Genomic DNA, 57671 nt, shown 5'->3' on the forward strand with positions numbered 1-57671 from the left:
CCAGCGGATGAACGCCCACCGAACAGTCGACATCGGCATAGCGCTCAGCCAGCGCCTTGACCGTTGCGGCGTTGTCAGCGCTGACACCGATGCACAGAAAATGACCTACCCCCTGGTCACGCGCCGCTTGCAGCGCGGCATCCAGAGAACCCTGATGCTGGGTCAGGTCGAGGCGGTCCAGATGGCAATGAGAATCTACAAGCATGAATAAGGCACAGTCACATCGTATGGGTGGGGCGGTCGGACTTCAGGGCACCGGCCAGGTAGGTTTCGATCAGGTTGCGGGCAGTATTGTCACCGTCGTTGAACTGCACACCGACACCGGCGGTGCGATTGCCCTGAGCGCCTTTGGGGGTGACCCAGATGACTTTGCCGGCGACCGGGACTTTTTCCGGCTCGTCCATCAGGTTCAGGAGCATGAACACTTCATCGCCCAGCTTGTAATTCTTGGGGGTCGGAATGAACAACCCGCCATGCTTGATGAACGGCATATAGGCGGCGTAGAGCACGGACTTGTCCTTGATGGTCAGGGACAGGATGCCGTTACGCGGACCAGGATTGATCGGCAGGCTCATTGCATCTCCTTGGAATAACGTTCAGCGCTGAGTCTACCCTTGTCCGGGTAGCGCTGCCCACTGCACCAGCAGTGCCTCAAGCAGCAGCACACGGTTGAGATTGGCCTTGCCCATGACTTTCTGGCGCTGGGCGAGCACCCAGTCCTGCATCCCCAGCACTTTGCCACGCGGCGACTTCTGCGCCAGATACTGCACCACCTTATGCATGTCAGCCAGCCCGAGACCGTTTTCATCCTCAGTCATCTGGTAACGCAGGATCAGATGCGCCCAATCGCAAAACCAGTCGAACAGCAGCAACAGGGGAACATCTTTCCATCCCTCGGCGAGCTGGGTCGGCGATAGCTGCTGCTTGAGCAGCTTCTTGACCCCGTCAACGACCAGCGCACGCTGCTCAATGACGCCCTGCCCGTGCAGCTTGAGGGCCAGCAATGGCGAACCGGCAGCCAGTGCCAGCAGGTCGTTGCGCAATTGCGCGTCCCCGTCCGGCAAGGCGGCACTGAGCCATTGCAGACTGGCCGCCTCACCGGGCAACGGGCAAGCCTGTTGCACGCAGCGGCTCTTGATGGTCGGCAGCAGACGGCTGGGCTGGTGGCTGACCAGCAGCAGCACGGTATTGCCCGAGGGCTCTTCGAGGCTTTTCAAAACGGCATTGGACGCATTGATGTTCATCGCCTCCACCGGCTCGACCAGCACCACCTTGCGCCCGCCCATCTGCGCGGTCTGCACCACGAAGTTGACCAGCTCACGGACCTGATCGACCTTGATCGGCTTGTCGTCTTCTTCAGGCTCAAGCACGAAGTTGTCCGGGTGGCTACCGGCGGCCAGCAACTGGCAGGATTTGCACTGCCCACAGGCACCCTGCGGCGCGGGTCGCTGGCACAACAGAAACGCCATCAACCGCTCCGCCAGGGCGCGCTTGCCAATACCGGCCGGGCCGTGCAGCAGATAAGCATGCGCGTGTTGCGTACGACCGGCCAGTTGCTGCCAGAGCGCCGCCTGCCACGGATAGGCCTCAGCCACGGCAGCGCTCCAGCAAGCCCGGCAGCAGGGCGGACAATGACGCCTGAACCTCAGCCAGCGGCTGGGCGGCATCAATCAACTGGTAACGCTCAGGCGCTGCAGCAGCGCGCTGCAAATAGGCACCGCGTACAGCTTCGAAAAAGTCACGGCCTTCCTGCTCGAAACGATCCAGCCGGCCACGCGCCGCAGCACGGGACAGGCCAATCTCCACCGGCAGATCGAAAACCAGCGTCAGGTCAGGGCGCAGCGAACCCTGGACGAACTGCTCAAGGGTCACGATGCGCTCTTGCGACAGGCCGCGCCCGCCGCCTTGATAGGCGTATGTGGCATCCGTAAAACGGTCACAGAGCACCACCGCGCCCCGGTCCAGCGCCGGGCGAATCACCTCAGCCAGATGCTGGGCACGGGCCGCGAAAACCAGCAGCAACTCAGCGTCGGCGTGCATGACCTCGTCGCTGGGCGCCAGGAGGATTTCCCGAATCCGCTCAGCCAGCGGCGTGCCGCCAGGCTCTCGGGTCAGCACGACATCTACACCACGAGCGCGTAATTGCTCGGCGAGAAAATCACGATTGGTACTTTTACCGGCGCCTTCCGGCCCTTCGAGGGTAATAAACAGGCCAGTCACAGGCAGTCCTTGAAATTCATTGGGCAGACGACTCACTGTCGGGCGCGTCAGGCGCCTGGACGGGGTCGGTCTGTACCGGGGTGGATTCGTCAGCAGAGGGCAGCGGTGCCGGGCTGGAGCGATAATCGGTGCGGCGCTTGAGCTGATACTCACGCACCGCCGCATTGTGCTGGTCCAGATTGACAGAAAACACATGACTACCATCGCCCTTGGCCACGAAGTACAGGCTACGCCCCGGCACCGGCTGCAGAGCCGCATGAATCGCTTCACGCCCGGCCAGGGCAATCGGGGTCGGTGGCAAACCGGAAATCACATAGGTGTTGTAGGGCGTGGGTTCACGCAGATCAGCTCGGGTGATCTTGCCGTTGTAGCGCTCGCCCATGCCATAGATGACGGTCGGGTCGGTCTGCAGCAACATGCCGATCTGCATACGGCGCACGAACACCCCGGCGATCTGGCCGCGCTCTTGCGGCACGCCGGTCTCTTTCTCTACCAAAGACGCCATGATCAGCGCCTGATAAGGATCGCTGTACGGAAGATCCGGGGCACGCTGGCGCCACTCTTCGTCCAGCACCAGCTCCAGGCGTTTGTAGGCCTGCTTGAGCAACTCGGCATCGGTCATGCCACGCACATAGTGATAGGTATCAGGAAAGAAGCGACCTTCAGGAAATATATCCGGATACCCCAGGCGCGCCATCAGCTCACTGTCACTGAGCCCGGCCAGGGTCTGTCCCAACTTGGGCTGGCGCTCCAGGGCGCTGCGCACCTGGCGGAAATTCCAGCCCTCAACCAGAGTAATGGTGTATTGCACCACTTCCTTGCGTTTCCAGACCCCGAACAGGTCCTGCACACTCATGCCCGGCGTCATGCGGTACTCACCGCTGTGCAACGGCTGGCCGGCCAGATTGAAACGCCAGTAGAGGCGCAGCAGGAATGCGTCGTTGATCACCCCGTCGGCTTCCAGGCGATTGAGCACGCCCGAAGGGCTGGAGCCGCTCGGCACATCGAGCAACTGCTCTTGGGCAACGTTGAGCGGTTGATGCAATGCCTGGTTCTGTCGCCAGATGCCATAGCCCAGCACCAGAACCCCCACGACCACAGCGGTTTCCAGCAAAACCAGTAATTTTCGAATCACGAATCAGCTACCCAGAAGTGCGTACGCAACAGCCTGCATTCTACGGGTGAGCGGCCCGACCGGCCAGTTCAGCTGAGCAAAGCCGCGAACCGGCCAGATGCCATATACGCTGTTACAAACAAAGAGTTCGTCCGCCTGCTCCAGGTCGGACATCGACAGGTCGCGGACTTCGACAGCGATCCCCAGGGTTGGTGCCTGATCGAGCAATTCGGCACGCATGACACCGGCCACCCCACAGCGCAGCAGATCAGCCGTGATAAGCCGTCCGTCACGCACCACAAACAGGTTGCTGTACACCCCTTCGACCGGGCGGCCGCTGGTGTCGCGCATCAGCCCTTCGGCAAACTCCGGCGTTTGCCATTCGGCGCGGGCCAGCACCTGCTCCAGCCGGTTGAGATGCTTGATACCGGCCAACAGGGGCTGCTCGGCCAGGCGGGTCTGGCATTCGTAAAGACGAACCCCCTGTGCAAAGTGACCCGCAGGGTAAACCGGCGCGGGCGAGCCTTGCAGGATACGACGTGGCGCGGCACCGGCAGCCGGTGCATAACCGCGCTGGCTGTCGCCACGCGTGAGGATCAGCTTCATCACACCGGCATCCAGCTGCCTGGCAAAGCGGGTCATTTCAGCGCGGATCAACGCCAGGTCAGCCTCTATGCCCAGACGCTGGCAGGAGACGGCCAGACGCTGCACATGGCGATCGAACAGCAGCGGCTGCCCGGCCCGCACAGCGATGGTCTCGAACAGCCCATCGCCATAGGCCAGCCCGCGGTTAGCCAACGCCAGGCTGTCTGCCGGCTGGCCGTCGACCCACGCCGTCATCACTCGCTGAACCGGCGGAACACCAGCGAGCCATTGGTACCGCCAAATCCGAAGGAGTTGGACAGCACGACATCGATCGGCATACCCCGCGCCTGATGAGCGACAAAGTCCAGATCGCAGCCTTCGCTTGGCTCATCGAGGTTGATGGTCGGCGGAGCAACCTGATCCAGCAGGGCCAGCACGCTGAAAATCGCCTCGACAGCACCGGCAGCGCCTAGCAGGTGGCCGGTCATCGATTTGGTGGAGCTGACCGCCAGTTTGTAGGCATGTTCGCCGAACACCGTCTTGATCGCCTGGGCTTCGGCAAGGTCACCGGCAGGTGTCGAAGTACCGTGCGCATTGATGTACTGCACCTGCTCGGGATTGATCCGCGCATCGCGCAGGGCATTGACGATACAACGCGCAGCACCGGCGCCGTTATCTGGCGGCGAGGTCATGTGGAAGGCGTCGCCGCTCATACCGAAACCGACCAGCTCGGCCAGAATGTTGGCGCCTCGCGCCTTGGCGTGCTCAAGTTCTTCAAGCACCATTGCACCGGCACCGTCGGACAGAACAAAGCCGTCACGGTCCTTGTCCCACGGACGGCTGGCACGAACCGGATCGTCATTGCGGGTCGACAGCGCACGCGCTGCGCCAAAACCGCCCATGCCCAGACCGCAAGCAGCCATCTCTGCGCCGCCCGCGATCATCACGTCGGCTTCGCCGTAGGCGATATTGCGCGCCGCCATGCCGATACAGTGAGTTCCGGTGGTGCAGGCGGTGGAAATGGCGTAGTTAGGCCCTTGTGCACCCAGGTGGATGGACAGGAAGCCGGAAATCATGTTGATGATCGAGCCGGGCACGAAGAACGGCGAAATACGCCCAGGGCCTTGCTCATGCATCAGTCGACTGCTGGTTTCAATATTGGTCAGGCCACCAATGCCCGAACCCATGGCGACACCAACGCGCTCACGGTTGGCATCAGTCACTTCCAGCCCGGCATTACGCACCGCCTGAAAGCTGGCCGCCAGGCCATACTGAATGAAAAGATCGACCCGCCGCGCCTCTTTGGGCGCCAGGTACTGGCTGACGTCAAACCCTTTGACCGAACCACCAAAACGCGTGGTGAAAGCCGACAGGTCGGTGTGCTCGATAGGACCGATACCACTTTGCCCTGCCAGAATGCCTTGCCAACTGCTGGGTACATCGTTACCCAGTGGCGATATCATTCCCATCCCGGTGACCACGACGCGTCTACGCGACACAGGACTCTCCTTCTCTCTCGTTGGCGATACATCTTCAGGGTGCATCCAAAAACTGCCTGCGTGGCCATCACTGGGTTGAAAACCGGTTCACAATGCTCGTCGACAAACCGTCAACGGCGCTTGCCCGCCTGTTTTCCGTCGTGCTGGCTGCCTCGCCCGAGCCTTCAGAGACACCTTTATCTTTACTAAAGAAAAAACCGCACGCCGGTAAGCAGTGCGGTTTTTCCCATAACAGCAATCAGCGATTACGAAAAATCAGCCCTGGTGGCTGTTCACGTAGTCGATGGCAGCCTGAACGGTGGTGATCTTCTCGGCTTCTTCGTCAGGGATTTCGGTCTCGAATTCCTCTTCCAGAGCCATTACCAGCTCAACAGTGTCCAGGGAGTCAGCGCCCAGGTCTTCAACGAAAGAAGCAGTGTTGACAACCTCTTCTTCTTTGACGCCAAGTTGCTCGGCAACGATTTTCTTGACGCGCTCTTCGATGGTGCTCATACCTAGTTTTAACTCCTAGTGGAAATGTTCAGGCATTTGGCCGGTGGCTAAGTGTATAGAAGAGGTTTTGCGCTTTTCAAGCTCAAAGCTCCCCTCCCGCTCCGTCACGACCCAGTACCCATTAAAAGATTGCAGCTTTATAACGGATTTTAGACAGCTCGTATGACATTTTTCTGAAACGAGCGTTTATAAAATCCGGTTACATGTACATCCCGCCATTGACCGGAATGGTCGTACCGGTCACATAACCCGCGCCCTCAGAGGCCAGGAACGCTACAACATTGGCGATTTCCTGTGCCTGGCCCAGACGCCCCAGAGGAATCTGGGTCAGCAAGGCCTCACGCTGGGCCTCAGGCAACTCACGGGTCATATCAGTATCAATGAAGCCTGGCGCGACAGCGTTCACGGTCACAGCACGCGAACCGAGCTCACGCGCCAGGGCACGACTGAAACCTTCCAGCCCCGCCTTCGCGGAAGCGTAGTTTACTTGACCGGCATTGCCCATGGCACCGACTACCGAACCAATATTGATGATCCGCCCCCAACGCGCCTTGGTCATACCCCGCAACACACCCTTGGACAGGCGGTAGAGGCTGTTGAGGTTGGTATCGATGACGTCGTTCCACTCGTCATCTTTCATGCGCATCATCAGGTTATCGCGGGTGATGCCGGCATTATTGACCAGGATCAACGGCGTGCCTACACGCTCGACGATGGTCGCCAGGACCGCTTCGACCGACTCGGCCTTGGTCACATCCAGCGCCAGACCGAAGCCTTCGATGCCGCTTTCCTTGAAGGTCGCAGTGATGCGCTCTGCACCGGCCTCAGACGTCGCAGTGCCGACGACAACGGCACCGTTGCGGCCCAGTTCCAGAGCGATAGCCTGGCCAATACCACGACTGGCACCGGTTACCAGTGCAACTTTACCTTGCAGACTCATGCAGGTTTCTCCTTATTCAGGCCAGTGCCGCACGGGCGGCAGCAAAGGCGTCAGGGGTATCCAGGTTGTAAGTCACCACGCCATCGGCGCAGCGTTTGTTGAGGCCGGCCAGCACTTTGCCCGGACCACACTCCACCAGTTGGGTCACACCCAGGCCCGCCAGGCACTGAATGGACTCAACCCAACGTACCGGCTTGTACAACTGCTCAAGCAGATCACGCTTGAGGGTCGCCAGGTCAGTGACCGCCGCGGCGCTGACGTTCTGCACCAGCGCGATTTCCGGCGCCTGCCAGTCGATAGCTTCAACCGACTCGGCAAAGCGCTCGGCCGCCGGGCGCATCAGCTCACAGTGCGACGGCACGCTGACCGGCAACGGCAGGGCACGCTTGGCGCCTGCGGCCTTGCACAGCTCGATGGCACGCGCCACCGCCTCGGCATTACCGGCGATCACCACCTGGCCTGGCGAATTGAAGTTGACCGCACTGACAACCTGACCTTGCGCAGCTTCAGCGCAAGCGGCTTTGACCTGGTCGTCATTGAGCCCCAGGATTGCAGCCATGCCGCCCTGACCGGCCGGCACCGCTTCCTGCATCAACTGACCACGTCGTTCGACCAGCTTTACAGCATCGGCCAGTGTCAGACTGTTGGCCGCCACCAGAGCACTGTATTCGCCCAGGCTGTGACCGGCCACGTAAGCAGGAACCGCACCACCCTCGGCCAGCCATACATGCCATAGCGCGATGGAGGCCGTCAGAATGGCCGGCTGGGTCTTGTCGGTCTGATTGAGCAGCTCGACAGGCCCCTGCTGGGTCAAGGCCCACAGGTCATATCCCAGAGCGTCGGACGCCTGCTCAAAGGTATCGAGGATCAATGGATGCTGCGCACCTTGCTCGGCGAGCATGCCGAGCGATTGCGATCCTTGACCCGGAAAGACGAATGCGAGGGATGCAGACATGTAACAGGCCCCTGATTGGTTATCTTGAAAAATAGGCCCCCGGCCCAGCCGGCGGCAGTGAAGCAAATCGATATGACTGAACGTTTGGATGACGCTCTGACGGCTAGCGTCACATTTCCGGCGCCCCCGGCGACAAGCCCGGCAACAGCGCCTCAAGCCGCCCGCGCAGACGCTGCGGCAGGTTGTCCTGGATCTGCACGACGGTACGCAGGATTGCACTCTGCAAGCCCTCAACCCCGGCCGCCCCGTGACTCTTGACCACAATGCCCTGCAAGCCCAGCAGGCTCGCACCATTGTGCCGCGCCGGTGCAAACTCGGCCTGCAGACGCTTGAGCACAGGCAAAGCCACCACGCCCGCCGCCCTGCCAAGCAGACCCTGCCTGAATAGCGTTTCAATTCGTGCAGCGATCATGGTCGCCAGGCCTTCGCTGGACTTGAGCAATACATTGCCGACAAAGCCATCGCACACCACCACATCAGCCTCCCCACGATAGAGCCCGTCACCTTCAACGAACCCGATGTAGTTCAGACCTGGCGCCGCCTGCAACAACGCTGCCGCCTGACGAACCTGCTGATTGCCCTTGATGTCCTCGGTACCGACATTGAGCAGCGCGACCCTTGGCCGCACCACCCCCATGACCTCGGCATTCACAGCACCCATTACAGCGAACTGATACAGGTTTTCGGCACTGCAATCGACATTGGCTCCCAGATCCAGCAACTGACAATAGCCGGTACGGGTCGGAATTGCCGCCACCATCGCCGGACGATCGATACCCGGCAGGGTCTTGAGCACAAAACGCGACAAGGCCATCAGCGCTCCGGTATTACCGGCACTGACGCACGCCTGAGCCTGACCGCCAGCCACCAGCCCGAGGGCGACACGCATTGATGAGTCGGGCTTGCCGCGCAGGGCCTGGGACGGTTTTTCATCCATACCAATCACTTCGCTGGCATGCACAACGTGCAGGCGTGCGCGGTCGACCTTGCGATGGGAGGCAATCAGTTCGTCAATAAGGGGAGCTTGGCCGACAAGGGCCAGGTGGAGCGAGGGGGTAGCAGCCAGGCAGGCGATACTTGCCTGAACAATGCTGCGGGGACCGAAGTCCCCGCCCATTGCGTCGATCGCGATGATCGGAGCGGACAAGAAATTACTCGTCAGCGCCCTTGTCGATCACTTTGCGGCCACGGTATACGCCTTCTGGCGAAACGTGGTGGCGCAGGTGAACTTCGCCAGTGGTTTTTTCCACGGACAGAGCGTTCGCTTCGAGAGCGTCGTGCGAACGACGCATATCGCGAGCAGAGCGGGATTTTTTGTTCTGTTGAACAGCCATAATTAACTCCTAAACGTTTGGGTCACGCTTTAATTGCGCCAATACACTGAACGGGTTGGACCGTGTTACCTCGTCCACGCTCGGTTCGGGCTCATCGAGACCCGCCGGTTGCTGGCATTCTTCAGGATGATGAGCAGGCACGATTGGCAAGGCGAGCAGAAGCTCTTCCTCAATCAATGCCAGCAGATCCAAAGGATCCTCGCCCAGTTCCAACACGTCATAGCCTTTCGGCAACGATTGGGTGTTCGCACCCTCCTTCACCACAACGTAAGTACATTCGCTCTGGATCGGCAGGGTAACCAGCTCAAGACAACGCTGGCAAACCATCTTGACCGAGGTCTTGAGCCGACTGTGGAAAACCGCAGTGCGACGCTCGTCACGCTCAAAAATGAAGTTGGCCTGAACCGCACCGGCGTTATCAGCCAATGGGTCGCAGAGTCTTTGCAGGTCGGCCAGCAGCACTTCACCCTGGAGGGTCGTGCCGCGATCAGCCAACTTGCGCGGGTCAATATGAGATGGAATCGGGTCATTCAACATAGGCGCAGCATTCTAGGGATGCACCTTTAGCATGTCAAAGGAAATTCAGGCCTATCAGGGCTTGCCGGCACTTATTAGAATTGCGGCTCAGACCACGGAGAATCGCATGCCTTCCCTGCTCCTTGCTTCCAGCTCGCCGTATCGACGCCAATTGCTCGCTCGACTGCGCCTGCCATTCACCTGCAGCTCGCCGGACATAGACGAAAGCCGCCTGCCCGGCGAGAGTGCCACCCATCTGGTAAAGCGCCTGGCACAACAAAAAGCCCAGGCCCTGGCCGGCGATCACCCGGACCACCTGATCATCGGCTCCGATCAGGTGGCCGTGCTCGGTGACGAAGTACTCGGCAAGCCGCACGACTTCGAGCGGGCACTGGCGCAACTGTCGGCCGCCAGCGGCCAAAGCGTAAGCTTTCTTACCGGCCTGGCCGTGCTGAACACCCGCACTGGCCAATGCCAGGTCGACTGCGTGCCGTTCACCGTGCACATGCGCGAACTGGACACAGACACCCTGCAACGCTACCTGCATGCCGAGCAACCCTACGACTGCGCCGGCAGCTTCAAGGCCGAAGGGCTGGGTGTAATGCTGTTTCGCAGCACCGAAGGACCAGACGCCACCAGCCTGGTCGGACTGCCCCTTATCCGCTTGGTAGACATGCTGATGCAAGAAGGCGTGAGCATTCCCTGAACACCCCAGAAACAACAAACCCGACCAATGGCCGGGCTTGCTACAAACCAGCTTGACCTAACGCAGTGACGGCCCGCCAAACCCGGCCCACATCGCCAGACGCTCAGCAATACTGGCACCGAGCTTCTTGGAGAAACGATCGAACGGCGACTCCTGAATGGTGTAGTCGACGATATCTTTGGCACCGATCACTTCGCGAGCAACGTAGCTGGAGCTGCCCAGCCCATCGACCAACCCAAGCCCCACGGCCTGCTCACCTGTCCAGACCAGGCCAGAAAACAGCTCGGGATGCTCCTTGTCTTTCAGGCGCTCGCCACGACCCTGCTTGACGCTGGCGATGAACTGGCGATGAGTGGTATCCAGTACACCCTGCCAGAACTGCGTTTCGTCAGCCTTGGGCGGCTGAAACGGATCAAGAAACGCCTTATGCTCACCCGAGGTATAGGTGCGACGATCCACACCGATCTTCTCCATCACCCCGACAAAACCAAACCCGGCTGCCGTAACCCCGATAGAACCCACCAGGCTGGCCTTATCGGCATAGATCTGATCAGCAGCACTGGCGATGTAATAGGCACCGGAAGCACCCAGATCGGTAATGACCGCATAAACCTTGATCGCAGGCTTCTCGGCACGCAGACGACGAATTTCGTCATATACATAGCCAGACTGCACCGGACTGCCGCCCGGACTGTTGATGCGCAGGATCACCCCACGCGTCTTGCTGTCTTCAAAAGCGGCGCGCAAGCTGCCCACGATGTTGTCGGCACTGGCCGACTCCTTGTCAGCGATCATGCCCTGGATTTCGATCAGAGCCGTGTGATCAGTGCCACGCGACGCGGCCTTCTTGTCACCCAACAACGGAGTGAACAACAGCAACATGCCAAACAGGTAAGCAAAGGTCAGGAATTTGAAGAAAATCCCCCAGCGCCGCGCCCTGCGTTGCTCTTGCACACCCGCCAGCAGCGTCTTCTCCAGCAATTTCCAGCTTTTGGCATCTTCAGGCGAACCGCCATCTTGCGAATCTGGCGCTTTCCATTGATCAGACATAGCTCTTTCACCTTACCCGCAGACTATTAGGCACCGCGCCCATCCAACCAGACACGCAGCTCAGAAAAGTGTTCGATGGCCAATTGTGGCCGATACTCACGCAACGAATCGAGCGACTGAGCGCCATAACCCACGGCCACCGAATGCATGCCAGCATTGCGAGCCATCAGCAAATCGAAAGACGAGTCACCGATCATCAGCGAGCGCTCCGGCGCGACATCGCAATGCGCCATGATCTCGTGAAGCATCAGCGGATCAGGCTTGCTGGCAGTTTCATCTGCGGCCCGGGTGATATCAAAATACTCCAGCCAGTCATGCGCCTTGAGCACCCGATCCAGCCCACGCCGGGCCTTGCCGGTGGCTACCGCCAGCCGGTAACCCTGCTCACGAAACGCCTGCATCGAATCCAGCACACCATCGAACAGCGGCGACGCCACCTGATCCATGGCCATATAACTGTCGGCATAGCGCTGACGAAAATCCAGCAACTGGTTGGGCGAGATCTGCGGGTACAGCGTGCGAATCGCCTCCGGCAATCCCAGGCCGATAATGCCCTTGATCGCAGGATCATCACGCACCGGCATATCGCCGGTGATAGCGGCCTCACGCATGGCGGCGACAATCCGGCCAATCGAGTCGGCCAGCGTGCCGTCCCAGTCAAAAATCAGTAAGTCGTAGTCACGGCGCACTCAGACGCTCCACTGTCTTGGCCCACATCTCATCGACGGGCGCCTGCAATTCGAGTTTGCCGCCATCAGGCAGCGGCACGGTCAGGCGATAGGCATGCAGAAACAGCCGCTTGCCGCCCAGATCACGGATTTCCCGAGAGAAATCTTCCTCACCGTATTTGGTGTCACCGGCAATCACATGCCCGGCATGCAAGGTATGCACGCGAATCTGGTGAGTCCGGCCAGTGATCGGGCGCGCCTCGACCATGGTCGCAAAGTCGCCAAAACGGCGCAGCACCTTGAACAGGGTCAGCGCCTCCTTGCCTTCATCGTTGACTTCCACCATGCGCTCGCCGGAACGCAAATTGCTCTTGAGCAACGGCGCATTCACCTGCTTGCAGGCGCTCGCCCAGTTGCCGCGCACCAGCGCCATATAGCGCTTGTCGACACCGTCACCGCGCAAGGCTTCGTGCAGATGGCGCAACATGCTGCGCTTCTTGGCGATCATCAGCAGCCCCGAAGTGTCGCGGTCCAGACGATGGACCAGCTCCAGCTCCTTGGCATCAGGACGCAACTGACGAAACGCCTCAATAACCCCGAAGTTCAGACCGCTACCGCCATGTACGGCGATGCCGGCTGGCTTGTTGAGCACGATCAGTGCCTTGTCCTCATGCACAATGGCCGCCTCCAGGCGCTGCAGCAGCCCCTGGGCAACCTGCACCGGCTCGTCACGCTCCGGCACGCGCACCGGCGGAATACGCACAATGTCGCCCGCCTGCAACTTGTACTCAGGCTTGGCCCGACCCTTGTTAACCCGCACTTCGCCTTTACGCAAAATACGGTAGACCAAGGTCTTGGGCACACCCTTGAGGTAGGTGATCAGGTAATTATCAATACGTTGGCCGGCATATTCCGGGGCAACCTCGACCAGCTGGACGCCGGGGGTTGGGGGAGTGATATTGGTCATGCGGCGAATCATAACAATTTTTTATGGATTTGAAGCACTTAATGATTGCTGCTATAGTCGCGAACGCCGCCAAAAGCGGTCGGGCAGCAGATCACCGGATGACAACCGGCCCTGACCCACGCAATTCCCCGGGCGGGAGGCCGCCCAGCAAGGCTTTCGGTGACAACGAAGATGCCTGGAAACGTAACGAGCGCAGGTGACATGAGGCCTGAAATACGCCGGATTGCAGAGTCAAGACTCGCCTTCCCGAGCGCAGAACCCACGGCCAGTTCACAAGGTGCAGTCGCTTCCCGACCCTTCGAGCGCGAGTCCTGCGAACTACGCCTCGAGCCATGATGCGCGAAACTCCACGGGAGGATCGCGGTAAATGCCAACCCGCTGCGGATTCTGCGCGCGGCAGCACCCGAATTATCAGGGATACGTGTAGGGTGGAGACGCACGACCATCGGACTGTGTAGCACCGACGCTGTTCAAGACGCATCATCGCGTCCGCTCCCGATGGCCGATTCCTCCTCCTGATCAAAGCTTTTGCTGACTGGGTGTCATCTGTCACCACAGCAAGCAGGAACGTCGTCGCGACTCTTCAGCCCCACTGGCTGAAGAACCTCGCTGGACACTGGAGCGTCCCCACGCTCCTGACGTGCTCTGACACCGACCGTGAGAAGTCGTGTGTGCCGAACGCCGTTTCCGGCAGCCCCGGAAACCGACGGTACTACATGAAAAGAATGCTGATTAACGCAACTCAACCCGAAGAGTTGCGTGTTGCACTGGTAGACGGCCAACGCCTCTACGACCTGGACATCGAGTCCGGTGCCCGCGAGCAGAAGAAGGCCAATATCTATAAAGGCCGTATCACTCGCATCGAGCCAAGCCTTGAGGCTGCCTTTGTCGATTTCGGCTCTGAGCGTCACGGCTTCCTGCCCCTGAAAGAAATCTCCCGCGAATACTTCAAGAAGGCCCCTGAAGGCCGGGTCAATATCAAGGAAGTCCTGAGCGAAGGCCAGGAAGTCATCGTTCAGGTCGAGAAAGAAGAACGTGGCAACAAGGGCGCCGCCCTGACCACCTTCATCAGCCTGGCCGGCCGTTATCTGGTGCTGATGCCCAACAACCCGCGCGCAGGCGGTATCTCGCGCCGTATCGAAGGCGAAGAGCGCAATGAACTGCGTGAAGCCCTCAATGGCCTGATCGCCCCTGCCGACATGGGCCTGATCGTGCGCACTGCCGGCCTTGGCCGCAGCAGCGAAGAAATGCAGTGGGACCTGGACTACCTGCTGCAACTGTGGACCGCCATCAAGGAAGCGTCCCTGGATCGCGCCGCGCCCTTCCTGATCTACCAGGAAAGTAACGTTATCATCCGCGCCATCCGCGACTACCTGCGCCAGGACATCGGTGAAGTCCTGATCGACAGCGTCGAAGCCCAGGAAGAAGCCCTGACCTTCATCCGCCAGGTTATGCCGCAGTACGCCAGCAAGATCAAGCTGTACGAAGACAGCGTACCGCTGTTCAACCGTTTCCAGATCGAAAGCCAGATCGAAACCGCCTTCCAGCGCGTGGTCGAACTGCCATCGGGCGGTTCGATCGTTATCGACCCGACTGAAGCTCTGGTATCGATCGACATCAACTCGGCACGCGCCACCAAAGGCAGCGACATCGAAGAAACCGCCCTGCAGACCAACCTGGAAGCGGCTGAAGAAATCGCTCGCCAGTTGCGCTTGCGTGATATCGGCGGCCTGATCGTAATCGACTTCATCGACATGACCCCGGCCAAGAACCAGCGTGCCGTCGAAGAGAAAGTCCGTGAGTGCCTTGAAGCCGACCGCGCCCGCGTTCAGGTCGGTCGTATTTCGCGCTTCGGCCTGCTGGAAATGTCCCGTCAGCGGCTGCGTCCGTCGCTGGGCGAAAGCAGCGGCATCGTCTGCCCGCGCTGCAACGGCACCGGCATTATCCGTGACGTCGAATCGCTGTCGCTGGCCATCCTGCGCCTGATTGAAGAAGAAGCGCTCAAGGACCGTACTGCTGAAGTGCGCGCCCAGGTGCCAATCCCGGTCGCAGCATTCCTGCTCAACGAAAAACGCAACTCGATCACCAAGATCGAACTGCGTACCCGTGCCCGCATCATCATCCTGCCGACCGATCACCTCGAAACGCCACACTTCGAAGTGCAGCGCCTGCGTGATGACAATCCGGATGCCAGCACGCACAAAACCAGCTACGAAATCGCCGCCGAAGCGGCCGAGATCGAAGACGTCGCGCCACAGGCCAGCGCCACCCGCACCCTGGTTCGCCAGGAAGCTGCGGTCAAAACCGCTCCGGCTCGCGCCAATGCTCCAGTACCTGCCGAAGCGGCAGCCCCGGTAGCGGCTCCGGTCGCTCCGACGCCAGCCCACGAGCCAAGCCTGTTCAAAGGCCTGGTGAAGTCGCTGGTCAGCCTGTTCGCTACCAGCAAGCCCGAGCCGGTTGCCCCGGTTGCTGCTGAAAAACCAGCCGTTTCCGAGCGCCCTGCGCGCAACGAAGAGCGCCGCAACGGTCGCCAGCAAAGCCGTGGCCGCAACAACCGCCGCGACGAAGAGCGCAAACCGCGTGAAGAACGTGGCGAACGTACCCCACGTGAAGAACGCGTACCTCGCGAAGAGCGCGCACCACGTGAAGAACGTGCCCAGCGTGAAGAACGCGCACCTCGCGAAGAGCGTGCACCGCGTGAAGAACGCGCCCCACGTGAAGAACGCGCGCCACGCGAACTGCGCGAAGCCCGTGACGAGTCCGGCACACGCGAAGAACGTCAGCCACGCCCACCTCGCGAAGAACGTCAGCCTCGCGAGCGCAAGCCACGCGAAGAGCGCGTCCGTGAACTGCGCGAACCACTGGATGCCGCACCGGCTGCCGAAGCCGCTGCCGGCCAGCCAGCCGTTGCCCAGGAAGAACGCGCACCTCGCGAAGAACGTGCTCCGCGTGAAGAGCGCGCGCCTCGCGAAGAGCGTCAACCGCGCGCCCCGCGTGAAGAGCGCCAGCCTCGCAATGAGCAAGCCACTGAAACCGCTGAAGATGAAACGCTCAACAGCGAAGAGCAAGCCCATGACGAGCAGGATGGCGCCGAAGGCGAACGTCCACGTCGCCGCTCGCGTGGCCAGCGTCGTCGCAGCAACCGTCGTGAGCGCCAACGCGATGCCAATGGCGTGGAAATCGCTGATGGCGAAGAGTCTGGCGAAACCGACAACAGCAATGCTCTGGCGGCCGGCCTGGTGGTCACTGCCGCCGTCGCTGGCGGCGTGATCAGCGCACCTGCCGAAGCCGAGGCCAATCGTCAGGCCGAACAGGCCCAGGCGTCGACCGACAGCCAGGCTGCACCAGCACCAACACCTGCTGACGCAGTTGAAACGCCTGTCGCCGATGCACCGACCGTTACCAGCGAAGCCGTTGTTCAAGCACCTGCCCCGGCCGTCGAAACACCTGCCGTCGAAAGCAGCGAGCCAGTCGTCGCTGTAGCGGCGCCAGAAGTTGAGCTGGCCAGCGAAACCGCTGCCGAGCCACTGATCGTGGCCGACAACAAACCGGCTGCTGACTTCACCCCGACGCCAGAGCCTGTTCCGGAGCCGGTGATTGAGCTTGAGAAAGCACCAGCAGCGCCAGTCAGCGAGTCTGCCGAACTGAGCCTCCCGGTTGTCGAGGCACCTGCTGCCGAGCCAGAGCCTGCGCCTTACGTCGCGCCGGTCGTCGAGCCAGTCGCCGTTGTCGAGCCCGAGCCAGTCGTTGAGCCAGCAGCCGAGCCAGCCCCTGTGGTCGTCCCGGTTGTAGAAGAGACACCGGCTGTAGCTGTTGCCAGCTCGGGTCGTGCACCTAACGATCCTCGCGAAGTGCGTCGCCGCAAACGCGAGGAAGAGGAGCGTCGCCGCCTGCAAGCCGAAGCTGAAGCGACTGCGGCTGCCGCACCGGCACAAGCACCTGAAGCCGAGGTGGTTGCTGCCGCAGCAGAGCCCGTGAGCGAGCCTGCTCCAGCCCAGGTACAGGCCGAGGCAGTGGTTGAACAAACCGCTACCCAACCTGAAACCTCAACTGAAGAACAGACTCGCGAAAGCAAACCGCTGGTCTGATCTGCTGATGTAAAAAAGCCCCGCCTGCAAAACAGGCGGGGCTTTTTTATGGCTGTTGAGTTATCCCTGCAGGAGCCGCCCGGCGGCTCTTACAGGGTAATACCGGTCAGTACAGGTTAGGCTCCATCTCCAGCTCAACGCCAAAGCGCTCAAGCACATCCGCCTGGATACGCTGCGCCAGCCTCAATAGCTCAAGACCGCTGGCCTGGCCATAGTTGACCAGCACCAGCGCCTGCAAGCGATGCACACCTGCATCCCCCTCACGAAAGCCCTTCCAGCCGGCCTGTTCGATCAGCCAGCCCGCGGCCAGCTTCACCCGCCCGTCAGTTTGCGGGTAGGCCACCAGCTGCGGATAACGCTGTTTCAGAGCGTCAGCCTGGTCAGCCGCAATCACCGGGTTTTTGAAAAAACTGCCGGCGTTGGCCAGCACGGCCGGGTCCGGAAGCTTTTCACTGCGAATGGCACAGATCGCGCGACTGACATCCAGTGCTGTGGGCTGTTCTATCCCCTGCTCGCTCAAGCGCTGACGCACCGGGCCATATTCCAGGTGCAGCGGCGCCTGACGACTGAGCGCAAAACGCACCCGCAGGATGATCCAGCGCCCGGCCTGCTGCTTGAACAGGCTGTCACGGTAACCAAAGGCGCAGTCATCGAGAAAGAACTCACGCAGCTCACCGGTTTCCCGCTCCAGGGCGACCAGGCTGTGGAATACATCCTTGATCTCGACGCCGTAGGCACCGATGTTCTGCATCGGCGCCGCACCGACCGTGCCCGGGATCAGACTGAGGTTTTCCAACCCCACCAACCCCATCTCCAGGCACTGCAACACGAAAGGATGCCAAGGCTCGCCGGCCTCAGCCTCGACCATGACACGCTCCCCGTCATCCTGCACAACGCGCACGCCACGACTGGCCATGCGCAGCACCAAACGTTCGACATCACCGGCCAGCAACAGGTTGCTGCCACCGCCGATCACCAGCAGTGGCAGTTGTCGCTCGACGGCCAGCGCCAAGGCCTGACGAACATCGTCATCGCTATGCGCTTGTGCGAACAGGCTGGCGCGGACATCGACCCCGAAGGTGTTGAATGGCTTGAGAGAGACTTGCCGATGTACATCCAGGCTCATGCGCCAGCCCTCGACAGACGGCCCATCATGCCTCCAGCAGGCGCTTTACGCGCTCCAGGTCTTCAGGCGTATCCACGCCTGCCGGCGGCGCCTCCAGCGCATCAGCCACATGAATTCGCACCCCGTGCCAAAGTGCGCGAAGCTGCTCAAGCGACTCGGTGTTTTCCAGCCAGCACGGCCCCCAGGCCACGAAGTCGTGCAGAAAACCTGCACGGTAGGCGTAGATGCCGATATGCCGACGATAAGGCACGCCTGCCGGCAGCACGTCGCGACTGACCGCCAGGGCATCACGCGCCCAGGGCAATGGCGCACGACTGAAGGTCAGCGCCAGACCATTGATGTCGGTCACGACCTTGACCACGTTCGGGTTGAACAACGCCGCGACGTCATCAATCGGCTCGGCCAGTGTCGAGATCCCGGCCTCGGGATGGGCTGCCAGGTTGGCTGCCACCTGATCAATGATCGCCGGCGGGATCATCGGCTCGTCGCCCTGCACATTGACCACAATGGCGTCAGCCGCCAACCCCAACTGAGTGGCCACTTCGGCCAGACGGTCAGTGCCGGAGTTATGATCGTCGCGGGTCAGCAGCACTTCGGCACCAAAGCCCTGGCACGCCGCAACGATGCGCGCATCGTCGGTGGCCACCACCACACGGCTGGCGCTGCTTTTACGTGCCTGTTCCCAGACATGCTGCACCATCGGTTTACCGGCAATCACCTTGAGCGGTTTGCCAGGGAAACGGCTGGAGCCGAAACGCGCCGGAATCACGACAGTGAAGGCAGTGCTCATTTATCCAGGCGCTCCTCGGCGGTCAGGGTCCGGGCTTCGCTTTCGAGCATTACCGGGATGCCATCGCGAATCGGATAAGCCAGGCCGGCGCCCTTGCTGATCAGCTCGGACTTGTCGTCGCTGAGTTTCAAGGGGCCTTTGCAGATCGGGCATGCGAGGATGTCGAGCAGTTTGGTATCCATGATGGCTCCCATTAGTGATTAAGACGTGCCAGCCAGTCATCGAACCAGCTGACGAACGCCGTGGACGGCTGAGCGTCCACGGCCAGATACCACCAGTCGGCGGCAGCGAAGGCGCGGCATTTCACGGCGTCCTTCTCGGTCATGACCAACGGCAGCGCGGGACTGAAATCAAGCGCTTCAGCAGTGAACACCGCATGATCGGCGAAGGCATGCGGCACCGGTCGCCAGTTTAGCCCTTCAAGCGTCGTGAAAAAACGCTGCGGGTTGCCAATCCCGGCCACCGCATGCACGGCCTGACCCGCGGCAAAATGCTCGACACCGACTCGCTGGCCGCTGCGCAGATTGACCAGCGCCGAAGGCTGCAGAGTAAAGCCAAAGCCATCTTCGCGATCAGCCTGCGCGCCGTTGTACAGCAGCGCATCGACGCTTTGCAGGCGCTCGACAGGCTCGCGCAAGGGCCCGGCCGGCAGGCAACGACGATTGCCAAGCCCACGAGCGGCATCGATCAGCACCAACTCCAGATCACGGGCGAGCCGATAATGCTGCAAGCCATCGTCAGACAGAATCAGGTCCAGCGGCTCAGTGTCGAGCAAGGCCTGCACGGCGCGGCCGCGATCAGGGTCGATCACCAGCGGCACGCCGCTGCGCTGCACGATCAGCAAGGGTTCGTCACCGGCCTGGGCAGCGCTTTGTTCGGCGCGCACCCGCCACGGCAGGCTCGGCGGTGTGGCACCATAACCACGGCTGACCACTCCGACCCGCAGGCCGCGTTGCCGGCAGTGTTCGATCAACCAGAGGATCATCGGCGTCTTGCCAGTGCCGCCCACGGTGATATTGCCTACTACGACCACCGGCACCGAGGCCCGATAGATGCCGCCCTCCCCGGCCAGAAAGCGCGCCCGTTTGCGGTTGACCACCCGGCGGTACAACAGCTCAAGGGGGCGCAGCAAGGACAGTGCCGGATGGCCTTGATACCAGGCGGCGAGCAACCGGTCGGAAAGCGCCATCAGTTAGCCTGCGTGGTTTCGACCGTGGTCATGCGCAAATGGCTGAAACCCAGTTTTCCGGCGGCATCCATGGCGGTAATCACCGACTGATGCGGTGTCTTGCCGTCGGCACTGATCGACAGCGGCAGGCTGTTATCACCACCGGACTCGCGCTGCACGGCTTCGATCAGGCTGTCCAGATCGTTACGCGGCAACAACTGGTTATTGACCGAAAAGATGCCGTCGGCATTGATCGCGATATCCACCTGCTTGCGTGCGGCATCGTCATTGGACGCACCGGTCACGGCCTGGGGCAGATCGACACGCAGTTGGGTTTCACGGGTGAAGGTGGTGGTCAGGATGAAAAACAGCAGCAAAATGAACACCACATCAATCAGCGCTACCAGATTGATATCGATATTGTCGCGCTGCTTGCGGCGGCGAAACTTCACTTGCGCTTGCCTCCGGTCCTGGCAAGGGACTTGAGATCGACCGGTGCGTCGACCAGGTCTACCTCACGGTCGCCCTGCACCACTTCAACCAGACGAATCGCCTGCTGCTCCATGCCAACCACCAGCTCATCGACCCGGCTTTGCAGGTAGCGATGGAAGAAAATCGCCGGGATCGCCACCATCAGGCCCGAGGCAGTACAGATCAGCGCCTTGGAAATACCACCGGCCAACACCACGGCATTGCCGGTATTACCGGCTGAATTGAACGAAGCGAAGATGTCGATCATGCCCAGTACAGTACCGAGCAGGCCGAGCAATGGCGCCATGGCCGCCACCGACCCGAGTGCCGCGAGGTAGCGCTCCAGCTCATGGATCACCCGCGACGCAGCCTCTTCGATGCTTTCTTTCATGATCTCGCGACCATGCCGGGAGTTGGCCAGGCCAGCGGCGAGAATCTCGCCCAGCGGCGAATCAGCGCGCAATTGCTTGAGCTTTTCGCCGTCGAGCTTGTTTTCCTGAATCCACTGCCAGACCTGCCCGAGCAAGTGTGGCGGGGTGATTCGGCTGGCACGCAAGGTCCAGAGACGTTCAATGACGATGCCGGCCGCGACAATCGAACTCAGTATGATCGGCAGCATCATCCAGCCGCCGGATTTGACCAGTTCCCACACAGTGCCGACTCCCTTGAAAAAATTGGCGCCACTTTAACATAGGGTCGAAAGAGGGTGCTTGAGATTGCCGGTCAATCTCGCCAGAAACGCCGGTTTTCACGTTCACCCCGCGGTTGCTCGAACGCTCCCAGACGCCAACTGATCGCGCCTTGCCCGGCGCTGTCGTGAATATCGATGCCCAGCGCCCGATAGCGCGCAACCACTATCGGGTGCGGATGGCCGAAGCTGTTATTGCGGCCACGGGAAATCAGCACGCCTTCAGGCATTACCCGGCGCAACAAAGGCGCTGAAGACGAGGTGCGGCTGCCATGATGCGGTGCCTGAAGCCAGCGGGCACGCAGGTCGAAGTCAGCCTGGCGAATCGCCCACTCAGCCCCGGCTTCAATATCACCGGTCAACAGCAGCCGCTCACCGCTGGCATCGATCATCAACACACACGACGCCTCGTTGCTGTTGTAGGCCTTATCCCAACGCCAGGTCTGGAAACGCACGCCGTCCCACTCCCAGCGCTCGCCGGTGCGGCACGGCTGCGCGTGTAGCGATGCGTGCATTGCCTCGGGCTCGCCGCCAAGTACCCGCTCAACCGGCACACTGCGCTGCACCGCCAGGGCGCCACCGGCATGATCGGCATGTGCATGACTGATTACCAGCGTGTCGAGGCGGCGCACGCCGGCCTTGCGCAACACCGGCACCACCACCCGCTCGCCCAGGTCAAACTCACCCGAGGCAGGGCCTGCGTCATACAGCAGGTTGTGATGGCGGGTGCGTATCAGGATCGCCAGCCCCTGGCCGACATCCAGTTGCAACACCTCAGCCTGACCCGGCGCAATCGGTTGTCTGGGTACAAACACACAGAGTAATAATAAAGGCCAACCCAACGGTCGCAGTGGCACACCGGCTGGCAGCAACAACAGCACAGCCCCCAGCAGACACAGCAACCACACCCAGAGCGGCAAGGCCTCCGGCAACCAGGCCGGCAGCCAGGCGGCAACCCAGCCCAGCGCAACAAACAGCAATTGCATGCTGCCCCCGGCCAGCCATAGCAGGCTCGCCCCCAACCAAGGCACAGGCAGCAGCAAAGTACCGAGCAACGCCAGCGGCAACACCACCAGACTGACCCAGGGCACTGCCAGCAGATTGGCCAGCGGCGCACTGAGGCTGACCGGCAGCTCAAGCACAATCAGAAAAGGCAGCAGACCGATTGCGATCAGCCATTGGGCACGGCTCCAGGCCTGCCACCAGCGCCAGCTCCCCAAACGGCCGGCGAAAACCAGAATCAGCACCGCCACTGCCGCAAATGACAACCAGAAGCCCGCTTGCAGACTGGCCAGCGGCTCGAAGATCAGCACCAGATTCAGCGACACCAGCCAGGGCCAGAGCAGACCAAGATGCCGAAAGCGCAAGCGCCAGAGCAGCACCATCCCGACCATTACACAGGCACGCCGCACCGGCACCTCGAAACCGGCAAGCAGGCCATAGCCCAGCGCGGCAACAAAGGCCAGCCCACACGCCCAAGGTAACCAGGGCAAGGCCGCAGGCCACAGCCCCCGGCGCGCCAGCGCAGCAATCAACAGATACACCGCGCCCGCCAGCAAACCGACATGCTGCCCGGAAATCACCAGCAAATGCACCGTGCCGGTTTCTTGCAGTATCTGCCAGTCATCCCGTGACAGCCCTGAACCATCGCCCAGCACCAGGGCCGCCAGAGCGCCTTCACGGCCTTGTGCATCAACGGCCAGCAAACGCTGGCGGATAGCATCACGCCAGGCGGCACGGGCAGGTGCCAGACGCTGACCATCGAGCACTGTCCCGGTCGCACCAATACGCTGTGCCAACAGCCAGGCCTGATAATCAAAGGCGCCTGGATTGACCAACCCGTCCGGCCGCCGCAACTTGACCGCCAGTCGCCAACGCTCGCCACTGGCCACCGGCGGCCCGCCATACCAGCTCACCCGGATACGTTGCGGCAAACGGGCACGTCGCGACTGCGGCTGATCCAGCTCAAAACGCGTCACACCATCGTTCGCACTCGGCAGCCCCACCACCCGCGCTTCCAGCCATAGCGTACCGCCATCCAGACGCGGCAGCAGCCGGTCATCCAAGGCATTCTTGGCCGAAAAACAGGCCAAGCTGAACCCCAGCAGCCATAACGCAACAGGATAAGTGCGCCAGGGCAATAGCATCAGGGCCAGCACCGGCATCAGCAGCAATAGCCAGCCAGGCGGCAGGGCCGGCAAAAAGCGCAGGGTCAGCAAGCCCAGCGCCAGTGCGACCAGCGCAGTACGCATGGTGAATCCTCAAGGGCAAAAAGGTCTTGAGGATGGGCAAATCAGTGAGGGGGTGCAGGCGCAGAGTATTGCGGGATTTGACCGGCGAATGTTCGCTCAGTCGTGCACCGACTTCCTACAAATACCGCAGAAGCATCCTGCATTTTTCCGTGTGGCCGCTTGGTAGGGTTTCAACTTTGGCGCCTTGAACGGGTAACAGCAGATGCATGCCACAGATCAGCCATTGAGCCTGCACCTCAAGAATCCGCAGCACGACCTGCAAGTGCTTTCGTTTAGCGGCGAAGAAGCCATCAGCATGCCCTATCGATTCAATATCGAAGCGGTCAGCGAAGACCCGCAACTGGATCTGGACGCATTGCTGCATCAGATGGTCTTTCTGGCTTTCAACAGCCAGGGCGCAGGCATTCACGGCCAGATCCAGCGGGTCGAGCAAGGCATCAGCGGCATGCGCCTGACACATTACAGACTGACTCTGGTGCCTCGTCTGAGCTATCTGCAATACCGTATCAACCACCGCATCTTCCAGGCCCGCTCAGTTCAACAAATCATTGAGCAGATCCTCAAAGAGCATGGGCTGTTCAGCGATACCTGCCAATTCCGGCTCACCATGAAATACAAGCCTCGCGAATATTGCGTGCAATATGGCGAAAGCGATCTGCAATTCATCCAGCGCCTGTGCGCGGAAGAAGGCCTGCACTACCACTTCGAGCACAGCCGGGATATGCACATTCTGGTGTTCGCCGACCACCAGGCGATGTTTCGCAAACTGGGTTTCGAGCTGCGCTACCAACCGGTCGCAGGCCTGCAAGCCGAAACGCAGGTGGTCCGGCGTCTGGGTGTGCGCCTGGAAGCACGCACCGCCCGCACCACACGCCGTGACTATGACTTCCGCAAAGCCGGCCGGCGTCTGGAATATCAGGCAGGTCCCGACCCGCAGATCATCCAGCCGAATCTGGAAGACTATCGCTGGCCAGGGCGCTTCACGGGTGAAGAACGCGGCAAACCCTTGACCCAGCGGGCGCTGGAAAGCCGCCGGGCAGACTACCGTCAGGCAGATGGCGAGAGTGACCATCCCGGCCTGGTCAGCGGGCATTTCGTAGCACTCACCGATCACCCCCGCACGGAGTGGAACGATACCTGGCTACTGACCCGGCTTGAGCATCAGGGCTACCAGCCGCAGGTACTTGAAGAAGCCGCACGCAAAGTCGACGGTATGGTAGAAGGCTATCGAAACCGTTTTACGGCAACACCCTCGGACACGTTCTTTCGTCCACCGCTGCCCCACAGCCGACCCAAAATTGCCGGCAGCCAGACTGCCCGGGTAACAGGCCCTGACAACCATGATGTTCATTGTGATGAATACGGGCGAATCAAGGTGCAGTTCCATTGGGACCGGAACGACCAAGCGGGCGAGTTCAGCAGTTGCTGGCTGCGAGTAGCCTCCAGTTGGGCTGGCGATACATTTGGCGCAACGGTCCTCCCTCGGGTCGGCATGGAAGTGTTGGTGAGCTTTCTCGAAGGCGACCCGGACCACCCGATTGTCAGTGGCTGCCTGCCCAACAACCTCAACATGCCGCCCTACCCACTGCCCGAGCGCAAGACCCGTAGCGTGCTGCGCAGCCACAGCACACCGCACAATGGCGGTTTCAGCGAGCTACATATCGAAGACCTGGCCGGCCAGGAACTGATCTACCTGCGCGCCCAGCGTGACATGGAACAGAAGATCAACCACGACAGCCGCCTCGAGGTGGGCAACGACCGGCAGGAAACCATCAAAGGTAACAGCATCAGCGTGCTGGAAGGTGAAGAACAGCGCACGGTCAACGCCGACCGCAAGACACAAATCAAAGCCGACGATTATCTGCAGGCTGACCAGAACCGCCATGTTCGGGTCGGCCAGATTCTGACAGTTGAGGCTGGCCAGCAGGTGCATATCAAATCCGGCGCGCACCTGATTATCGACGGCGGCGCCAGCATCACCCTCAAGGCCGGCGGCCAGCACTTGCTACTCGGCGCTGGCGGTATTTTCAGTAGCAGCCCAATCCTGCCCGGCGGCGTCCCGCTACCCGGCGCACCGGCGTTAGCGGCGCAGCCCGCACCGCTGACAGCACTGCAAAACCTGACCCTCAATGTACAGAAACAGGCATTGCGCAGCGCTGCAGGCAAGGCTGCTCCTGTATGTGCTGTGTGCCACAAACTCAAGGAGCGCAATGCATGAGGCGTTCCTACCTGCTTCTGGACAGCGCGCAGATCGACGGTCTGGATCAACACTTATTACAGGTTGGCGAGTTCATGGCATGCCATCCGCTGTACCTGAACACAGCCTATGCCGAGCTGGCCGACTGCGGCCCGCTACTGGTTCCCGTAGTCGCTGGCAGCAAGCTTGCAGACCTGTTCCACACGCAGTGGCGCTCGCGAGCAGGAATCTGGCTTGAAACCGAGGCCAGCGAAACCGAGCTGCTGGATCACCTGCGCAGCCTGGTACATGTCAACCTCGACGGCGACGTGACAGTGTTATTCCGCTATTACGACCCACGTATTACCCGCCTGTGGCTGGCAGACCTGCAAACGTTCGAACAAGACCGTCTCATGGGCCCCGTGCAATTGATCCGCCTGCCCGACGATGACAACAACGAACTGCTGATCAACCGCAGCGAAACTGCAGCAGACAGCCAGCGTTACCAGCCAAAACCCTGGCTGCACCTGAGCGCAGAACAGCTCGATGTCCTTGGCCAGGTGCAACGCCAGCAGTTCGATCAACACTTGATTGACCATTGCCGCCGCTACTTCCCCTTCGCTTTGGCCGGCATGGACACCACCGCGCATCGTGCATGGGCAAAGGCATGCAGGCTCAGTGCCGCCCGCCATGGCTATGGCACGGATGACCAGGTCACTCGCTGGGTCAGCCTCTATGCCCATCTAGGCCCTGATTTTCCTGCGGCACCTGCGCACCAGGCATACCGCCAGATCCTTGAAGCACCCAGCTCCAGCCCCCAGCAACGCCTGGATGCGCTGCTTGAAGAATTGACCCTGCAGCTGACCCGCACGGCGCAAGCAAAGACATGACCGACAAATCCTCTTCATCCGCACTGCTGAACCTGAGCCAGGCCGAACGGGCTGCCGGGCAACGCCCTCGTCAGGATATAGACAGCCTGGTTGCAAGCTGCCCGGCCAGCCAGGGCAAGCTCTTCGTCGTACCGACACGTTACGCCCTGGCGGAGTACCCGGCCGACCATGCCAGTTGCCAGCCCGGCGTCGAGCCGCAGAGCCACCCCATGGCGCTGCGCCGGCTACGCGAAGGTTTTCTCTACCTGTGGCAAAGCCCCGGCCCGCTGCAACGCTTTGCAATCTGCCCGCAAGGCATGCTCGAACCGCAACCGCTGACCGATGATGACACCATCACCCTTAACGGCAGCCTTACGGGACTTGCGCTGGACAAACATTCGCCTGCCTGGCTGATGTATGCCGAGTACCCGCTCAATGCCCGGAGTTGCGAAGCACTGAATGACCCCGGCACCCGCCAGAAACGCATGCGTCGGCTGGATTTACCACAGGTTGCCAGCCACTTGAGCGCCGCCCATTGCCCACCACTGGAGGCAGCAGAACAGGTCATTGCCGAACTCATGCCGCAAACCTACCACTGGGGCGTGGTCAGTGATCACCAGCTCAATGGTGATGCCGAGTACAAGAAGGCAGAACAGCTCAAGGAACAGATGTTTGCCAACCCGACCGCTGAGACCAGCAAGGCTTGGACGGATGCCATGTATTGGGTCGGCGAGCGTGACCGCATCGCCTCCAAGCACGCTGACGCACCTCAGGGCCGCCCCGCTCCAGGCCAGTGGAGCGCCGCAGCATGGCAGCCTCTGCACACCCGAAAATGGCTGGACAGCGCACGACAAGAAGCCGCTGAGTGCTGGGCAGTGTTTGCCTGTCTGGATGATGACTTGGGTGTGTTGCGTGATATTGATCGGGACCAGAGTCAGTTCGAAGACGCCCACCAACAGTGGGTCAGCGACAACCAGATTCGTCTGACCGTGGGTGGATTCATCCGCAGCCTGATGACAGAGGATGGGGCGGAGCTGGCGGATCGGATCAATTATCGTTTTAAGGAGGAGAAGCTAAAAATAACCCCGGAACAAGGAAATACGCTCTTAAAAATCCATGAGCGCCTGGATCCTCTTCGCTTCGAAGAATCACGACTCGCAAACGCCAGTGCTGTATTGATCACCCCGGAAGGCAAGCAGAAACTCGCCAGCCTCAAGGAAGAAATCAGCCTGTTAAAAAAACCAGTGAACAATTTCATCCCTGTAAAGCTACAAAAAGATGTGGAAATAGAGACTCGTGTTTATAGACAACATAAGAGTCACAATCAAAGATCAGGCAAATTCAGTGGCAAGATAGGAGAATATATTGACCTGAGCACAATGAATAACTGGCTGGACGTGACCGCCCCCGACCACTACAAAAGCGTCGAAGTACACCACAGACGGCTCCATGCAGACAGGGATATCTTTCTTTACCGTCACGAGAGTGGTACTTGGTTCGTCGATTACGACGACATTAATTATCGTAATTGGCTGGACCAGCTGGCCGCCGCCTGCCTTTCCGAACAATGTAATTACAGCCAGGGCGCAGAACAGTTCGCAGAGTATGTGCGTAGCCAGGACAAGGGTGCATTGCGCCAACTGTTCTTTTCCTGGAGCCCCAGCCTGGAAATGGCCTTGAACTCTGAAACTCGTTTAGGAGAAGTACTTGTAGCGCTTGGAGACGAAAATCGAAGCAATATTCAGGCTGGCTTATCCGGAATATTGGGGGCATCAACCAGATCAATACTGACGTTCATGCAGCGCACGGAAAGCAACAGTCGCTGGGTAACCTTGGTCAACCGCATGGCACCTACCGTGATGCTCCTGAAGGGGGAACTCGACCGCATAAGCCGTGTATGGATGAGTCTGATGATATTTACCCATATCAAAACCCAGATCGCATTCAGATGGGTAACCAATAAAAACTTCCGGACGCTAGAAGCATTTGGTAAAAATGTCGATGAACTGAAGGACTGGACGAAACTCACCAGCGACCATATCAAAAGCGGACGTGCAGCCCAGATTATTAATAGCAGAGCTGTAAAGAGCAGCGGCGGCGTGACCGCGCTGATTGTTTTGACCTTGAACATCTGGAATGCCAGCAGATATCTGAATCAGGCTAATGCGGTCGAGAGGATGGATGAACAGAGAAACTATGAAACAGCTTCGGCTACGCTTTATGCTTCTGCGGCGTTAGTGGCTGTCATCGATAGCGTGATCCGTAAAGGTTTCGGCATCAACCAGCTAAAAATTGGCCTAAGCTTTACCGCGACTCAAACCTTTTTCAGCTCAATCATAGGAGCCTTGTCAATCGGAGCAGCCGTCAATGAATTTCAATCGTTGAAAAAACAAATCGATAGTTCGAACTACATTGTGGATCCTTGGCTAGAAGCACGCAAAAACATCGTTAGTTTACAAATATTGGCGTTCACCGCTCAAACCCTAATAGCCTCTCGCTACACCATAGCTATATTGGCAGGCACAATGACCATTGGAGCGGGATTGGCCGGTGCAGGTGCCGCAATCGCACCACTGCTCGTAATAATTGCGATACTCGGCGGAGCCTACCTTATAACATGGCTCTTCCAACAAACCCCACTCCAGAACTTTCTCTACCAATGCTGCTGGTCCATCCAACGAGCTAAAGAGAGGTCACCACTTGATCATGGGACTCAACAAAAAGAGCTGGAGCACTTGCTCGCTCTAGTTTATACGCCGCGCATAAATTACGAAAGTATAAGCTCACATGTACCTACTGACGGTCAGTTTCCGATGCGTAACAAACCGCATCTGCAATCGTTATCTATCGACTTGCCGGGAGCCACCCCCGACGGCGTTTACCTGGAACTGGCAATGATCGGCGACCCGGTTGATTACCGGCTATGGATGGACATCTGGGGAACGCCAGGGTTGACCGAACCTCCTTACCGAATGCGAGATATGGGCAGCCACTGGTTAAAAACAGCTCATTACAAATGGATTCCTGCCAACGAAGGGCAAGGCCTGCGCCTTACGGGTCGCTACCTAACAGACACTGTGATGGGCTCACTTCCTAGAAGTATTTCCATAAAGATAAAATACAGCACCCCTATAACGTCTTTACTGGGAATAAATCATTCTATTGGCGGTGATTCTGGGCTGATCTATACCATCACTGCAGAAGATGGAGTTATTTCACTTAGGCCTCATGAGGCCCCTACGTTGAGCAAAGCCAGACTTCATAGAATCGGCGTCCAGCGCCGCTCGCTTCCGCTCCACTGAGCGCACAACTACAGACACCTCTTCCAGAGAACTTAAATTGGCCCTTAGAATAACTCAATTCTCCCCACTGCCTTTACCTACCGGACGCTCGCCCTCTGACGCCTCAGACATAGCCTGGCGGAAGAACGAGGTATTCCTTGACATAAACCAGTACAACACCGGCACAGCCGCAACACTAATATGGTTTAACGCAATTCTTTACCTGTCACTGGCACTCGCATTAAAAAACCTTACACCTAACGTCGTCCCCTGGCTATTAATAACCAGTCTAGCCATAACACTGGCCACACTCCCAATTCTTTATAAAGGCTTAAAAAAACCAACACCTTTACCTGTACGCTTCAATCGCCAACGTCGAGAAATATGTGTTATGAGAGCACAAGACGTCTATTGGATAATACCTTGGGAAAGCGTAATAGCCACGGCGCACTACACTTCAGAAACCGCTAGAAGAAGCGGCATGAGTCTTGGGTTCCTGAATGTGCGTTTCGACAGCCCACATCCTAGAGAGCGTGTTGAAAAAGATTGTCACGAGTTAACCTTTAACTGCCCAGATGAAGAAATGGCGGCAAGCTATTGGGAATACATACGCACCTACATGGAATCAGGTCCCGATGCGGTCCATGAACCCTCAAGAAAATTCACTCGCACCAAAGGCATCTTCGCCAGCTACCTGGATGACCTGAAAGAAGCCGCCAAGCGCAAAGGCTGGATCCTCACCCTGATCTGGGATGGCTTTTTTGGCCTGGTCTTCTTCAACGTACTGCTGGCCGATTATCTGGAGCGCAAGAAGCTTTATCCTCTCCCCGACCTCGACCACCCCGATATCATCGAATGGTCAAAACCCCTGCCGCCGGAGCAGTGGGCCAGGCCTTCTGCCGAATTTCAGGTCGCGCTGGCCGAGTACGAGGCGCGCCGGGTCTCATGACCCGGCGGACAATCAGCGGTTACTGACGCATGCCGCGTCCGCTGACCAGCATATCATCGGTGGCGAGGACGGCTTGGCTTTTACCATGGACCCCAACAATGGTCCCATCCCCTTACGCAAGCACGAAGCCTATATGCTGAACAAGGCGAAATTACACAAATTGGGCACTTACGAGGAAACCCTCACAATACCGGGACCAAAACATGACGTTCCCTGAAGCAGGCACATGCAAAAAGACCGTATTTCGCCGAAGCGACTATTTGGCTCCATTACCAATACCCACCGGCCAGAAGCCTGGGGACTCATTAGGGATTATCTGGCGAAAGAACGATACATACATGGACATCGGAAGCTTCACCCTTTCCGCCACCATTCGTCTTGCATGGTTTCAACTCCTGCTCTTTTTAGGAATGGGTTCTCTGCTGAAATACCTAAACATAGACACATATTGGATGATTTGGGCAGCAGGGTTAGTTGGATTGTGCATCGCCCTTTACTTTATAGCACCCGCCTTACGCCGCCCGTCCCCCAACCCTGTTCGTTTCAATCGCCATCGACGTGAAGCTTGCGTCGTCAGAGAAAACGGCGATTACTGGTTTGTGCCTTGGGAGCAAGTCGTTGCAGTGGCCACTCAGGCTTCGAGCATGAGTCAAGGAGGAAAAGTCACTCAAGGCATGCTGTATATAGGTCTGAATAATCCTCTAACAGTGAAGAAAGATAATCAGAACTACCTGCTAGGTTTTTATTGTGGGGGCGGTGAACCTGCTATGGCGTTGTGGGAATGCATCCGTACCTATATGGAAGTAGGGCCCGACGCTGTGGTCTCGATCGGTACATCCAGATTCACTCGCACCAAAGGCATCTTCGCCAGCTACCTGAATGACCTGAAAGAAGCCGCCAAGCGCAAAGGCTGGTTCCTCACCCTGCTCTGGGATGGTTTTTTTGGCCTGTTCGTCTTCAACGTGCTGCTGGCCGATTATCTGGAGCGCAAGAAGCTTTATCCCCTCCCCGACCTCGACCACCCCGATATCATCGAATGGTCAAAGCCCCTGCCGCCGGAGCAGTGGGCCAGGGCTTCCGCCGAGTTTCAGGCCGCATTGGCCGAGTACGAGGCGCGCCGGGTCCCATGACCCGGCGGGCAATCAGCAGTCACTGACGCATGCCGCGTCCGCTGACCAGCAGGCGGATGCAGAACAGGTAAAGCACTGCGGTCGCACCGACCATGAACGCCATGGCGATGCTGATGCTGATGTCGGACACGCCGAGGATGCCGTAGCGGAAGGCGTTGACCATGTGCAGGACCGGGTTGGCCAACGAGACGGTCTGCCAGAACGGTGGCAGCAGGCTGATGGAGTAGAACACGCCGCCCAGATAGGTCAGCGGAGTCAGCACGAAGGTCGGAATGATCGAGATGTCGTCGAAGTTGCGGGCAAAGACGGCGTTGACCATGCCCAGTAGCGAGAAAATGGTCGCGGTCAGCAGCACCACCACGACGGTCACGCCCAGGTGATGGACCTGCAGGTCAGTGAAGAACATCGACAGCAGGGTCACGATCAGGCCGACCATCAGACCGCGCAGTACCCCGCCCAGTACGTAGCCAACGAGGATGGTGTGCGGGGAGACCGGCGAGACCATCAGTTCTTCGATCGAGTGCTGGAATTTGGCGCCGAAGAAGCTCGACACCACGTTGCCGTAGGAGTTGGTGATGATCGACATCATGATCAGCCCCGGCACGATGTACTGCATGTAGCTGAAGCCGCCCATGTCGCCGATCTGGCGGCCGATCAGGTTACCGAAGATCACGAAGTACAGAACCATGGTGATCGCTGGCGGCAGCAGGGTCTGCGGCCAGATGCGCATGAAGCGCCGCACTTCGCGGTAGACGATGGTGTTCAGGGCAACCAGATTGGGGCGCAATTCGCTGTTCTGGGTACTCATTATTGGGCCACCTTGGCCAGGTTCTTCTCCACCAGGGACACAAATAACTCCTCAAGGCGATTGGCTTTATTGCGCAGGCTCAGCACCTCAATGCCTTGCAGGGCCAGTTGGCTGAACAGCGCGGTGATGCCGATATTCTTGTCGACCTGTACTTCCAGGGTATGACTGTCGATCAACTTGCTGGCAAAACCCGGCAGTTGCGGCGCAGCGCTGTACGACTGCTTGAGGTCGAGCACGAAGGTTTCAACGGTCAGGGTGTTGAGCAATTGCTTCATCCCCATGTTCTGCACGATCTCACCGTGGTCGATGATGCCGATGTTGCGGCACAGTTGCTCGGCCTCTTCCAGATAGTGCGTGGTAAGGATGATGGTGATGCCTTTCTGGTTCAATTCGGTCAGAAAGGTCCACATCGAGCGACGCAGCTCGATGTCCACGCCTGCGGTCGGCTCGTCGAGAATCAGCAGGCGCGGCTCGTGGATCAGCGCCCGGGCAATCATCAACCGACGCTTCATACCGCCAGACAACGAGCGCGAAGGCACGTCACGCTTATCCCACAGGCCCAGCTGAGTCAGGTACTGCTCGGCGCGTTCCTTGGCGATACGGGCCGGGATGCCGTAGTAACCGGCCTGGGTGACGACGATGTCGAAGGTCTTTTCAAACTGGTTGAAGTTGAATTCCTGCGGCACGACACCAATCGAACGCTTGAGCGCAGCCGGTTCGCGGTCCAGGTCGTGGCCGAAGATATTCACGCTGCCGCTGGTCTTGTTGACCAGGGTCGACAGGATGCCGATGGTGGTGGATTTGCCGGCGCCGTTGGGGCCAAGCAAGGCGAAAAAGTCACCTTCGGCGACGTCCAGATCAATGCCCTTTAGGGCCTGGAAGCCGTTGCCGTAGGTCTTTGTGAGCTGTCGAATGGACAGAGCAGAACTCATGGCGGAAAACGTACCCATCAGGAAGAAAGTTTCTGGTTATGAACGAGCGCACGAGGCGCTCGAATAGATGCTGCAATGGTGCTAGGACAGACCGCTCAAGTACAGACACATTCATTAATAATAAATATCGAGCCGGGACACGATCGTCTGCCGGCAGTTTTAACGCCATTCAGGTCAATGGCGTCATGACCGCCTTGCGATAAGCCGCACGCGTCTTGAGCCGCTCGTACCAGGCCTGCAAATGGGGCAGCTCAGGGCGCTCAATGGGCATCTCGAACCAGCCGTAGGCAAAGCTGCCCAGCGGAATATCGCCCATCCCAAAAGCATCACCGGACAGGTAAGGCTGATCGGCCAGCACGGCATCAGGGATTGCCAGCAGGCCATGCAGCGTCTGGATACTTTGGTTGATGAAGTCCCAATCCTGCTTTTGCGGCGCAGTGCGCACAACGCCCCAAAACACCGGTTTAAAGGCTTCGGCCAGCGTCGAGGTGGTCCAGTCCATCCATTTGTCAGCCTGCGCGCGCACTTGCGGATCAGCCGGATACAGCCCTGACGCTGCGCCGTAACGCGCGGCCAGATAGCGCACGATGGCGTTGGATTCCCAGAGCACGAAGTCGCCGTCTTCAATCATCGGCACCCGGCCGTTGGGGTTCTTTGCCCGGTACTCTGGCTCGTCGACCAGGCCAAAGGCACCGCCAGCGTCCTGGCTCAGGTACGGCACTCCGACTTCTTCTGCAATCCACAGTGCCTTGCGGACGTTGCTGGAATTCTTGCGTCCCCAGATCTTGAGCATTTGCTTACCTCCTGTGATGACCGCCATTCGTCGCTGACCAGTCTACCCTGTAACGGTCGCAACTTACTGGCTCATGCAGGGTCACTAACCATGTTATGAACACGGCCCGACCGTCGCCGTCACGGAGGATTATTTATGCTGTTGTTGTGGATCGCAGGATTGCTGGTAGGCAGCGCCTGGCTGGCGCACCGCCGCGTTACCCCTATCGCAATATTGGGTGTAATCGCCCTTTATCTGCTGGCCATGGGCATCTGGAGCCACGCGCCGGGCTGGTTGCTGGGCATTTTCTGGCTGGCATGGCTGGCCGTGCTGCTGCCGTTGGTGCTGCCGGAGCTGCGCCGCAAACACTTCAGTGCGCCGATGTTCAAATGGTTCAAGAAAGTGTTGCCGCCGATGTCCGACACCGAGCGCGATGCCATCGACGCCGGTACTGTGTGGTGGGATGGCGAGCTGTTCAGCGGTCGCCCGGACTGGAACACCCTGCTCGCCTACCCGCCAGCGACCCTGACCGAAGAAGAGCAGGCGTTCATCGATGGCCCGACCGAAGAACTCTGCGCGCTGGTCAGCGACTGGCAGATCGGCCAGGACATGGACTTGCCACCAGAGGCCTGGGCGCACATCAAAGCGCATGGCTTCTTTGCCCTGATCATTCCCAAGCAGTATGGCGGCAAGGGCTTCTCTGCCTACGCGCACTCGCAAGTCGCAATGAAGCTGGCGACCCGCAGTGGCGACCTGGCCTCCACTGTGATGGTGCCCAACTCGCTCGGCCCGGCAGAATTGCTGCTGCATTACGGCACCGAAGAACAGCGTAACCATTACCTGCCCCGCCTGGCCCGTGGCGACGACATTCCCTGCTTTGCCCTCACCGGCCCACTGGCAGGCTCCGACGCCGGGGCAATGCCCGACACCGGGATCATCTGTAAAGGCCAGTGGCAGGGTCAGGAAGTCATCGGCCTGCGCCTGAACTGGGAAAAACGCTACATCACCCTCGGCCCGGTGGCGACCTTGCTGGGCCTAGCGTTCAAAGCCTACGACCCTGATCATCTGCTCGGCGAGCAGACCGAACTGGGCATCAGCCTGGCGCTGATCCCCACCGATACCCCCGGTGTCGAGATCGGCCGCCGTCACCTGCCGCTGGGCGCCGCCTTCATGAACGGGCCGAACAGCGGCAAGGATGTATTTGTGCCGCTGGATTACCTGATCGGTGGCCAGCAAATGCTTGGCAAGGGCTGGATGATGCTGATGAACTGCCTGTCGGTGGGCCGCTCCATCTCGTTGCCAGCGGTAGGCACCGGCGCGGCCAAGTACACCAGCCTGGTCACTGGCCAGTACGCGCAGGTACGCGAGCAGTTCAACGTTCCACTGTCAGCCTTCGAAGGTATCCAAGAAGCGTTGGCACGGATCGGCGGCAATGCCTGGCTGATGGACAGCGCACGGATCCTGACGGCCAATGCTGTGGATCTGGGCGAAAAACCTTCGGTACTGTCGGCGATCCTCAAATACCACCTGACCGAACGCGGCCGTGAATGCATCAGCCACGCCATGGATGTGCATGGCGGTAAAGGCATCGTCATGGGTCCGAACAACTACCTGGCGCGCAACTGGCAGACCGCACCGATCTTCATCACCGTCGAAGGCGCGAACATTCTCTCGCGCAACCTGATGATCTTCGGTCAGGGCGCGATCCGCTGCCACCCGTTCGTACTCAAGGAAATGGCCTTGGCCAGCCGTGAAGATCATGACCGGGCACTGTACGAGTTCGATGACCTGCTGATGTGCCATATCGGTTTTGCGGTGGGCAACGCCGCCAGCACCCTGATACTCAATCTGGGCCTGGGACGCTTTGACAAACGTCCCGGCGACAGTCTCAGCCAAGGCTATTTCCGCGCGCTGGACCGTCAGGCCGCCGCCTTTGCCCTGCTGGCTGACCTGAGCATGATGCTGCTCGGCGGCGAGCTGAAACGCCGCGAGCGCCTGTCGGCGCGCCTGGGCGATGTGCTCAGCCATCTTTACCTGGGGTCGGCAGCGCTCAAGCGCTACCACGATCTTGACTCGCCTGATTATCTGCGCCCGCTGTTGCAGTGGGCCATGGAAGAAAGCCTCGGCGAGTCCGAGCGGGCGCTCGATCAGTTGCTGCGCAATTTCCCCAACCGCTTGCTGGGCTGTGCGTTGCGGGCGGTGGTATTTCCGTTCGGTCGCCGTCACAAAGGCCCTGACGACGCTCTCGATGCCCGAGTCGCGCAACTGCTGGGCCGCAGCAAAGGTGATCCGGCCCTGGAGCAACTGCTGGCTGGTTGCTACCGCCCGCAAGCGCAGGAGGATGCCGTCGGTGCGCTCAACCATGCCCACCAGCAGGTACAAGGCAGTCAGGCGATACGCCGCAAACTGCAACTGGCGGTCAAATCGGGGCAGGTTCAGGTGCAAGGTGACGAGTCGCTGATTGACGCCGCGTTACGCGCCGCAGTGCTGCAGAGCGCAGAAGCGCACAGCCTGGAACAAGCCGAGCAGGCGCGGCGCAAAGTGATCGACGTCGACGATTTCAGCAAAGAGCAGTTGGCGCCTGCGCCTGACAAGGTCAGATAACCAATCCCACAGCGGGCGCGATGAGGCTTATACTCTCGCGCCTTTTTTACATCCGAGGATTTCATCATGGCCGACGCCATTCTCAACCATCATCTGGCTCTGCTGACCCACCTGCGCAGCATTCTGGTTGCCTTGGGCGAGGCCGAGCAGGTGGAAGAAGCCAACCACGCGCTGTTCATGGAGCGCTTCGACGAGTTGATCGAGCAACTGCCGCAAGACCCGCTGCAAAGCCAGTATCTGGGCCAGGACCTGATGTGCCAGGTGATTCAACGTTACCCGCAGATCGCCCACCTGGTGCCTCGCGACCTGCTGTGGTTCTTCGGCGGCGACTGCCTGCACTTCATGCCAGATGAAGAGATCGACCTCTATCAGGCCCTGGAGGAGCGTCGCTTTGAAGCCGAAGAAAATGACGAACCCTTCGACTGGGCTCAGGAAAAACAGCTGCTGTCGCTGAACACCCAAGGGCCGTCGCACTGATTGCAGGAGTGGCCGGGCGGTGCTCCGCTTTAGCCGCGCAGGCAGCGCCATGGTTTTTGGGGGAAAGAAAAAGGGGTCGTGATCGACCCCTTTTGTTTGCCTGAAGAATCAGTCCAGGCTCGACAACAAGTCTCTGGCCATCTGCTGATGCGCCTCGTCGCCGTATTCAACCACCTGTTCCAGCAGCCGCCGCGCGCCGTCAACGTCACCTTCATCGATCATCAACTGAGCCTGATTGACTTGAGTCAGCGGCTCTTCGTCCAGTTCCATCAGGTCGAATTCCATGCCGTCGTCGTCGGCAAAGCTGTCGAGAAATGCATCGTCCAGCGCGTCATTGCCGACGGGCTCGACCAGTTCGATGGGTTGGATGTTCTGCTCATCCAGCCCGGAAAACCCCTCCAGCCCGTCCAGCAGATCAAAGCCCGACAGCGACTGATCGACACCGGAGGGCGCGATGATCTCGATAGAATCATCTGCACCATAATCCAGGTCCAGGGAATCACCCGCCTCAAGAGCTTGCGCGGACTCGACAGACGCCCCCCGAAACGGCTCGTCATCGAGTTCGAAAACTTCCGGCAATTCGGTAAGGTTGGATGCAAAGTGCGGATCCAGCGGTGCAGCCTCGGGCACCTCGGCCTTGCCATGGTGCGCTGGTTTGTCAAACGGATCGACCAGATCCCAGTCAGCGTCCATGGACAAATCATCCAGGTTCAGCTGGAACTCATCGTCGTGCTCCGGATTGAGCGCAGCGGCTGCAGTTTCGTCCAGTTGTGCCGGGGCCTCGGGCTTCGGCTGCGCGGGTTCAGCAACTGCCGGTCCGACCATCGCGGTAACCGCAGCAGCCGCCGCTGCGGCGCCCACGGCCACCCCTGTGGCGGCAACGGCGGGTGATGGTTTGAGCTGCGGGTAACGATCACGTATTCCCTGGATCTGTTCACGACTCAGGCCATGTTCCAATGCTGCCTGCTCTTGCTGCTCGAATCCCGCAATGTCGCCCTGCTCGCCAAGCAGCTCAAGAATACGTTCGCGAACATCTGCTCGCTCAGGTTGCTTGCTCAGGGCATCACGCAAGATAGCCAAGGCTTCATTAAAACGTCCATAAGCGATGTAGATGCTCACACCATCCAACGCATCCGGCGCCGCCCCGGAAAGACGCTGGCTGCTCGTTACCTTGTTCAACGACGCGCCTTTACTGGCGCTCTGCGCAGGCGCGGCAGCCGGAGGCGCGACGACAGGAACTTCGTAGACAGGCAGCGCCACCGCTTGAGCCGGCTTGATCAGCCGCTCGTCACTGGCGGCGGGCTCAATATGCTCAGACGTCGACACGCTCTGGCGACGTTGGCGCAGCCGCAAACCGAGGATCAACAGCAGCAACGCTGCAACCACACCGAGTAACACCGGCAGGCTGAACAGAGGATTGTCGGTGCTGGCCTGTTCAGCTGCGGGCGCAGCGGCTGGCGCAACCACAGCAGCAGGTGCCGCCGGGTTACCGGCAATCGCTCGCGTGCTCAGGTCCGGAGCCTGAGCGGCGTCACGCATTTCGGCCAGCCGGGCCTGCAAGACAGTGACGGCCTTGTCGCGCTCGAACACCTGTTCCTGCAACGCGCGATTGAGGCTCTTCAAGTCTTCGAGCTGTTGGTTTTCAATGGCATCGGCAGCCAGTTGCGCCGCTTTCTGGGCATCCGCCACAACAGGCACTGCAACGGCGTCAGCGGCTGACGGTTCGACTGCAGGCGGTTTGGGAACTACCGCAGCGTCTGGTAACAGCAGGTTTTGCCCGGCCCGCAGGGCACTGCCCGCGCCAGTCGGAAATGCCTGCGGGTTGAGCGCCTGGATGCCGTCTGCCAGTTGCGCCGCCGAACCGTTGCTGCCGGGGCCCTGCAACCGGCGAGCGATGCTGTTGAGCGTGTCGCCGTCGGTAACGATGTAATGCTTGCCCTGCACCGCCATGGGGGGCGCCTTGGGCATGCGCGAATCCTGCACGGTTGTTTCTTGAAGCGGCTTGCGGTTACGCGTCGCCGCCAGGCCCTCGGGGGTGTTGGCCGGATCGAGCAACAAGGTGTATTCGTGCAGCAGGTCACCGTTGGGTCTGGACAACTGCACGACAAAGCTCAGGTAGGGTTCTACCACAGCCTTGTTCGACGAGACCTGTATATAGCCACTATTGCCGCGGATGACCGGCGTAAAGCGCAGGTCATTGAGGAAGAAGACCCGTTCTATACCCGCTTTGGTGAATGCGTCGGGTGAAGCAAGCTTGACGACGATGTCTTCAGGGTCGAGGCCAGCGGTCTCAATCAACTGAATCTCGGCGTTCAACGGCTGGTTGAGCGCCGAGTGCAAACGGATCTCGCCCATCCCCAATGCCGCGGCCATACCCGACCAGCCCAGCGAGCAAAGCGCTACCCACATCGCCAACCCGTGGCGACGTCCGCCCGCTTTCAGGGCAACTTTTACGCCGCGCTCCACTCTGTTCAGCATGCGACCCCTTATGGAAACCGGTCCTGGCTTCCCGCATTGAATTGCGCCCAAGTATGAGCGAGAACCCGGTGCCACGCTTCAGGTTCTTTCCAGGTTTTCCAGTATGCGCGCATGCACACGCATGCAAAGTTGCAGTTCTGTTTCATCGACACCGGTGAGCAACTCGGCGCGCAGAGCATTGGCGATGGATTCGATCTGCGCGATCAGCGGCGCGGCGCTGTCGCAGAGCAGGATCTTCTTCGCCCGACGGTCTTCGACAACCGCCTGGCGGCGAACCAGGCCTTGGGTTTCAAGGCTGTCGAGCAGGCGGGCCAGGGTCGGCCCTTCGACGCCGACGCTTTGCGCCAGCTCACGCTGGGTCGGCGCCTCATCATTGAAGCGGGCCAGATGCAGCAGCACCAGCCAGCGGGCCTGGGACAAGCCCAGCCCCGCCAGACGCCGGTCCAGCTCGGCGCGCCAGCCACGGGTCATCTGGGCCAGTTGCATCCCGAAGCGGTGTTCATCAGTCAAAGGCATAACAAACTCATGGTTAATCTAATTATTAGCCAGCTAAGCATGGCCTCTGGCCGCGATCAAGCGCAGCGCCGAGACCTTTCGTCGCAACCTGTTACGCCTCGAACTCCGACTGCAGGGCGGCACGCACGCAATACAACACCCCTTCAGGGACCCGACCGCTGAATTGCGCGGCCACATCGCTGACCGCCGGCAGCTCGCCCTCGCCGTCGAGAAACGCGTCCTGGATTTCTTCTTGCAGTTCGGCTTGCAGATCAAGCGCCTGCTCAAGCGACAGTTGCTGGCCGGCAATGGCTTCAGCCAGCAGGCTGTAGACATTCTTTTCCGAGCATTGCAACTGCCCGGCGATCTGAATCGGGGTCATGCCGGCACGGGCCAGACTGATCAGTTCGTGGCGCAGGTCGGCCACCACCTTGGGCGCCTCGGCCTGACCACTGAGCACTTCAAGGAAGGCTTCGCCGTAACGCTCCAGCTTGCGCGCGCCCACGCCACTGACCCTGGCCATCTCGGCCATGGAGCGTGGCTGACCCCGGAGCATTTCCAGCAGGGTCGAGTCCGGAAAGATAACGTACGGCGGCACCCCATGCTCTTGCGCCAGGCGTCGGCGCAGGGCACGCAGCGCGTCCCACTGTTCGCGCTCTTCACCACGCACCAGTTGGCTGGCCGGGCTACCGCTGCCGCCGCTACTGCGGCTGGTACTGGTCTGGGTCTTGAGATCGCGGCGCAGTTCTAGGCTGACCTCACCGCGCAGCAAGGGCCGGCAACTGTCGGTCAGGCGCAGCCCGCCGTAACCTTCCAGGTCGATATCGGCCAGGCCACGGGCGACCAGTTGCCGGAACAAGGTGCGCCACTCACCTTCCGAGCGGCTTTTGCCAACCCCGAACACCGCCAGATGCTGATGACCGAAGTTCTGCACCTTGTCGGTAGACTTGCCGAGCAAGACGTCCACCAGATGGCCCACCCCGTAGCGCTGGCCGGTCCGGTAGATCGCCGACAGCGCCTGGCGGGCAGGCTCGGTGGCATCCCAGGTCTGCACCCCGTCGACGCAATTGTCACAGTGCCCACAGGGTTGTGGCAGCTCTTCGTCGAAGTAGGCCAGCAGTGCCTGGCGTCGGCAGCGAGTTTCTTCACACAGTGCCAGCATGGCATCGAGCTTGTGCTGCTCCAGGCGCTTGTGCCGCTCGTCGCCCTCAGAGTTTTGCAGCATTTGCTTGAGCATCAGCACATCCTGCAGGCCGTAGGCCATCCAGGCGTCAGCGGGCAAACCGTCACGCCCTGCGCGGCCGGTCTCCTGATAATAAGCTTCCAGCGACTTGGGCAGGTCCAGGTGCGCGACAAAGCGCACGTTGGGCTTGTCGATGCCCATGCCAAACGCCACGGTGGCGACCATGATCAGGCCTTCCTCGTTAAGGAAGCGCCGCTGGTTGCTGGCCCGGGTCTCGGCGGGCAGGCCGGCGTGGTAAGGCAGCGCCGGGTAGCCGCTGTTGCTGAGAAACTCGGCCACTTCCTCAACCTTTTTGCGCGACAGGCAATAAACAATACCGGCATCACTGCGCCGCTCGGACAGGAACGCGAGCAACTGCTTGCGCGGCTGCTCTTTGGGCACGATGCGATAAAAGATGTTGGGCCGGTCGAAGCTCGACAAAAAGCGCTCGGCATTTTGCAAATGCAGACGGGTGACGATCTCTTCGCGGGTCCGCTTGTCGGCTGTAGCCGTCAGGGCGATGCGCGGCACATCGGGAAACAGCTCGGCCAGTTGACCCAGTTGCAGGTATTCGGGACGGAAATCATGACCCCATTGCGATACACAGTGCGCTTCATCAATAGCGAACAGCGCAATATTGAGGTTCTGCAGGAACGACAACATACGCGGCTGAACCAGCCGCTCGGGCGCCAGGTAAAGCATTTTGAGCTGGCCCTGGCGCATGCGCGCGGCCAGTTCACGCTGCTGCTCGGCGCTCAGGGTCGAGTTCAGCGCGGCGGCCGACACCCCCAGTTCATCGAGGGTCGCCACCTGGTCGTCCATCAACGCGATCAGCGGCGACACTACCACGCAAAGGCCGTCGCGCAACAGGCCGGGCACCTGGAAGCACAGCGATTTGCCGCCGCCGGTGGGCATTAACACCAAAGCATCGCCGCCGCTGGCCACGCGCTCGATAATCGCACCCTGGCGCCCCCGGAAGCTGTCGTAGCCGAAGATGTCCTTGAGAATGCGTTGAGCCTGTTCGAGCATAAAAACCCCGGGTTGTGCTGCTACAACAGGCCGCGTCGGTCGAGCCGCGCGGCTACAAACGCGTCAGTATACCCGAGCGCCCTACTCAGCGGAGGCTCTGTACATCAGCTGTCAATATTGCCCGGCAGTGCTCACGCTGCTGGCGCCCAGGCCGTTGAGAGCCTAGAATTTGGCATCGTTTATTTCCAAGGTAGTCCGTCAATGTCCTTCGCTGAGCAACTTACCCGCCTGCAAGTCTTCCTTGATGCAGATGATCTGCACGATGAAGCACTGGACTACGTGGCCGCCCATGGCTACCTGACCGCCCTGTCAATCTGCTCGGAGCAGGTGCCTGAGCGCGAGTGGATCGAAGCACTGTTCGCTGAGCCACCGCACTACGCCAGCGACGCGCAGCGCGAAGAAATCGAAACCACTCTGGTCTTGTTGCAAGCGCATATTGCCCGCCAATTGGCCTCGGACGAAGAGTTCGAACTGCCTTGCGACCTGGACCTGGGCGACGACCCGGACGACTCGGAACTACGCGGCTGGTGCATCGGCTTCATGGAAGGCGTGTTCCTGCGCGAGAACGCCTGGTTCGAAAGCGCCGAGGAAGAAGTCAGTGAAATGCTGCTGCCGATCATGGTCGGTTCGGGCCTGTTCGACGAACAACCGGAATTCGCCGACATCGCCCAGGACGCCGGCCTGATGGACGACATGATTGTCCAGATCCCTGAAGCCCTGACAGCCCTGTTCCTGCTGTGCCAGGCACCGGAAGAAAAACCGGCAATCCTCAAGCCTCGCCACCACTGAGTTGGTCACCCCGTCATCGCGCACCCGCTCACACGGGCTGGTGCGCTATGCACTGCTGGCGATCGGCTGGCTGAGTGTCCTGCTCGGAATCATCGGCATCTTCCTGCCGGTGCTGCCCACCACTCCCTTCCTGTTGCTGGCCGCGGCGTGTTTCGCGCGCAGTTCGCCGCGATTTTACCGCTGGCTGGTCGAACACCCGCGCCTGGGCCCGTGGATCCGGGACTATCTGGAAGGTCATGGCATTCCGCTCAAAGCCAAGGTCTACGCCATCGGCCTGATGTGGTTCAGCATCGGGGTGTCGTGCTGGTTCGTGCCGCTGACCTGGGTGCGCGTGCTGTTGCTGCTCTGTGCGTTATTAGTCAGCCTATGGATTGCAACCCAGAAAACCCTGCCACCGCGCCGCTAGACACGGTATTGGTCTTTCAGGCCTGCCTGCGCGTTGGCAAAACCGCTATAAGCGTTATGCAAAAAACGTCTGACCTTCGCGCAAAGTTGTTCTTAGCTGTTGTTACGCCGCTGTAACGCCCAAGACCGTTGCAGCGCGTGGACATCACCATTGATCAAGGACAACCCCATGCGTGACCTCCCTCCCCTGTACAGCGCCATCCTGCGTGCCCTGGCCGAAGCGTTGGCTGCCAACCTGCCGAACCGCAGCCCCGAGCGGCACGATGCTGCGCCAACGCTCAGAGACTGCACCCCCGCGCAGCACGCCAGCGATCAGCGGCCTGCGTAACTATTTTTTCTTGCTGTCGCGGGCAAATGCCGCTTCCAGCGCTTCGTTGAGGGTACGCAGCACCTTGACCCGCGCCCAGCGCTTGTCGTTGGCCTCCACCAACGTCCACGGCGCAATCGAGGTGCTGGTGCGGTCAACCATGTCACCGACTGCGCGGCGATATTGCGGCCATTTTTCGCGGTTGCGCCAATCGTCTTCGGTGATTTTGTGGCGTTTGAACGGGATCTCTTCCCTGGCCTGAAAACGCTCCAGCTGGGTCTGCTCGTCGATCGCCAGCCAGAACTTGACCACCACCACCCCGGCGTCGGTCAACTGCTCTTCGAAGTCGTTGATCTCGCCGTAGGCGCGTAACCAGTCGGTCTCGCTGCAGAAGCCCTCGACTCGCTCGACCAGCACCCGGCCATACCAGGAGCGATCAAACACGGTGAACTTGCCGCGTGCCGGGATCTGCCGCCAGAAACGCCACAAGTACGGCTGGGCGCGTTCGTCTTCGGTCGGCGCGGCAATCGGCACGATGTGGTACTGGCGCGGGTCCAGCGCCGCCGCCACGCGGCGGATCGCGCCGCCCTTGCCGGCCGCATCGTTGCCTTCGAACACGGCCACCAGCGCATGGCGTTTCATGCGTTTGTCACGCATGTTGCGCGACAGACGCGCCTGCTGGGTGATCAACAGATGCTCGTACTCATCCTTGTCCAGTTGCTGGTTCAAATCGAGGCTGTCGAGCAGGGTCAGTTCATCGTCATGGGTGCCGCGCGGTCCGACCGCCAGCGCCTGGGGTTCGACTGGCGGGGTGTTCAGCGCCGCCTGCATGCCTTCGAGCAGTAAACGGCCAACGGTCAGGCTGCGATAGTTGGCATCGGCGCCTTCGATCACATGCCAGGGCGCATATTCACGGCTGCTGCGGCGCAGCACCCGCTCGCCGAAGCGCACAAATTTGTCGTAGGTCTTGGACTGCTGCCAGTCCAGCGGGCTGATGCGCCAGCTGTGCAGCGGATCGTCGCGCAGGCTTTTGAGGCGTTGTTTCATCTGTTTACGCGACAGATGGAACCAGAATTTGAAGATGATCGCGCCTTCATCGCTGAGCATCTTTTCCAGCCGCTCCGCGCCGCTGATCGCCTGGTCGAGTTGCGCGTCCTTGAGCAGGCCATGCACCCGGTCCTGAAGCATCTGGCTGTACCAGTTGCCAAAGAAAATGCCCATCCGGCCCTTGGCCGGCAATTGTCGCCAGTAGCGCCAGGCCGGGGGATGATCGAGTTCTTCGTCGGTCTTCTGGTCGAAGGTGCGCACCTCGATGAAGCGTGGGTCCATCCACTCGTTGAGCAATTTAACCGTCTCGCCCTTGCCGGCGCCCTCGATGCCATTGATCAGCACAATGATCTGCCGCCCGGCCTGCTCATGCAACTCGTACTGGGCTTCAAGCAATGCCTCGCGCAACGCGGGCACCTGCTCGTCGTACGCCTGCTTGTCGATGGCATGGCCGATTTCAGCGGATTCGAACATCCTGGAACTCCCTTTACGAATCTTCGTTGATAGCGCTTTGCCCATTAAGACCATCAATTCGCCCGATGGGTCAATCCGTTCAGCCTGCGACCGGGTAAAATGCCGCCTCGTCCACCGCAGAGCCCGCCATGACCGCCCCCTTCCAGAACGCCCAGCTCAGCTGGGACGAAAACGGCAACCCACGCTCCAACGCCTTCGATGACGTGTATTTCGCCACCGATGCGGGCCTGGAAGAGACCCGACATGTGTTTCTGATCCAGAACGACCTGCGCGCCCGCTTTACGGCCTTGCCGGCGGACGGGCGGCTGGTCATCGGCGAAACCGGGTTCGGCACCGGGCTGAACTTCTTCTGCGCCTGGCAGTTGTTCAACGAGTGTGCACCGGTCGGCGCACGCCTGCATTTTGTCAGTGTCGAGAAGTACCCCCTCAGCCATGCCGACCTGCAACGCGCCCTGGCGCTGTGGCCTGAACTGGCTGCGCAAGCCGGGCAATTACTGCACCAGTACCGAGCCATTCATCCAGGCTTTCAGCGGCTGCTGTTCGACGACGGGCGTATTACCCTGACCCTGCTGATTGGCGATGCGCAGCAGATGCTGGAACAACTGGACGGGCGCATCGACGCCTGGTTTCTCGATGGTTTTGCCCCGGCTAAAAACCCTCAGATGTGGAACGAGCAGCTGTTTGCGCAACTGGCGCGGCTGTCGGCGCCCGGCACCACGCTGGGCACTTTCACCAGCACCGGCTGGGTGCGCCGGGCGTTGGGGGCGGCCGGTTTCAAGATCAAGCGCGTGCCGGGCATCGGCCATAAATGGGAAGTCATTCGCGGCGCCTTTATCGGTTGGCCCGACGAAGCCGAGGCGCCCCCTGCGGTCAAACCCTGGTTCGCCCGCCCACCGCGGCCTGCCGGTGAACGCAAAGCCCTGGTGATCGGCGGCGGCCTGGCCGGTTGCAGCACGGCACGCAGCCTGGCCGTGCGTGGCTGGCAGGTCAGCCTGCTGGAGCGTCATGAACAGTTGGCCAGCGAAGCCTCGGGCAACCCGCAGGGCGTGCTGTACCTCAAGCTTTCAGCCCATGGCACGGCGCTGTCGCAACTGATCCTCAGCGGCTTCGGCCATACCCGGCGCCTGCTGGAGCGTTTGCAGCGTGGCAGCGACTGGGACGACTGCGGCGTGCTGCAACTGGCGTTCGATGACAAAGAGGCGCAGCGCCAGGCAAAACTGGCCGAAGCCTTCCCGGCCAGCCTGTTGCACGTGCTGGACCAGCACGCCGCCGAACAACAGGCCGGGGTGAGCCTGCCCGGCGGCGGGCTGTTCTACCCCGAGGGCGGCTGGGTGCATCCGCCGGCGCTGTGTCAGCAACAGGTCGAGCACCCGAATATCACGGTTCTGACCCACCACCAGGCGCTGGATCTGCGCCACGAAGATGGCCTGTGGCAGGCTTGGGCCGATGACCGGTTACTGGCCAGCGCTGCGGTGGTGGTTCTTGCCAATGCCGCCGATGTGCAGCGCTTTAGCCAGAGTGCCGAGCTGCCGCTCAAACGGATTCGCGGGCAGATCACCCGCCTGCCGGCGACCGCCGCCAGCCAGGCGCTCGCGACTGTGGTCTGCGCCGAAGGGTACGTGGCGCCGGCGCGTGGCGGCGAACATACCCTGGGCGCAAGCTTTGACTTTCATAACCAGGACTTGAGCCCGACCCTGGCCGAACATCAGAGCAACCTGCAATTGCTGGAGGACATCTCGCCGGACCTCAGCCAGCGCCTGCATGGCGCCGGTCTGGACGGCGCGCAATTGCAAGGCCGGGCAGCCTTTCGCTGCACCAGCCCCGATTATCTGCCTATCGTCGGCCCGCTGGCTGACGGGCAGGCGTTCGCCCACACTTATGCGGCGCTGAGCAAAGACGCCCGCCAGGTCCCGCCCCTGGCCTGTCCATGGCTCGACGGCCTGTACGTCAACAGCGGCCATGGTTCACGAGGGTTGATCACCACACCGTTGAGCGCCGAATTGCTCGCGGCCTGGCTGGACGACGAACCGTTGCCGCTGCCGCGCAGTGTGGCCGAGGCCTGCCACCCCAATCGCTTCGCGCTGCGCAGCCTGATTCGTGGGGGCAAAAGCTAGATTCGGCGGGTTTTTGTAACAGGCATTTGCACAGGCGGCTTTGACCTGAGCGGCGATAAGCCCTACGGTGGTTACCTGCACACGCTGAAAAACGGAGACTCGCATGCTGTTTCGTCAACTGTTCGACAGCCAGACATCCACTTACAGCTACCTGCTCGCCGATCAGGGTCAGGCGCTGCTGATCGACCCGGTCAAAGAGCATCTGGACGATTACCTGCGGTTGATTTCCGACCTTGATCTGCGCCTGATCATGGCTATCGACACCCACACGCACGCCGACCACATCACCGGCCTGGGTGATCTGCGCGATGCCACCGGCTGCAACACCGGCCTGGGTCAGGAAAGCCACGTGCCTTGCGCCAGCTTCAACTTCCATGACGGCCAGAGCCTGGCCTTTGGCAGTCGCGAATTGAAGGTCTGGCATACGCCGGGGCACACCAGCGATTCGTACTGCTTTCTGCTCGCCGCCCGCGGCCGCCAACCGGCCTGGTTGTTCAGCGGCGACACGTTGCTGATTCGCGGCAGTGGCCGCACCGACTTTCAAAATGGCAGCGCCCGCCAGCAGTGGGCCAGCCTGCAACGCCTGCTGGACCTGGGCGACGACACGCTGGTGTTCCCGGCGCACGACTACAAGGGCTGGACCTGTTCGACCATTGGCGAAGAGCGCCGTCACAATCCGCGCCTGCAAGTGGCCAATGCCGAAGAGTACGCCGCGCTGATGGACGGCCTGCACCTGCCGCCACCCCGCTTGCTGGACGTGGCCCTGGCGGCCAATCGGGCTTGCGGGCAAAACTGACCGCTCATAGAGAACCGCGCCATGCTGCAGGTTGACGACCTCATCAAGCACTACCCCACCGCCCAGGGGCCGCTGCAAGTGCTTGATGGCGTGAGCCTGCAACTGGCGCCTGGCGAAAGCCTGGCGTTGATGGGTGAGTCGGGCAGCGGCAAGAGCACCCTGCTGCACCTGATTGCCGGCCTGGACCGACCAGACAGCGGCTGTATTGCTGTCAACGGCCAGCGTCTGGACGGCTTGAATGAATCCGCTCTGGCGCGCTGGCGGCGCAGCGGTATCGGCCTGGTGTTCCAGCAGTTCAACCTGATCGGCAGCCTCAAGGTGGCAGACAACCTGGCCTTTCAGGCGCGTCTGGCCGGGCGCCACGACCGCGCCTGGCAAGCGCAACTGGCACAGCGTCTGGGTCTCAATGGCTTGCTGGATCGCTATCCCGAGCAACTGTCTGGCGGCCAGCAACAACGGCTGGCCATCGGTCGCGCACTGGCCGCACGGCCGGCCTTGCTGCTCGCCGACGAGCCGACCGGCAATCTCGACGAAGCCAGCAGTGACGACGTCATGCAACTGCTCATGGAGCTGTTGGCCGACAGCCCCACCAGCCTGCTGATGGTCACCCACAGTCCGCGCATCGCCGCGCGCCTGGCTCGCCGGGTGGTATTGCATAACGGGCGGCTCGACGACGCCGCAGCCCACTGAGATGAGCGCACTCGGCTGGACGCTGTGCGCCCTGCTGAGTCACTGGCGGCGTCATCCGGTGCAGTTGGCCGGCGTGCTGGTCGGCTTGTGGCTGGCAACCGGGTTGCTGACCGGCGTGCAGGCGCTCAACAGCCAGGCTCGCGACAGTTATCAGCGCGCCAGTCAGTTGCTCGGCGGCCAGGCCCAGAGCTGGCTGGTCAGCCCCGACGGTGGGCCATTTTCCGAGCGGTTGTTTGTCGAACTGCGCCGGGCCGGCTGGCCGGTGTCGCCGCAACTGCAAGGCCGGGTCAGCCTCAACGGTGAGCGCCTGCAACTGCTCGGCATCGAACCGTTGACCCTGCCACGTGGCACTGCGTTGGCGGGCCAGACGCTGGGCAACGACCAGTTGCTGAATTTCCTGCGCCCGCCCGGCGTCACCTGGATCGCCAGCGATACGTTGCGGGCGCTGGGTTTGCAGGAAGGCCAGCAACCAGCACTGGACAACGGCCAGCGCCTGCCGCCATTGCAAAGCGTCGCAACGATGCCACCGATGCTGCTGTTGACCGATATCGGCCAGGCGCAAGCCCTGCTGGCAATGCCCGGGCAAGTCAGCCGCCTGCTGCTGGCCAGTGACTTCGCCGCCACCCAGCCAGAACTGCTCCCGCGGTTTGCCGACCGGTTACGCCTGCAGCACGGTGATGCCAATGACGACCTGGCGCGCTTGACCGACAGTTTCCACCTCAATCTCGATGCCTTGGGGGCTTTGGCTTTCGTGGTCGGCCTGTTCATTGTCCATGCGGCTATCGGCCTGGCGCTGGAACAACGTCGCGGCCTGCTGCGCAACCTGCGCGCTAGCGGGGTCAGCGTGCGCATGCTGGTGGCCGCGCTGGCCCTGGAGCTGGTCGGCATGGCTGGGCTGGCCGGCATCGCCGGGGTGTCCAGCGGCTTTGTGCTGGCCAGCCTGTTGCTGCCTGACCTGGCCGCCAGCCTGCGCGGCCTGTATGGCGCACAGGTGGCCGGGCAGCTGAATCTGGGCGCGGGCTGGTGGCTGGGCAGCCTCGGCGTGGCGCTGCTCGGTGCCCTGCTCGCCGGCACCAGCAGCCTGCTACGCGCCGCCCGCCTGCCAGTGCTGGCGCTGGCCCGTGCTCAGGCCTGGCGTGAAGCGCATCAACGCTGGCTGCGCCATCAGCGCCAGATTGCCCTGGCGGGTCTGGCGGTGGCGCTGGGCGCCGGGTTCGGTGACAGCCTGATCAGCGGTTTTGTGCTGGTCTCGGCACTGTTGCTCAGCGCGGCGCTGGGCCTGCCGGTGATTCTCGACGGGTTGCTGGCGGTGGCTCTGCGCCGTAGCCATTCGGTGCTGGGTCAATGGTTCATTGCCGATTGCCGGCAGCAGTTGCCGGCCCTCAGTCTGGCGTTGATGGCGTTGTTACTGGCGATGGCCACAAGCATCGGCGCCGGCGGCATGACCGCAGGCTTTCGCCAGACCTTCAACACCTGGCTGGAGCAGCGCTTGAGCGCCGAGTTGTACGTCACCGTCGCCACCCCGCAACAGGCCCGTACCCTGCCCGACTGGCTGGCGCAACAATCGGGGGTCAGAGCGGTACTGCCGGACTGGCAAGTCAGTGTGCGCCTGCAAGGCTGGCCAGCCGAACTGCATGGGGTGATCGACCATGCGCATTACCGCGAGCATTGGCCGCTGCTGTCAGCCAGCGCCGAGAACGCCTGGCAGCAACTGGCGCAACAGGACAGCGTGATGCTCAGCGAACAATTGGCCCGGCGTCTGGGCCTGGACGTTGGTGACTCGCTGGAAATCCCGGTACCGCAAGGGCGCTGGCACCCACGCATCATTGGCCTGTATGCCGACTACGGTAATTCACGTGGCCATTTGCTGGTCGATTCGCGGCAACTGTTACAGCACTGGCCCGACCTGCTGCCTGGCCGTTTCAGCCTGCGTACCGAGCCGCAGGCCGCTGGCGTGTTGAGCGCCGCGTTGCAACAACGCTTCGGCCTCGACGATAGCCGGATCGTCGATCAGCAGCAGCTTAAAGACTGGTCCGGTAAAGTCTTCGAACGCACCTTCGCCGCCACTGCGGCGCTCAATAGCCTGATCCTTGGCGTGGCGGGCATTGCGCTGTTCATCAGCCTGCTGACGCAAAGCCAGGATCGTCTCGGGCAACTGGCGCCACTCTGGGCATTAGGGGTCGACCGTCGTCGTCTGGTAGTGCTCAATCTTGCCCAGACCTGGCTGCTGGCCAGCCTGACTTTGCTGGCCGCTGTGCCGCTGGGCGTGCTGCTGAACGGGTGCCTGAACGCGGTGATTCAGGTCCAGGCGTTTGGCTGGCGGCTGCCCACTCAGCTGTTCCCGCTGCAATGGCTGAACCTCACGGCGCTGGCCCTGCTCGCCACCTTGCTGGCCTCGGCCGGGCCGCTCTGGCGGCTGTACCGCAGCCAGCCCACCGACCTGCTCAGGAGCTTTGATCGTGACCAGTAGCTGGCGTTTTGGCGTGCTGAGCCTGTTGCTGCTGGCCGGCTGTGACGACAAGCCGCCAGCAGAACAGGGCTTTGCCGGCATGGGTGGGCAGGCTGATGGCTACACTCAGGTCACTGCGGGTCGGCCGTTCAGCTTTCCTGCCGATCACGCCCCGCACCCGGGCTTTCGCATTGAATGGTGGTATGTCACGGCCAACCTGCAAGACCCGCAAGGCCGGCCCTTCGGCGTGCAATGGACGCTGTTTCGCAATGCCCTGCAGCCCGGCAGCAGCGGCGCCGGCTGGCAAGACACCACGCTCTGGATGGGGCACGCGGCAGCCACCTCCGCCACCTCGCATCACGCTGCCCAGCGCCTGGGACGCGGCGGTGTCGGTCAGGCCGGCGTCAACCTGACACCGTTCGCGGCCTGGATTGACGACTGGTCAATGACCAGCAGCGCCAGCGAACCGATGCGCGACCTGCACCTGCAAGCCAGCGCTGCCGCTTTCAGCTACACGCTGCACCTGACCAGCGAACGCCCCATGGTGCTGCAGGGCGAGCACGGCTACAGCCGCAAGTCCGAACAGGGCCAGGCATCGTATTACTACAGCCAGCCGTTCTACACGGTTAAGGGTCAATTGCAGATTGACGGCCAGACTCATCAGGTCAGCGGCCAGGCCTGGCTGGACCGGGAATGGAGCAGCCAGCCGCTGACCGCCGAGCAGAACGGCTGGGACTGGTTTTCTCTGCATCTACAAGATGGCACACGGCTGATGCTCTACCGCATCCGTCGCACCACCCGGCCGGCCTACCTGATCGGCAGCTGGATTGCGCCGGATGGCCAGATCCAGCCACTCACTGGCGATGACATTCGTCTTGCGCCGCTGAACGAAACCCGCGTGGCAGGCCGGAGCCTGCCGACCCGCTGGTCGATAGAAATCCCCGGCAAGAACCTGTCGATCATCACCGAGGCCCTCAACGCCAAGGCGTGGATGGACCTGGACGTGCCTTACTGGGAGGGGCCGGTGCGTGCCAGCGGCAGCCAGAGCGGGGTCGGGTATCTGGAAATGACCGGGTATTGAACGGTGGTTTGCGGTCAGGCGCAATATTGTTCAGTTAGGCACCATAGCTCCCACAAAGGTATACGGCGCCTAAACGAACAGTATTGAGTCTTCGCTGGGAACACTTTCCAAGGAGCAGCGTGATCAAAAAAGCCAGAAGCCCCCGGCAGTCGACCTGGCTAGCCAGCCTGGCGCAGCCGCCTCAGAACCCGGTCTCGCGCCAGATCACTACCAATACCGAACGCAGGAAGCTTTGCGCCAGCGATTGCCAGTCACCGGCAATCACCACCTTGCCTCGCCAGCTTTGCAGTTGCGCCAGTTCTGGCGGTTGCTCGCTGCTCAGCGTCACCCGGTACACCGCCCGCTCCGGGATCAGTTTGCCGTGTTTGTCGCGGGTCATCACCGAGCCGCCGGCGGCGCTGGACAGCTCACCATTGAGCAATTGCCGGGTGGCATCCTGTTCGATGGCCTCCACCCGCAACGACAGGCTCAGGTCAGCGCGGCCGTCGGCGTAGAAGCGCGCACGGTCACCAACCTTGATCCGCCTTACATCGTCCTCATCCAGATAAGTTTCCACCCGCCAGATACCGGGCTGCACCAGGGTCGCCAGACGCTCGTGGGCACTGACCCAGACACCGGGCTTCAGACCCGGTTCGAGGTTGTACAGCACGCCATCGAACGGCGCACGCGGCGCATAGCGCGCCAGTTCGGCCTGAACACTGGCCAGTTCGGCACGCGCCGTGCTTTCCTGTTGTGCGAGCAACTGCATGTTCTGCCGCAAAGCGGGGTCGATGCCGGTATTGGCCGCCTGCTGACGGATCGTCTCAAGCTGAGTGCGGGCCAGGCTCCAGCGCCGCTGCAGGTCCGGCGAGGCCAGTTCGAGCATGACCTCACCGGCCCTCACGGGCTCACCATTGGCCTTGCTCAGGCTGACCAGCTGCGCGCCGGCCGGCGCATGCACCGGAAAACTCTCTGCCGGGCGCAACAGCCCCGAAGACCCAACCCGCGTCGGCAACGGCACCACCAGCAACAGCACCAGCGGCAGCACAATCAATGCCAGCCGCCATAGCCCCCGGCGGCTTCCCTTGAGCGTCAACAACTGCGGCCACAGACGCACTTCCTTGATCAACGGCATCAACACGAACCAGCCTATTTCAACGATGAACAACACAATGCCCACGGCCTTGATGAAGAAGTGGTAAACCAGCACCGCGATACCCAGAAACAGCACCAGCCGGTACAACCACGTGGCGTAGGCGAACAGAATCAGCCCCAGGGTTTTACTCGGAGAAAAATACTCCGGCGGCTCAAGCCCCAGGCCAAACAGCTTTTCGCGCATGTGCCAGCGCGCCAGGGCAAACGAGCGGCCATGCAGGTTGGGCATGTCCAGCCAGTCAGACAACAGGAAGTAACCGTCAAAGCGCATGAACGGGCTGGTATTGATGGCAAGCGTCGCAATCCAGGTGGTGGTCGCCAACATGAACGCGCACGACTTGGGCAGGCCATCGGGCAGCAGCGCCCAGGCCAGGGTCGCCCAGGCCGCGACCACCAGTTCGGTCGCCACCCCCGCCGAAGCCACTGCCAGACGCTGCTTGTGGCGGGCCAGCTTCCACACCTCGTTGGTGTCGGTGTAGGCCATCGGGAACATCACCAGAAATGCCACACCCATCGCCGGGATCCGGCAGCCATAGCGCTTGGCGGTGTAGGCATGCCCCAGCTCGTGAAGGATCTTGATCAGCACGATGGTCACACCGTAACCGGCCAAGCCTTGCCAGGAAAAGGTATCGATCAGGGTGGAGGTGAAGCGGGTCCATTCGCGTTCGACCAGAATCAGCCCCAACACCAGCACCATCAGGGTCAGCCAGGCAAAGCCCTTGCTGAACAATGGCGCCACCCAACTCTGGGTGCGTTGCAACCAGGCATCCGGGCGCACCAGCGGCACCCGGAAGAACAGATAACCGTGCAACAGGTTGTGCCAGAAACCGCCCTTGCGCTGACGCACCTGCGCGGCCATGGCTGTGGCACTGCCGGGCAGGCGCTGCAACAACTGGTTGTCGTGCAGGAAGCGGGTGAACTCCAGCACATCTTCCGCGAGCACCTGCAGCGTGGTCTGGCGCGAGATGTCCGCTGCAATCGCTGCGGCCTCAGCCATCTCCCAACGCGAAATGATTTCGAAGCTCAGCCAGTCGATGCGGAAAAACTGGTTGCGGATCGGGTCGTGCAAGGTCCAGCTCGGTTGCCCGTCGCTCAGGGCGGGACCTGGAAACAACGCCAGTTCCTCGCGCAGCGGCGCCATGACCGGCGGCGCCGCAGGCCCGGCGGCCGCAGCGGCCATGACCGCCACCTCAGACCCCCAGCATCTGGCGCACCGCGGCCAGCGGGCGACGCAACACCCAGTAAGCCAGCGGCACCTGCTCGGCACTCAGCCTGACCGTGCCTTTGAGGCCCACACGCTGATCAGTGGTGGCATCCAGGGTGGCCCGCACCCGATAGGCGTAGCTGCCGTCGGGTTGCTGCTCGGCGTCGTGGGCGATATAGCGCAACCGGGCGGCCACGGGTGTCAGCGGGCTGGCATTGAGGTACAGCCTGACCGGTGCTCCGGCCTCCAGCGGGATCGCATCGCCCACCGCCAGCCAGGCCTGGATTTCGACATCCTGCGGCAGTGCGATGCGCATGATCCGCTCACCGGTGGTCACCGGTTTGCCAATCCACTCACTGGGGTCATCGAACAGCGCAATACCGTCCTGTGGCGCCACCACCCGCGAGCGTTGCAACTGGCCTTGCAGGTAGTCGGACTCGGCACGGCGCTCTTCGATCTTGCCGGCCAGAATGGCCAGCTGTGACTTGGCCTTGGGGTCGTAGACCGCCATCTGCGCGGTTTGCCGGTACTCGGCCTCGGCGGTGACCAGCGCTTGCCGGGCCACCTCCAGGCGGCTGGTCAGTGCCGCCTCGTCAAAGGTGAACAACGGCTGGTCCTTGACCACCTGCTGATTGGGCTCAACCATAAACGCGCCCAGCACACCATCCATCGGCGCCCGCAAGGTGGCCGGGTTGGCCGGCACAAGTTCGCCAGGTGCCAGTACCGTCAGGTGAATCGGCAGGCACCCCAGGGCGATGATCAGTCCAGCCAGCAATGCCAGACGACGCGGGCGCCGCCAGCTACGGCGCAGCCCCGCCAGCCGGCGACGCCATGACGGCGGCTCGCTGCGCAGGCGCGCCTCGAACGCGTGCTGCAACACATCACGCCATTCATCCAGCAACGCCACCTCAATGGGCTGCCAGGGCGTGTCGCGCATCAGCAGCAAGGCCCCTGTGGTGGCCTCACCCGACATCGGCAGCCACAGCAGGTACACCGGCAGCCAGTCACCCCACTCACGGGCCAGTGCCTCAGGCACATCAACGGAGGTGACCTGGCGAGGCCCCTGCCCTTGTGCATGCAGCGCCCGGCACAGTTGTTCCAGCCACTGCACATAAGGTGCGTTGGCTTCCTTCTGCACCACGCCCGACAGCGCCCTTATCCCTTCTTGCTCGAACCACAGCGCCGCCTGGCGATAGGGCACCAGCGCATGACCTTCGTTGACCGCCAGAAAGTCCAGCTCGACGCTGTCGCTGGCATGCCTGGCCCGGCGAGCCAGGCTCAGCAGCAGGTCCAGCGCCGCGGCCGACACGCCTTGCGGTGGCTGCGGCGAAGACAAATCGGTCATGCGCCCGCCGTAGCCAGCGACGGCGCCCGCTTGGCCGCGGCACGCAGTTGCTCAGACAAACCGCTACGCCCGCTTGGCGCTTCGGCACGGCCATTCGCACCCGTACTGCCCTGGCCATTGACCCGGAAGTTAGCTTCCGCAGTGCGACCATTCTGGTCACGGGCCTGGACCTTGATCACCAGTTCGCCATTGAAATTTTCCGGCGGACGGCCTTCGAACTGGCCGCTGGCTGCGTTGAAGCTCAACCAGGCCGGCAGCGGCCGCCCATCGGCCAGGGTGGCACGCAAGGTGATGCCGGGGTTCTGCTCGGTGTGGGCGAAGGCATCGGCCGGTACGGTGAAGTTCCAGGTCTGGCCAGCGCTCAGCTGCTGGTCAGCAACGCCGCTCAGCACGCGCAGGCCTGGCTGCTCAGAGACCAGCGACACCACCTGGAAGCCGCCACGGCCAACATCGGTCAGGCCGCTGCTCAGTGCTGGCGAGCTGATAAAGCTTGAGCCCTGGCGCTGAGCACTGTCGTTGAGTGGATTGACGAAAACGCCCAAGGTAGCGCCGGAAACCGGCGACTGGGTGAAGCCGGCTTGAGCGCCAGTAGCGGAACCCGCTGCTTCGACGATACTGCGATTGGCCCCCTCAGGGCGCGAAATCTCTATCGCCGTCAGAGTGCTGACACCGCCAAGCTGCTGCTCAGTAATCAACTGGTTGGCATTGACCGTAGCTCCCGTATCCGCCAGTACGCTGCCGGACCCGACGCTCGGCAGAACAACGTTCGTGGCAGGCGCCAGCACTGGCGGCAACGGGGTCGGTGTGTTCGGCACCTGCGGATCAGCGATCTGCACCGGCGGGGTCACCGGATCAACCGGCGGTGTCACAGGTGGCGTGACCGGCGGCGTCACCGGTTCAGTCGGTGGCGTAACAGGCGGCGTGACGGGTTCGGTCGGTGGTGTCACCGGTGGCGTGACAGGCGGCGTTACCGGCTCGGTTGGCG

General features: G+C 61.1%; 50 protein-coding genes (2 of these 50 cut by a window edge). 17 read left to right on the forward strand and 33 right to left on the reverse strand.

Features of this window, described 5'->3' with window-relative positions:
- From NJC40_RS25550 to NJC40_RS25610, 13 genes are all read right to left on the reverse strand, one after another.
- Positions 1 to 205, reverse strand: partial view of a TatD family hydrolase gene (locus tag NJC40_RS25550; protein ID WP_253141957.1) — the start only. Its footprint begins 581 nt before the window's first position; 205 of the gene's 786 nt are visible here — the first part of the coding sequence; the start codon lies at positions 203 to 205; its stop codon lies off the left edge, out of view.
- A gap of 13 nt (positions 206 to 218) precedes the next feature.
- Positions 219 to 575 carry a PilZ domain-containing protein gene (locus tag NJC40_RS25555; RefSeq protein WP_045493581.1) on the reverse strand — a complete coding sequence of 119 codons (357 nt, stop codon included), beginning with the start codon at positions 573 to 575 and terminating at the stop codon, positions 219 to 221.
- Positions 576 to 608: 33 nt separating this feature from the next.
- Complete coding sequence (locus tag NJC40_RS25560; protein WP_045493582.1) at positions 609 to 1595, reverse strand: DNA polymerase III subunit delta'; 987 nt, start codon at positions 1593 to 1595, stop codon at positions 609 to 611.
- Positions 1588 to 2220 carry a dTMP kinase gene (gene tmk / locus NJC40_RS25565; protein ID WP_253141956.1) on the reverse strand — a complete coding sequence of 211 codons (633 nt, stop codon included), beginning with the start codon at positions 2218 to 2220 and terminating at the stop codon, positions 1588 to 1590. Before tmk ends, NJC40_RS25560 begins: the two co-directional genes overlap by 8 nt.
- A gap of 16 nt (positions 2221 to 2236) precedes the next feature.
- The gene (mltG, locus tag NJC40_RS25570; RefSeq protein ID WP_253141954.1) at positions 2237 to 3355 is read right to left on the reverse strand and encodes an endolytic transglycosylase MltG; all 1119 of its coding nucleotides are present in this window, start codon (positions 3353 to 3355) and stop codon (positions 2237 to 2239) included.
- A gap of 3 nt (positions 3356 to 3358) precedes the next feature.
- Complete coding sequence (pabC, locus tag NJC40_RS25575) at positions 3359 to 4174, reverse strand: aminodeoxychorismate lyase (RefSeq protein ID WP_253141980.1); 816 nt, start codon at positions 4172 to 4174, stop codon at positions 3359 to 3361.
- Positions 4174 to 5418 (reverse strand): beta-ketoacyl-ACP synthase II, encoded by a 1245-nt coding sequence (gene fabF / locus NJC40_RS25580; protein ID WP_084710178.1) that lies wholly within the window; start codon positions 5416 to 5418, stop codon positions 4174 to 4176. The genes pabC and fabF overlap by 1 nt, the downstream gene beginning before the upstream one ends.
- A 255-nt stretch (positions 5419 to 5673) precedes the next feature.
- Complete coding sequence (acpP, locus tag NJC40_RS25585; RefSeq protein ID WP_025261008.1) at positions 5674 to 5910, reverse strand: acyl carrier protein; 237 nt, start codon at positions 5908 to 5910, stop codon at positions 5674 to 5676.
- Positions 5911 to 6109: 199 nt separating this feature from the next.
- Entirely contained in the window at positions 6110 to 6850 is a 741-nt protein-coding gene (gene fabG / locus NJC40_RS25590) for a 3-oxoacyl-ACP reductase FabG (protein ID WP_045493596.1), read from the reverse strand.
- Between the two features lie 16 nt (positions 6851 to 6866).
- Positions 6867 to 7805, reverse strand: a complete 939-nt coding sequence (fabD, locus tag NJC40_RS25595; protein WP_253141951.1) for an ACP S-malonyltransferase — start codon at positions 7803 to 7805, stop codon at positions 6867 to 6869.
- Positions 7806 to 7914: 109 nt separating this feature from the next.
- On the reverse strand, positions 7915 to 8952 hold the full coding sequence (gene plsX, locus NJC40_RS25600) for a phosphate acyltransferase PlsX (protein WP_045493602.1): 1038 nt from the start codon (positions 8950 to 8952) through the stop codon (positions 7915 to 7917).
- 4 nt (positions 8953 to 8956) lie between these two features.
- Entirely contained in the window at positions 8957 to 9139 is a 183-nt protein-coding gene (gene rpmF / locus NJC40_RS25605) for a 50S ribosomal protein L32 (RefSeq protein WP_009406838.1), read from the reverse strand.
- A gap of 9 nt (positions 9140 to 9148) precedes the next feature.
- On the reverse strand, positions 9149 to 9676 hold the full coding sequence (locus tag NJC40_RS25610; RefSeq protein WP_045493607.1) for a YceD family protein: 528 nt from the start codon (positions 9674 to 9676) through the stop codon (positions 9149 to 9151).
- A gap of 106 nt (positions 9677 to 9782) precedes the next feature.
- On the opposite strand from NJC40_RS25610, the gene NJC40_RS25615 reads away from it, so the two are divergent.
- Positions 9783 to 10361 carry a Maf family protein gene (locus NJC40_RS25615; RefSeq protein WP_045493609.1) on the forward strand — a complete coding sequence of 193 codons (579 nt, stop codon included), beginning with the start codon at positions 9783 to 9785 and terminating at the stop codon, positions 10359 to 10361.
- A 57-nt stretch (positions 10362 to 10418) separates the two neighbouring features.
- Here the strand turns inward: NJC40_RS25615 and NJC40_RS25620 are convergent, their stop codons facing one another.
- The 3 genes from NJC40_RS25620 to rluC are packed head-to-tail and all read right to left on the reverse strand — an operon-like array spanning position 10419 to position 13046.
- The gene (locus NJC40_RS25620) at positions 10419 to 11411 is read right to left on the reverse strand and encodes a S49 family peptidase (protein WP_045481110.1); all 993 of its coding nucleotides are present in this window, start codon (positions 11409 to 11411) and stop codon (positions 10419 to 10421) included.
- Positions 11412 to 11437: 26 nt separating this feature from the next.
- A complete protein-coding gene (locus NJC40_RS25625; protein ID WP_045481113.1) occupies positions 11438 to 12100 on the reverse strand; it encodes an HAD-IIIA family hydrolase in 663 nt (220 codons plus the stop codon).
- On the reverse strand, positions 12090 to 13046 hold the full coding sequence (gene rluC, locus NJC40_RS25630) for a 23S rRNA pseudouridine(955/2504/2580) synthase RluC (protein ID WP_045493612.1): 957 nt from the start codon (positions 13044 to 13046) through the stop codon (positions 12090 to 12092). Before rluC ends, NJC40_RS25625 begins: the two co-directional genes overlap by 11 nt.
- A gap of 725 nt (positions 13047 to 13771) precedes the next feature.
- Here rluC and rne point away from each other — a divergent pair.
- Positions 13772 to 17134 (forward strand): ribonuclease E, encoded by a 3363-nt coding sequence (rne, locus tag NJC40_RS25635; RefSeq protein ID WP_253141949.1) that lies wholly within the window; start codon positions 13772 to 13774, stop codon positions 17132 to 17134.
- A gap of 106 nt (positions 17135 to 17240) precedes the next feature.
- Here the strand turns inward: rne and murB are convergent, their stop codons facing one another.
- The 7 genes from murB to NJC40_RS25670 all read right to left on the reverse strand — a co-directional run bounded on the left by murB (position 17241) and on the right by NJC40_RS25670 (position 23629).
- Entirely contained in the window at positions 17241 to 18260 is a 1020-nt protein-coding gene (murB, locus tag NJC40_RS25640) for a UDP-N-acetylmuramate dehydrogenase (RefSeq protein WP_045481119.1), read from the reverse strand.
- A 25-nt stretch (positions 18261 to 18285) separates the two neighbouring features.
- Entirely contained in the window at positions 18286 to 19050 is a 765-nt protein-coding gene (gene kdsB / locus NJC40_RS25645) for a 3-deoxy-manno-octulosonate cytidylyltransferase (protein ID WP_045481122.1), read from the reverse strand.
- The gene (locus tag NJC40_RS25650; protein ID WP_045493619.1) at positions 19047 to 19232 is read right to left on the reverse strand and encodes a Trm112 family protein; all 186 of its coding nucleotides are present in this window, start codon (positions 19230 to 19232) and stop codon (positions 19047 to 19049) included. The genes kdsB and NJC40_RS25650 overlap by 4 nt, the downstream gene beginning before the upstream one ends.
- An 11-nt stretch (positions 19233 to 19243) precedes the next feature.
- Positions 19244 to 20239, reverse strand: coding sequence for a tetraacyldisaccharide 4'-kinase (gene lpxK, locus NJC40_RS25655; protein WP_045481125.1), 996 nt, complete (start codon positions 20237 to 20239; stop codon positions 19244 to 19246).
- Positions 20239 to 20670, reverse strand: coding sequence for a flagellar polar localization protein PocB (gene pocB, locus NJC40_RS25660; protein WP_045481128.1), 432 nt, complete (start codon positions 20668 to 20670; stop codon positions 20239 to 20241). Before pocB ends, lpxK begins: the two co-directional genes overlap by 1 nt.
- Positions 20667 to 21341 carry a flagellar polar localization protein PocA gene (gene pocA, locus NJC40_RS25665; RefSeq protein WP_253141948.1) on the reverse strand — a complete coding sequence of 225 codons (675 nt, stop codon included), beginning with the start codon at positions 21339 to 21341 and terminating at the stop codon, positions 20667 to 20669. The genes pocB and pocA overlap by 4 nt, the downstream gene beginning before the upstream one ends.
- A gap of 71 nt (positions 21342 to 21412) precedes the next feature.
- A complete protein-coding gene (locus NJC40_RS25670; RefSeq protein WP_253141946.1) occupies positions 21413 to 23629 on the reverse strand; it encodes a DNA internalization-related competence protein ComEC/Rec2 in 2217 nt (738 codons plus the stop codon).
- Between the two features lie 202 nt (positions 23630 to 23831).
- Between NJC40_RS25670 and NJC40_RS25675 the strand changes: the two genes are divergently transcribed.
- The 5 genes from NJC40_RS25675 to NJC40_RS25695 all read left to right on the forward strand — a co-directional run bounded on the left by NJC40_RS25675 (position 23832) and on the right by NJC40_RS25695 (position 32034).
- Complete coding sequence (locus NJC40_RS25675) at positions 23832 to 25847, forward strand: type VI secretion system Vgr family protein (RefSeq protein WP_045481139.1); 2016 nt, start codon at positions 23832 to 23834, stop codon at positions 25845 to 25847.
- Positions 25844 to 26695, forward strand: coding sequence for a DUF4123 domain-containing protein (locus NJC40_RS25680; protein ID WP_045481142.1), 852 nt, complete (start codon positions 25844 to 25846; stop codon positions 26693 to 26695). Before NJC40_RS25675 ends, NJC40_RS25680 begins: the two co-directional genes overlap by 4 nt.
- Complete coding sequence (locus NJC40_RS25685; RefSeq protein ID WP_253141944.1) at positions 26692 to 29976, forward strand: toxin VasX; 3285 nt, start codon at positions 26692 to 26694, stop codon at positions 29974 to 29976. The genes NJC40_RS25680 and NJC40_RS25685 overlap by 4 nt, the downstream gene beginning before the upstream one ends.
- A 37-nt stretch (positions 29977 to 30013) precedes the next feature.
- Positions 30014 to 30904 (forward strand): DUF6708 domain-containing protein, encoded by an 891-nt coding sequence (locus tag NJC40_RS25690; protein WP_045481150.1) that lies wholly within the window; start codon positions 30014 to 30016, stop codon positions 30902 to 30904.
- 203 nt (positions 30905 to 31107) lie between these two features.
- On the forward strand, positions 31108 to 32034 hold the full coding sequence (locus NJC40_RS25695) for a DUF6708 domain-containing protein (protein WP_253141942.1): 927 nt from the start codon (positions 31108 to 31110) through the stop codon (positions 32032 to 32034).
- A gap of 19 nt (positions 32035 to 32053) precedes the next feature.
- Here NJC40_RS25695 and NJC40_RS25700 read toward each other — a convergent pair whose 3' ends face one another.
- From NJC40_RS25700 to NJC40_RS25710, 3 genes are all read right to left on the reverse strand, one after another.
- On the reverse strand, positions 32054 to 32842 hold the full coding sequence (locus tag NJC40_RS25700; RefSeq protein ID WP_045481157.1) for an ABC transporter permease: 789 nt from the start codon (positions 32840 to 32842) through the stop codon (positions 32054 to 32056).
- Positions 32842 to 33774: an ABC transporter ATP-binding protein gene (locus tag NJC40_RS25705; RefSeq protein WP_045481161.1), complete on the reverse strand. Its 933-nt coding sequence runs from the start codon at positions 33772 to 33774 to the stop codon at positions 32842 to 32844. The genes NJC40_RS25700 and NJC40_RS25705 overlap by 1 nt, the downstream gene beginning before the upstream one ends.
- 169 nt (positions 33775 to 33943) lie before the next feature.
- The gene (locus NJC40_RS25710; RefSeq protein ID WP_045481164.1) at positions 33944 to 34567 is read right to left on the reverse strand and encodes a glutathione S-transferase; all 624 of its coding nucleotides are present in this window, start codon (positions 34565 to 34567) and stop codon (positions 33944 to 33946) included.
- 135 nt (positions 34568 to 34702) lie between these two features.
- On the opposite strand from NJC40_RS25710, the gene NJC40_RS25715 reads away from it, so the two are divergent.
- Together NJC40_RS25715 and NJC40_RS25720 are read left to right on the forward strand one after the other, a co-directional pair.
- Positions 34703 to 37150: an acyl-CoA dehydrogenase gene (locus NJC40_RS25715; protein WP_253141940.1), complete on the forward strand. Its 2448-nt coding sequence runs from the start codon at positions 34703 to 34705 to the stop codon at positions 37148 to 37150.
- A gap of 66 nt (positions 37151 to 37216) precedes the next feature.
- The gene (locus NJC40_RS25720) at positions 37217 to 37627 is read left to right on the forward strand and encodes a PA2817 family protein (protein WP_045481171.1); all 411 of its coding nucleotides are present in this window, start codon (positions 37217 to 37219) and stop codon (positions 37625 to 37627) included.
- Between the two features lie 108 nt (positions 37628 to 37735).
- Here NJC40_RS25720 and NJC40_RS25725 read toward each other — a convergent pair whose 3' ends face one another.
- The 3 genes from NJC40_RS25725 to recQ form a co-directional block, all read right to left on the reverse strand.
- Complete coding sequence (locus tag NJC40_RS25725; protein ID WP_253141978.1) at positions 37736 to 40036, reverse strand: FimV/HubP family polar landmark protein; 2301 nt, start codon at positions 40034 to 40036, stop codon at positions 37736 to 37738.
- Between the two features lie 147 nt (positions 40037 to 40183).
- Positions 40184 to 40621 carry a MarR family transcriptional regulator gene (locus tag NJC40_RS25730; RefSeq protein ID WP_253141938.1) on the reverse strand — a complete coding sequence of 146 codons (438 nt, stop codon included), beginning with the start codon at positions 40619 to 40621 and terminating at the stop codon, positions 40184 to 40186.
- Positions 40622 to 40712: 91 nt separating this feature from the next.
- Positions 40713 to 42851 carry a DNA helicase RecQ gene (gene recQ, locus NJC40_RS25735; protein WP_253141936.1) on the reverse strand — a complete coding sequence of 713 codons (2139 nt, stop codon included), beginning with the start codon at positions 42849 to 42851 and terminating at the stop codon, positions 40713 to 40715.
- 201 nt (positions 42852 to 43052) lie between these two features.
- Here recQ and NJC40_RS25740 point away from each other — a divergent pair, with 201 nt between their 5' ends.
- From NJC40_RS25740 to NJC40_RS25750, 3 genes are all read left to right on the forward strand, one after another.
- On the forward strand, positions 43053 to 43640 hold the full coding sequence (locus NJC40_RS25740) for a UPF0149 family protein (protein WP_045481178.1): 588 nt from the start codon (positions 43053 to 43055) through the stop codon (positions 43638 to 43640).
- Position 43641: 1 nt separating this feature from the next.
- Positions 43642 to 44046, forward strand: coding sequence for a YbaN family protein (locus tag NJC40_RS25745; protein WP_253141933.1), 405 nt, complete (start codon positions 43642 to 43644; stop codon positions 44044 to 44046).
- Positions 44047 to 44214: 168 nt separating this feature from the next.
- Complete coding sequence (locus NJC40_RS25750) at positions 44215 to 44373, forward strand: hypothetical protein (protein ID WP_158497577.1); 159 nt, start codon at positions 44215 to 44217, stop codon at positions 44371 to 44373.
- Here the strand turns inward: NJC40_RS25750 and pap are convergent, their stop codons facing one another.
- A complete protein-coding gene (pap, locus tag NJC40_RS25755; RefSeq protein WP_045481184.1) occupies positions 44374 to 45873 on the reverse strand; it encodes a polyphosphate:AMP phosphotransferase in 1500 nt (499 codons plus the stop codon).
- A gap of 128 nt (positions 45874 to 46001) precedes the next feature.
- On the opposite strand from pap, the gene mnmC reads away from it, so the two are divergent.
- The 5 genes from mnmC to NJC40_RS25780 all read left to right on the forward strand — a co-directional run bounded on the left by mnmC (position 46002) and on the right by NJC40_RS25780 (position 53003).
- Positions 46002 to 47987, forward strand: a complete 1986-nt coding sequence (gene mnmC / locus NJC40_RS25760; RefSeq protein ID WP_253141932.1) for a bifunctional tRNA (5-methylaminomethyl-2-thiouridine)(34)-methyltransferase MnmC2/FAD-dependent 5-carboxymethylaminomethyl-2-thiouridine(34) oxidoreductase MnmC1 — start codon at positions 46002 to 46004, stop codon at positions 47985 to 47987.
- A 103-nt stretch (positions 47988 to 48090) separates the two neighbouring features.
- The gene (locus NJC40_RS25765; RefSeq protein WP_045481191.1) at positions 48091 to 48783 is read left to right on the forward strand and encodes an MBL fold metallo-hydrolase; all 693 of its coding nucleotides are present in this window, start codon (positions 48091 to 48093) and stop codon (positions 48781 to 48783) included.
- A gap of 21 nt (positions 48784 to 48804) precedes the next feature.
- Positions 48805 to 49473, forward strand: a complete 669-nt coding sequence (locus NJC40_RS25770; protein ID WP_253141928.1) for an ABC transporter ATP-binding protein — start codon at positions 48805 to 48807, stop codon at positions 49471 to 49473.
- A gap of 1 nt (position 49474) precedes the next feature.
- Positions 49475 to 51943, forward strand: coding sequence for an ABC transporter permease (locus NJC40_RS25775; RefSeq protein ID WP_253141925.1), 2469 nt, complete (start codon positions 49475 to 49477; stop codon positions 51941 to 51943).
- Positions 51933 to 53003, forward strand: a complete 1071-nt coding sequence (locus NJC40_RS25780; protein ID WP_045481200.1) for a lipocalin-like domain-containing protein — start codon at positions 51933 to 51935, stop codon at positions 53001 to 53003. Before NJC40_RS25775 ends, NJC40_RS25780 begins: the two co-directional genes overlap by 11 nt.
- Before the next feature lie 181 nt (positions 53004 to 53184).
- Here NJC40_RS25780 and NJC40_RS25785 read toward each other — a convergent pair whose 3' ends face one another.
- The 3 genes in view from NJC40_RS25785 to NJC40_RS25795 are tightly spaced (at most 10 nt apart) and all read right to left on the reverse strand, a layout consistent with a single transcriptional unit that may run on beyond the window.
- The gene (locus tag NJC40_RS25785) at positions 53185 to 55317 is read right to left on the reverse strand and encodes a site-2 protease family protein (protein WP_253141922.1); all 2133 of its coding nucleotides are present in this window, start codon (positions 55315 to 55317) and stop codon (positions 53185 to 53187) included.
- A 10-nt stretch (positions 55318 to 55327) separates the two neighbouring features.
- Positions 55328 to 56686 (reverse strand): efflux RND transporter periplasmic adaptor subunit, encoded by a 1359-nt coding sequence (locus tag NJC40_RS25790; RefSeq protein ID WP_045481203.1) that lies wholly within the window; start codon positions 56684 to 56686, stop codon positions 55328 to 55330.
- Positions 56683 to 57671 carry the 3' end of a DUF4347 domain-containing protein gene (locus tag NJC40_RS25795; protein WP_253141920.1) on the reverse strand. The gene runs 5806 nt beyond the window's last position, so 989 of the gene's 6795 nt are visible here — the last part of the coding sequence; its start codon lies beyond the right edge, outside the window; its stop codon occupies positions 56683 to 56685. The genes NJC40_RS25790 and NJC40_RS25795 overlap by 4 nt, the downstream gene beginning before the upstream one ends.

The organism is Pseudomonas sp. 21LCFQ02 (genome assembly GCF_024129895.2).
In the GTDB taxonomy this organism is placed as follows: domain Bacteria; phylum Pseudomonadota; class Gammaproteobacteria; order Pseudomonadales; family Pseudomonadaceae; genus Aquipseudomonas.

Excerpts from the sequence above, each read along its gene's own strand:
- NJC40_RS25555 (WP_045493581.1), bottom strand. The coding sequence starts at position 575 with ATGAGCCTGCCGATCAATCCTGGTCCGCGTAACGGCATCCTGTCCCTG.
- pabC (WP_253141980.1), bottom strand. The coding sequence starts at position 4,174 with ATGACGGCGTGGGTCGACGGCCAGCCGGCAGACAGCCTGGCGTTGGCT.
- acpP (WP_025261008.1), bottom strand. The coding sequence starts at position 5,910 with ATGAGCACCATCGAAGAGCGCGTCAAGAAAATCGTTGCCGAGCAACTT.
- fabG (WP_045493596.1), bottom strand. The coding sequence starts at position 6,850 with ATGAGTCTGCAAGGTAAAGTTGCACTGGTAACCGGTGCCAGTCGTGGT.
- fabD (WP_253141951.1), bottom strand. The coding sequence starts at position 7,805 with ATGTCTGCATCCCTCGCATTCGTCTTTCCGGGTCAAGGATCGCAATCG.
- rpmF (WP_009406838.1), bottom strand. The coding sequence starts at position 9,139 with ATGGCTGTTCAACAGAACAAAAAATCCCGCTCTGCTCGCGATATGCGT.
- NJC40_RS25610 (WP_045493607.1), bottom strand. The coding sequence starts at position 9,676 with ATGTTGAATGACCCGATTCCATCTCATATTGACCCGCGCAAGTTGGCT.
- NJC40_RS25615 (WP_045493609.1), top strand. The coding sequence starts at position 9,783 with ATGCCTTCCCTGCTCCTTGCTTCCAGCTCGCCGTATCGACGCCAATTG.
- NJC40_RS25620 (WP_045481110.1), bottom strand. The coding sequence starts at position 11,411 with ATGTCTGATCAATGGAAAGCGCCAGATTCGCAAGATGGCGGTTCGCCT.
- rluC (WP_045493612.1), bottom strand. The coding sequence starts at position 13,046 with ATGACCAATATCACTCCCCCAACCCCCGGCGTCCAGCTGGTCGAGGTT.
- rne (WP_253141949.1), top strand. The coding sequence starts at position 13,772 with ATGCTGATTAACGCAACTCAACCCGAAGAGTTGCGTGTTGCACTGGTA.
- murB (WP_045481119.1), bottom strand. The coding sequence starts at position 18,260 with ATGAGCCTGGATGTACATCGGCAAGTCTCTCTCAAGCCATTCAACACC.
- kdsB (WP_045481122.1), bottom strand. The coding sequence starts at position 19,050 with ATGAGCACTGCCTTCACTGTCGTGATTCCGGCGCGTTTCGGCTCCAGC.
- NJC40_RS25650 (WP_045493619.1), bottom strand. The coding sequence starts at position 19,232 with ATGGATACCAAACTGCTCGACATCCTCGCATGCCCGATCTGCAAAGGC.
- lpxK (WP_045481125.1), bottom strand. The coding sequence starts at position 20,239 with ATGGCGCTTTCCGACCGGTTGCTCGCCGCCTGGTATCAAGGCCATCCG.
- NJC40_RS25670 (WP_253141946.1), bottom strand. The coding sequence starts at position 23,629 with ATGCGTACTGCGCTGGTCGCACTGGCGCTGGGCTTGCTGACCCTGCGC.
- NJC40_RS25675 (WP_045481139.1), top strand. The coding sequence starts at position 23,832 with ATGCATGCCACAGATCAGCCATTGAGCCTGCACCTCAAGAATCCGCAG.
- NJC40_RS25680 (WP_045481142.1), top strand. The coding sequence starts at position 25,844 with ATGAGGCGTTCCTACCTGCTTCTGGACAGCGCGCAGATCGACGGTCTG.
- NJC40_RS25685 (WP_253141944.1), top strand. The coding sequence starts at position 26,692 with ATGACCGACAAATCCTCTTCATCCGCACTGCTGAACCTGAGCCAGGCC.
- NJC40_RS25695 (WP_253141942.1), top strand. The coding sequence starts at position 31,108 with ATGACGTTCCCTGAAGCAGGCACATGCAAAAAGACCGTATTTCGCCGA.
- NJC40_RS25700 (WP_045481157.1), bottom strand. The coding sequence starts at position 32,842 with ATGAGTACCCAGAACAGCGAATTGCGCCCCAATCTGGTTGCCCTGAAC.
- NJC40_RS25705 (WP_045481161.1), bottom strand. The coding sequence starts at position 33,774 with ATGAGTTCTGCTCTGTCCATTCGACAGCTCACAAAGACCTACGGCAAC.
- NJC40_RS25710 (WP_045481164.1), bottom strand. The coding sequence starts at position 34,567 with ATGCTCAAGATCTGGGGACGCAAGAATTCCAGCAACGTCCGCAAGGCA.
- NJC40_RS25715 (WP_253141940.1), top strand. The coding sequence starts at position 34,703 with ATGCTGTTGTTGTGGATCGCAGGATTGCTGGTAGGCAGCGCCTGGCTG.
- NJC40_RS25720 (WP_045481171.1), top strand. The coding sequence starts at position 37,217 with ATGGCCGACGCCATTCTCAACCATCATCTGGCTCTGCTGACCCACCTG.
- NJC40_RS25725 (WP_253141978.1), bottom strand. The coding sequence starts at position 40,036 with ATGTGGGTAGCGCTTTGCTCGCTGGGCTGGTCGGGTATGGCCGCGGCA.
- NJC40_RS25730 (WP_253141938.1), bottom strand. The coding sequence starts at position 40,621 with ATGCCTTTGACTGATGAACACCGCTTCGGGATGCAACTGGCCCAGATG.
- recQ (WP_253141936.1), bottom strand. The coding sequence starts at position 42,851 with ATGCTCGAACAGGCTCAACGCATTCTCAAGGACATCTTCGGCTACGAC.
- NJC40_RS25740 (WP_045481178.1), top strand. The coding sequence starts at position 43,053 with ATGTCCTTCGCTGAGCAACTTACCCGCCTGCAAGTCTTCCTTGATGCA.
- NJC40_RS25750 (WP_158497577.1), top strand. The coding sequence starts at position 44,215 with ATGCGTGACCTCCCTCCCCTGTACAGCGCCATCCTGCGTGCCCTGGCC.
- pap (WP_045481184.1), bottom strand. The coding sequence starts at position 45,873 with ATGTTCGAATCCGCTGAAATCGGCCATGCCATCGACAAGCAGGCGTAC.
- mnmC (WP_253141932.1), top strand. The coding sequence starts at position 46,002 with ATGACCGCCCCCTTCCAGAACGCCCAGCTCAGCTGGGACGAAAACGGC.
- NJC40_RS25765 (WP_045481191.1), top strand. The coding sequence starts at position 48,091 with ATGCTGTTTCGTCAACTGTTCGACAGCCAGACATCCACTTACAGCTAC.
- NJC40_RS25770 (WP_253141928.1), top strand. The coding sequence starts at position 48,805 with ATGCTGCAGGTTGACGACCTCATCAAGCACTACCCCACCGCCCAGGGG.
- NJC40_RS25775 (WP_253141925.1), top strand. The coding sequence starts at position 49,475 with ATGAGCGCACTCGGCTGGACGCTGTGCGCCCTGCTGAGTCACTGGCGG.
- NJC40_RS25785 (WP_253141922.1), bottom strand. The coding sequence starts at position 55,317 with ATGGCCGCTGCGGCCGCCGGGCCTGCGGCGCCGCCGGTCATGGCGCCG.
- NJC40_RS25790 (WP_045481203.1), bottom strand. The coding sequence starts at position 56,686 with ATGACCGATTTGTCTTCGCCGCAGCCACCGCAAGGCGTGTCGGCCGCG.